The 57,671-nt window shown below is 49.3% G+C and carries 50 protein-coding genes (1 of these 50 running past the window's edge); 45 read left to right on the forward strand and 5 right to left on the reverse strand.

Annotated elements, in window-relative coordinates; translation table 11 throughout:
* Nucleotides 1-70: 70 nt before the first annotated feature.
* From V5P19_RS02065 to V5P19_RS02075, 3 genes are all read left to right on the forward strand, one after another.
* Complete coding sequence (locus V5P19_RS02065; protein ID WP_334399661.1) at nucleotides 71-802, forward strand: winged helix-turn-helix domain-containing protein; 732 nt, start codon at nucleotides 71-73, stop codon at nucleotides 800-802.
* A complete protein-coding gene (locus V5P19_RS02070; protein ID WP_334399663.1) occupies nucleotides 777-1,250 on the forward strand; it encodes a hypothetical protein in 474 nt (157 codons plus the stop codon). Before V5P19_RS02065 ends, V5P19_RS02070 begins: the two co-directional genes overlap by 26 nt.
* A 326-nt stretch (nucleotides 1,251-1,576) precedes the next feature.
* Entirely contained in the window at nucleotides 1,577-3,046 is a 1,470-nt protein-coding gene (locus V5P19_RS02075; protein ID WP_334399665.1) for an EAL domain-containing protein, read from the forward strand.
* A 41-nt stretch (nucleotides 3,047-3,087) separates the two neighbouring features.
* Here V5P19_RS02075 and yegD read toward each other — a convergent pair whose 3' ends face one another.
* Complete coding sequence (gene yegD / locus V5P19_RS02080; RefSeq protein WP_334399667.1) at nucleotides 3,088-4,440, reverse strand: molecular chaperone; 1,353 nt, start codon at nucleotides 4,438-4,440, stop codon at nucleotides 3,088-3,090.
* A gap of 130 nt (nucleotides 4,441-4,570) precedes the next feature.
* On the opposite strand from yegD, the gene alkA reads away from it, so the two are divergent.
* The gene (alkA, locus tag V5P19_RS02085; RefSeq protein ID WP_334399669.1) at nucleotides 4,571-5,443 is read left to right on the forward strand and encodes a DNA-3-methyladenine glycosylase 2; all 873 of its coding nucleotides are present in this window, start codon (nucleotides 4,571-4,573) and stop codon (nucleotides 5,441-5,443) included.
* Here the strand turns inward: alkA and V5P19_RS02090 are convergent.
* Nucleotides 5,408-8,737, reverse strand: coding sequence for a diguanylate cyclase (locus V5P19_RS02090; RefSeq protein WP_334399671.1), 3,330 nt, complete (start codon nucleotides 8,735-8,737; stop codon nucleotides 5,408-5,410). The genes alkA and V5P19_RS02090 overlap by 36 nt on opposite strands.
* Nucleotides 8,738-9,078: 341 nt before the next feature.
* Between V5P19_RS02090 and udk the strand changes: the two genes are divergently transcribed.
* The 3 genes from udk to asmA all read left to right on the forward strand — a co-directional run bounded on the left by udk (nucleotide 9,079) and on the right by asmA (nucleotide 12,265).
* The gene (udk, locus tag V5P19_RS02095; RefSeq protein ID WP_334399673.1) at nucleotides 9,079-9,720 is read left to right on the forward strand and encodes a uridine kinase; all 642 of its coding nucleotides are present in this window, start codon (nucleotides 9,079-9,081) and stop codon (nucleotides 9,718-9,720) included.
* Nucleotides 9,721-9,811: 91 nt separating this feature from the next.
* A complete protein-coding gene (dcd, locus tag V5P19_RS02100) occupies nucleotides 9,812-10,393 on the forward strand; it encodes a dCTP deaminase (RefSeq protein WP_334399675.1) in 582 nt (193 codons plus the stop codon).
* A gap of 21 nt (nucleotides 10,394-10,414) precedes the next feature.
* Complete coding sequence (gene asmA / locus V5P19_RS02105; RefSeq protein ID WP_334399678.1) at nucleotides 10,415-12,265, forward strand: outer membrane assembly protein AsmA; 1,851 nt, start codon at nucleotides 10,415-10,417, stop codon at nucleotides 12,263-12,265.
* Between the two features lie 58 nt (nucleotides 12,266-12,323).
* Here the strand turns inward: asmA and V5P19_RS02110 are convergent, their stop codons facing one another.
* Nucleotides 12,324-13,907, reverse strand: a complete 1,584-nt coding sequence (locus tag V5P19_RS02110; RefSeq protein WP_334399680.1) for a TerC family protein — start codon at nucleotides 13,905-13,907, stop codon at nucleotides 12,324-12,326.
* Between the two features lie 694 nt (nucleotides 13,908-14,601).
* Here V5P19_RS02110 and V5P19_RS02115 point away from each other — a divergent pair.
* The 35 genes from V5P19_RS02115 (at nucleotide 14,602) to V5P19_RS02285 (ending at nucleotide 52,371) form a co-directional block, all read left to right on the forward strand.
* Nucleotides 14,602-15,741, forward strand: a complete 1,140-nt coding sequence (locus V5P19_RS02115; protein WP_334399682.1) for a polysaccharide export protein — start codon at nucleotides 14,602-14,604, stop codon at nucleotides 15,739-15,741.
* A gap of 6 nt (nucleotides 15,742-15,747) precedes the next feature.
* Nucleotides 15,748-16,191 carry a low molecular weight protein-tyrosine-phosphatase Wzb gene (wzb, locus tag V5P19_RS02120; RefSeq protein ID WP_334399684.1) on the forward strand — a complete coding sequence of 148 codons (444 nt, stop codon included), beginning with the start codon at nucleotides 15,748-15,750 and terminating at the stop codon, nucleotides 16,189-16,191.
* A gap of 2 nt (nucleotides 16,192-16,193) precedes the next feature.
* A complete protein-coding gene (gene wzc / locus V5P19_RS02125) occupies nucleotides 16,194-18,356 on the forward strand; it encodes a tyrosine-protein kinase Wzc (protein ID WP_334399686.1) in 2,163 nt (720 codons plus the stop codon).
* 86 nt (nucleotides 18,357-18,442) lie between these two features.
* Nucleotides 18,443-19,285 (forward strand): colanic acid biosynthesis glycosyltransferase WcaA, encoded by an 843-nt coding sequence (gene wcaA / locus V5P19_RS02130; RefSeq protein ID WP_334399688.1) that lies wholly within the window; start codon nucleotides 18,443-18,445, stop codon nucleotides 19,283-19,285.
* Nucleotides 19,285-19,776 (forward strand): colanic acid biosynthesis acetyltransferase WcaB, encoded by a 492-nt coding sequence (gene wcaB, locus V5P19_RS02135; protein WP_334399690.1) that lies wholly within the window; start codon nucleotides 19,285-19,287, stop codon nucleotides 19,774-19,776. The genes wcaA and wcaB overlap by 1 nt, the downstream gene beginning before the upstream one ends.
* On the forward strand, nucleotides 19,773-20,990 hold the full coding sequence (gene wcaC / locus V5P19_RS02140; RefSeq protein WP_334399692.1) for a colanic acid biosynthesis glycosyltransferase WcaC: 1,218 nt from the start codon (nucleotides 19,773-19,775) through the stop codon (nucleotides 20,988-20,990). Before wcaB ends, wcaC begins: the two co-directional genes overlap by 4 nt.
* Complete coding sequence (gene wcaD, locus V5P19_RS02145) at nucleotides 20,965-22,185, forward strand: colanic acid polymerase WcaD (RefSeq protein WP_334399695.1); 1,221 nt, start codon at nucleotides 20,965-20,967, stop codon at nucleotides 22,183-22,185. Before wcaC ends, wcaD begins: the two co-directional genes overlap by 26 nt.
* A gap of 16 nt (nucleotides 22,186-22,201) precedes the next feature.
* The gene (wcaE, locus tag V5P19_RS02150; RefSeq protein WP_334399697.1) at nucleotides 22,202-22,948 is read left to right on the forward strand and encodes a colanic acid biosynthesis glycosyltransferase WcaE; all 747 of its coding nucleotides are present in this window, start codon (nucleotides 22,202-22,204) and stop codon (nucleotides 22,946-22,948) included.
* A gap of 16 nt (nucleotides 22,949-22,964) precedes the next feature.
* Complete coding sequence (gene wcaF / locus V5P19_RS02155) at nucleotides 22,965-23,519, forward strand: colanic acid biosynthesis acetyltransferase WcaF (protein ID WP_334399698.1); 555 nt, start codon at nucleotides 22,965-22,967, stop codon at nucleotides 23,517-23,519.
* A 21-nt stretch (nucleotides 23,520-23,540) separates the two neighbouring features.
* Nucleotides 23,541-24,662: a GDP-mannose 4,6-dehydratase gene (gene gmd, locus V5P19_RS02160; RefSeq protein WP_010431938.1), complete on the forward strand. Its 1,122-nt coding sequence runs from the start codon at nucleotides 23,541-23,543 to the stop codon at nucleotides 24,660-24,662.
* 2 nt (nucleotides 24,663-24,664) lie between these two features.
* The gene (locus V5P19_RS02165) at nucleotides 24,665-25,630 is read left to right on the forward strand and encodes a GDP-L-fucose synthase (RefSeq protein ID WP_134347921.1); all 966 of its coding nucleotides are present in this window, start codon (nucleotides 24,665-24,667) and stop codon (nucleotides 25,628-25,630) included.
* Between the two features lie 2 nt (nucleotides 25,631-25,632).
* Nucleotides 25,633-26,112: a GDP-mannose mannosyl hydrolase gene (locus tag V5P19_RS02170; protein ID WP_334401105.1), complete on the forward strand. Its 480-nt coding sequence runs from the start codon at nucleotides 25,633-25,635 to the stop codon at nucleotides 26,110-26,112.
* Nucleotides 26,109-27,332, forward strand: a complete 1,224-nt coding sequence (gene wcaI, locus V5P19_RS02175; RefSeq protein WP_334399701.1) for a colanic acid biosynthesis fucosyltransferase WcaI — start codon at nucleotides 26,109-26,111, stop codon at nucleotides 27,330-27,332. Before V5P19_RS02170 ends, wcaI begins: the two co-directional genes overlap by 4 nt.
* A 3-nt stretch (nucleotides 27,333-27,335) precedes the next feature.
* On the forward strand, nucleotides 27,336-28,772 hold the full coding sequence (cpsB, locus tag V5P19_RS02180) for a mannose-1-phosphate guanyltransferase (RefSeq protein ID WP_334399703.1): 1,437 nt from the start codon (nucleotides 27,336-27,338) through the stop codon (nucleotides 28,770-28,772).
* A 110-nt stretch (nucleotides 28,773-28,882) separates the two neighbouring features.
* A complete protein-coding gene (cpsG, locus tag V5P19_RS02185; RefSeq protein WP_334399705.1) occupies nucleotides 28,883-30,253 on the forward strand; it encodes a colanic acid biosynthesis phosphomannomutase CpsG in 1,371 nt (456 codons plus the stop codon).
* Nucleotides 30,254-30,299: 46 nt separating this feature from the next.
* Entirely contained in the window at nucleotides 30,300-31,694 is a 1,395-nt protein-coding gene (gene wcaJ, locus V5P19_RS02190; RefSeq protein ID WP_334399707.1) for an undecaprenyl-phosphate glucose phosphotransferase, read from the forward strand.
* Nucleotide 31,695: 1 nt separating this feature from the next.
* Nucleotides 31,696-33,174, forward strand: a complete 1,479-nt coding sequence (wzxC, locus tag V5P19_RS02195) for a colanic acid undecaprenyl disphosphate flippase WzxC (RefSeq protein ID WP_334399709.1) — start codon at nucleotides 31,696-31,698, stop codon at nucleotides 33,172-33,174.
* A gap of 17 nt (nucleotides 33,175-33,191) precedes the next feature.
* A complete protein-coding gene (gene wcaK / locus V5P19_RS02200; RefSeq protein ID WP_334399711.1) occupies nucleotides 33,192-34,472 on the forward strand; it encodes a colanic acid biosynthesis pyruvyl transferase WcaK in 1,281 nt (426 codons plus the stop codon).
* Complete coding sequence (gene wcaL, locus V5P19_RS02205) at nucleotides 34,469-35,689, forward strand: colanic acid biosynthesis glycosyltransferase WcaL (RefSeq protein WP_334399713.1); 1,221 nt, start codon at nucleotides 34,469-34,471, stop codon at nucleotides 35,687-35,689. Before wcaK ends, wcaL begins: the two co-directional genes overlap by 4 nt.
* A 12-nt stretch (nucleotides 35,690-35,701) precedes the next feature.
* The gene (wcaM, locus tag V5P19_RS02210) at nucleotides 35,702-37,093 is read left to right on the forward strand and encodes a colanic acid biosynthesis protein WcaM (protein WP_334399715.1); all 1,392 of its coding nucleotides are present in this window, start codon (nucleotides 35,702-35,704) and stop codon (nucleotides 37,091-37,093) included.
* A gap of 176 nt (nucleotides 37,094-37,269) precedes the next feature.
* The gene (gene galF / locus V5P19_RS02215; protein ID WP_334399717.1) at nucleotides 37,270-38,166 is read left to right on the forward strand and encodes a UTP--glucose-1-phosphate uridylyltransferase GalF; all 897 of its coding nucleotides are present in this window, start codon (nucleotides 37,270-37,272) and stop codon (nucleotides 38,164-38,166) included.
* A gap of 350 nt (nucleotides 38,167-38,516) precedes the next feature.
* Entirely contained in the window at nucleotides 38,517-39,602 is a 1,086-nt protein-coding gene (rfbB, locus tag V5P19_RS02220; protein WP_334399719.1) for a dTDP-glucose 4,6-dehydratase, read from the forward strand.
* Nucleotides 39,602-40,501, forward strand: a complete 900-nt coding sequence (gene rfbD, locus V5P19_RS02225) for a dTDP-4-dehydrorhamnose reductase (protein WP_334399721.1) — start codon at nucleotides 39,602-39,604, stop codon at nucleotides 40,499-40,501. Before rfbB ends, rfbD begins: the two co-directional genes overlap by 1 nt.
* A 52-nt stretch (nucleotides 40,502-40,553) precedes the next feature.
* Nucleotides 40,554-41,432: a glucose-1-phosphate thymidylyltransferase RfbA gene (gene rfbA / locus V5P19_RS02230; protein WP_334399723.1), complete on the forward strand. Its 879-nt coding sequence runs from the start codon at nucleotides 40,554-40,556 to the stop codon at nucleotides 41,430-41,432.
* Nucleotides 41,433-41,435: 3 nt separating this feature from the next.
* Entirely contained in the window at nucleotides 41,436-41,981 is a 546-nt protein-coding gene (rfbC, locus tag V5P19_RS02235) for a dTDP-4-dehydrorhamnose 3,5-epimerase (RefSeq protein ID WP_334399724.1), read from the forward strand.
* A 3-nt stretch (nucleotides 41,982-41,984) separates the two neighbouring features.
* Complete coding sequence (locus tag V5P19_RS02240) at nucleotides 41,985-43,175, forward strand: UDP-N-acetylglucosamine 4,6-dehydratase (protein ID WP_334399726.1); 1,191 nt, start codon at nucleotides 41,985-41,987, stop codon at nucleotides 43,173-43,175.
* A gap of 10 nt (nucleotides 43,176-43,185) precedes the next feature.
* Nucleotides 43,186-44,334: a LegC family aminotransferase gene (locus V5P19_RS02245; RefSeq protein ID WP_334399728.1), complete on the forward strand. Its 1,149-nt coding sequence runs from the start codon at nucleotides 43,186-43,188 to the stop codon at nucleotides 44,332-44,334.
* An 11-nt stretch (nucleotides 44,335-44,345) separates the two neighbouring features.
* On the forward strand, nucleotides 44,346-45,500 hold the full coding sequence (neuC, locus tag V5P19_RS02250; protein WP_334399730.1) for a UDP-N-acetylglucosamine 2-epimerase: 1,155 nt from the start codon (nucleotides 44,346-44,348) through the stop codon (nucleotides 45,498-45,500).
* A 4-nt stretch (nucleotides 45,501-45,504) separates the two neighbouring features.
* Nucleotides 45,505-46,581, forward strand: a complete 1,077-nt coding sequence (gene neuB, locus V5P19_RS02255) for an N-acetylneuraminate synthase (RefSeq protein WP_334399731.1) — start codon at nucleotides 45,505-45,507, stop codon at nucleotides 46,579-46,581.
* Nucleotides 46,574-47,185, forward strand: a complete 612-nt coding sequence (locus V5P19_RS02260; protein WP_334399732.1) for an acetyltransferase — start codon at nucleotides 46,574-46,576, stop codon at nucleotides 47,183-47,185. The genes neuB and V5P19_RS02260 overlap by 8 nt, the downstream gene beginning before the upstream one ends.
* 33 nt (nucleotides 47,186-47,218) lie before the next feature.
* Nucleotides 47,219-48,277, forward strand: a complete 1,059-nt coding sequence (locus tag V5P19_RS02265) for a nucleotidyltransferase family protein (protein WP_334399734.1) — start codon at nucleotides 47,219-47,221, stop codon at nucleotides 48,275-48,277.
* Nucleotides 48,277-48,966: an acylneuraminate cytidylyltransferase family protein gene (locus V5P19_RS02270; protein WP_334399736.1), complete on the forward strand. Its 690-nt coding sequence runs from the start codon at nucleotides 48,277-48,279 to the stop codon at nucleotides 48,964-48,966. The genes V5P19_RS02265 and V5P19_RS02270 overlap by 1 nt, the downstream gene beginning before the upstream one ends.
* Before the next feature lie 12 nt (nucleotides 48,967-48,978).
* Nucleotides 48,979-50,235: an oligosaccharide flippase family protein gene (locus tag V5P19_RS02275; RefSeq protein WP_334399738.1), complete on the forward strand. Its 1,257-nt coding sequence runs from the start codon at nucleotides 48,979-48,981 to the stop codon at nucleotides 50,233-50,235.
* Nucleotides 50,232-51,239, forward strand: a complete 1,008-nt coding sequence (locus V5P19_RS02280) for a glycosyltransferase family 52 (protein WP_334399740.1) — start codon at nucleotides 50,232-50,234, stop codon at nucleotides 51,237-51,239. Before V5P19_RS02275 ends, V5P19_RS02280 begins: the two co-directional genes overlap by 4 nt.
* Nucleotides 51,190-52,371: a glycosyltransferase family 4 protein gene (locus V5P19_RS02285; protein ID WP_334399743.1), complete on the forward strand. Its 1,182-nt coding sequence runs from the start codon at nucleotides 51,190-51,192 to the stop codon at nucleotides 52,369-52,371. The genes V5P19_RS02280 and V5P19_RS02285 overlap by 50 nt, the downstream gene beginning before the upstream one ends.
* A 354-nt stretch (nucleotides 52,372-52,725) precedes the next feature.
* Here V5P19_RS02285 and V5P19_RS02290 read toward each other — a convergent pair whose 3' ends face one another.
* A complete protein-coding gene (locus V5P19_RS02290) occupies nucleotides 52,726-53,310 on the reverse strand; it encodes a hypothetical protein (RefSeq protein ID WP_334399745.1) in 585 nt (194 codons plus the stop codon).
* Between the two features lie 126 nt (nucleotides 53,311-53,436).
* Here V5P19_RS02290 and V5P19_RS02295 point away from each other — a divergent pair, with 126 nt between their 5' ends.
* The 3 genes from V5P19_RS02295 to ugd all read left to right on the forward strand — a co-directional run bounded on the left by V5P19_RS02295 (nucleotide 53,437) and on the right by ugd (nucleotide 57,462).
* The gene (locus V5P19_RS02295; protein WP_334399747.1) at nucleotides 53,437-54,513 is read left to right on the forward strand and encodes a DUF1972 domain-containing protein; all 1,077 of its coding nucleotides are present in this window, start codon (nucleotides 53,437-53,439) and stop codon (nucleotides 54,511-54,513) included.
* Nucleotides 54,514-54,662: 149 nt separating this feature from the next.
* Complete coding sequence (gene gndA, locus V5P19_RS02300) at nucleotides 54,663-56,069, forward strand: NADP-dependent phosphogluconate dehydrogenase (RefSeq protein WP_334399749.1); 1,407 nt, start codon at nucleotides 54,663-54,665, stop codon at nucleotides 56,067-56,069.
* Nucleotides 56,070-56,295: 226 nt separating this feature from the next.
* Nucleotides 56,296-57,462 carry a UDP-glucose 6-dehydrogenase gene (gene ugd / locus V5P19_RS02305; RefSeq protein WP_334399751.1) on the forward strand — a complete coding sequence of 389 codons (1,167 nt, stop codon included), beginning with the start codon at nucleotides 56,296-56,298 and terminating at the stop codon, nucleotides 57,460-57,462.
* 52 nt (nucleotides 57,463-57,514) lie between these two features.
* On the opposite strand, the gene V5P19_RS02310 is transcribed toward ugd, so the two are convergent.
* A protein-coding gene (locus V5P19_RS02310; RefSeq protein ID WP_334399752.1) for an NAD-dependent epimerase crosses the window boundary here: on the reverse strand, nucleotides 57,515-57,671 show its final stretch. Its footprint extends 848 nt past the window's final position; the window shows 157 of its 1,005 coding nt (coding positions 849-1,005); its start codon lies beyond the right edge, outside the window — the gene reads right to left on this strand; it ends in the stop codon at nucleotides 57,515-57,517.

Here is a 57,671-nt window from a genome sequence, read left to right on the forward strand (position 1 = left end):
CCGGTATAAGGTAAATATACTCTGTATAAATTGCTTGCATAATGAAAGAAAAGTATAAGAGTTTGTCTGGATGAGAAAGATTATTAATGGTCGGGTTTTGTACGACGCAACGAAACGAGAATTGAGCATACAAAATCAACAGCTTGTCCTTTCCGCCTCGGTGGCAAGGTTACTGGATTTTTTTATTGTAAATAATGCCCGACAATTAAGCAGGGAACTGATCATTGAAGAAGTCTGGGCTAAGTATGGCATGAATCCATCTGGCCATAGTCTTAATAAAAGTATTAGCCTGTTGCGTAAGGCATTTTCTTCTCTGGACATTGATGACGTTATTATCACCATTCCGAGAGAAGGGTTTATTTTTCAGGCGCAGGTTAGTGATAACCGCGAAGAGGTATTGAGTTCTACTGAGAAAAACGTAGCGTCCGTTAATCCTGCAGTGACCTTTCCGTGGAATAAAACACTGTTAATCTGGTTTGTTGTTGCCCTGGTTTTATTGGGCGGTGCAGGTATTTTTCTCACCGTCATGTTTCGCAATAACGACGGCGTGGTGCATGTTTCAAATACCGGGGGCTGCGAGGTGTATACGACGAATGATAATTCTTCGGAGAAAATTTTTAAGTTTCTGCATTCGCAAAAATGGAAAGGGTTTAAGACTATTTGTAACGGTGCAAAGAAAGTCATCGTATTTTATGATGATAACAGTCTGTCTAAGAACAATAAACTGAAAGAACATTTTTTCAGTATTTGTATGATGGATGAAAAAAAGGTGGCGTATGAGTGCCAAAATTATTTTTATTAGCATCATAGCGGCACTGGTCGCTCTGTTTATCATTGTACTTGAACGCGGAGCAATCCCGGCGGCGCTGGTTTGTACCTCTAGATATCATATCGAGCTGGATACGCAAAAGGACGGGATAAAAATAAAGGGAGAGGTTCTCCAGGTATTCAGGATCTCTTCGGAAAAAGACGGAATGCTGTCGCAGGTGGGCGTACTGGACGTAAATGATAAACAGTACGCCGTGAATCGCACTACGTCGCTACGTTTTTTAGAGAAGGACAGCGACGGATATCTGCGTACGGAGCGCCTGGCAATAGTTAAGAACGATAATGACGATCTGCCCGACGCGATAACGGATCTGCTGATGTCAAAACAGAAGATGTTTTATTATAAGGTCATCCATATCGACGGCAACGTGTATGGCATCAGGGATTTGCGCCGCACGCTGATGGTCTGTCGTGCGAAGTGATTCTCTGATTGACAATGCTTTACAGTTATTTTTATCTGTAAATTGATGTGTTTTTGAAATTTTAGTTTGTCTGGTTGTGAATGTAAGAGCATTTGTTTGTACTTGCCGTAGCTAAGGAAATTCCCTGTTCTGGTGACAGGAATATTCTTATCATTTTAACTCTGATCGCAGTAGTAACCCGGGGGATATAAAAAGTTTTCCTTAGCTTTGCAATGATAATATTAATTATTTGACATGTATGTCGTTGGAAACCGAATCAATTGTGAATGTTCTCTCTATTTGAGGGAGGGGTAACCTTTGCAATTAAAAACATGATGATGATGATTATGAACACGAAAAAGGTCTTCCTGCTTAGTTATGACATTTATCTTTTCTCAGGGATTAGGTCATTTTTACCTAATCTGATACTGGTGGATACCGGAACTTATATCAACGATTCTATTATCTCCACGCCTCAGTACAAATCCTGCCTGTTAATTATTGATAGCCGAATGCCATTTGGTCTGGTTAAAAGGTGGCTGCAAAGAAACAGCAGTCAGTTTATCAATATCAACAGCATGGTTATTAAGCTGAGTGAAAATAAATGTATTAACCGAGGCTTTGAATACGCGGAGTTTATCGATGCCAATCTGGGCGCTGATGCCGTCATTGATTCGCTGAAGCAGGTTTTGATGGCGAATATTGAAAACGGTGCGCCCGCCAGAATAGGCTTTGTGGATGAATTTCGCCTGAGCAATTTTGAACAGGAGATGCTTAATGCCTCATTCACCCGTACCGGCCAGGAGGAATTTTGCCGGGCGAACTCGCTGACGGTGAAATCGCTTTATCGCTATCGGGATAAAATAACCCATCGTCTGGAATTTGATAATTTCAACGAGTCCATTATTTTTCTTTCCCGTAACGGCCTGCTGGCAGAGAGAATAAACGGAAATGAAAAGCCGCCGCGCTATGTCTGTGATAATAACGAGGCCGATCGATTGAGTCTGGCGCTGAAAAATGAGGAAATTATTCCGTATTATCAGCCTATCGTCGGCAGCAATGGAGAGCTGAGCGGGGTAGAGGTGCTAGCGCGCTGGCCGCTGGGCCATAATTACGCCATCTCCCAGCGTGAGTTTATTCCGCTGGCGGAAAATAGCGGGCTTATTAATGAGCTCACCAGCTATTTAATGAGTAAGGTAGCCAGCGATTTAAATCACAGCATTCACTGTCATGGACAGTCCTTTTTTGTCGCCTTTAACGTCAGCCCTTCAAGCCTGAGTAATCCCGTCTTTTACTGGGAGTGCCTTAATTTTTTAGAGTTAACAGAATCGTTGCCGATAAAGCTGATGATCGAAATAACCGAAAACCAGACGCTGGTGGTCACTCCGGCAATAAAAGAGCTGATCCGGTCCCTGCGCAATCGCGGGGTGCTGTTTGCGCTGGATGATTTTGGCACGGGATATGCGAACCTCTGTTATCTGAACGAGCTTGAACTCGATGTGATTAAAATAGACAAGACCTTTATCAACGGCATCCACGCGCATGAGCAGCCGCTGCCGATGCTGGAGTCGATAATAAACCTGGCCGCCATTCTGGGGCTGCAGACCGTGGCTGAGGGGGTGGAATATGACTACCAGCGCGACTGGCTTGTGGATAACCAGGTCGACTACCAGCAGGGGTATTTTTTTATGCCCCCGGTGGCGGTGGCGGAGTTCAAAGGCTTCATGAAGCGGTGTGAAAATATCGAGAGGCCCGTCCAGAAAAAGAAGTCTCCAGGCCAGGAAAAGCAGGGCAATCCGCGCCTTACCGCACCCTGAATCCGCTCGCCCCGTATCATAGTACGGGGCCGAGCGTCGTTTTAACTAAACATCACCTGCGCCCAGCGCGCAAGGCCCGCCGTTACGGAACCAAAATCATCGCCCCCGGCAATCGGAATACCCGGCAGTTGTTCTGCCAGCGCTTTCTTGATCAGAGGCGAACGCGCGCTACCGCCGGTCAGGTAAATCACATCTGGCTTCTCTTTGCCGTTTTCAAGCGCTAGCTGCACCTGCTCCAGAATCCGCTGCAGCGGCTGGGCAAGCGCCGTTTCAAGCCCTGCCTGAGAAATAGCGGTCGCCAGGTCATCGCTGATAAACGGCAGTGACACGGCGTGCTCTGGTTGAGCGGAGAGGGCGATTTTGCTCTCTTCGGCGGTACGTACCACGCGGTAGCTCAGCCGTTGACGCCATACTTTGTACAGCAGGGCGACTTTGTCAGCGTCCTGCGCGTCGCGCACCAGGTCGTTCAGGAAGCGGCCATTAGCGGTGCTGTAAAAATCACTCTGCGCGGGGACGTCGTTGATAGCGATGGCGTTCCACCACGGCAGGATCGGGAGGGCAATGCCTTTTTCTGTCTGCCCACCCATACCGAGCAGCGGCATCAGGCTCTTGAACGCCAGGGCGATATCGAGGTCGTTACCGCCCACGCGGCAGCCGCTGTGTCCCAGCAGGCTGTTTTCTCGGTCACGGCGCGAATGCCATTGTGGCCCCATCAGCAGCAGCGAGCAGTCGGTCGTGCCGCCGCCGATATCCACCACCAGCACGCGCTTTTCTTCCGTCAGCGTGGCTTCAAAATCCAGCCCCGCGGCAACCGGCTCATACTGGAATACCACGTCGCGGAAACCCGCACGGTGCGCCGCACGCTCAAGAATGCCCTGGGCCTGCTGGTTAGCGTCATCCCCGCCCAGCCCCTGGAAGTTGATTGGGCGACCAATAACCGCCTGGGTAATCGCATCGGAAACCTGCGTTTGTGCCTGATTACGGATGTGCAGCATCATCGCGCAGACCAGATCTTCAAACATCGCAACCTGCTGCGGCTTCAGTCCGCTGGCGCCGAGGAAGGATTTCGGTGATTTAACGAAGTAAACTTCTTCCGGGTCTTCAATGTAGTGCCCGAGTGAAGAGAGGCCGAACTGCACGCTGGACGGCGTGACGTCGATATCTTCCTCGCGGTTAAAACTGACCGCACGGCGCAGCAGAGCCTGTGATTCTGCCGCCGTAGCGGGCACCTGATGATGGCGAAACAGCCACTCGCTCACCGCTTCACGCGTTGGCGCGCAGAGCATGGATGGCAGCAGCGTGCTCTCTTTTTCCATTTTGAGAAGCCGTGGTTGCCCGTCTTGCATTATCGCAACCGAGCAGTTTGCCGTACCGTAGTCAAATCCAATAAACACGCAGGAATCCCCATGCCGATGAGAAGGGGCGAGACTTTAGCGAAATGTCTGCTGCGCGACAACATTAATATGAAAGCAAGGCGCAACATGGCCTTTGCGTTTATGCTGAGGGCAACACAAAGGAGCATAAATGTATACCCTGACCTGGCAACCCCCCTATGACTGGCAATGGATGTTTGGCTTTTTTGGCGCACGTGCGGTAACGGGGATTGAGACCGTCACCCCTGCGTATTACGAGCGTAGTTTTGCCTGTGAGGAGCACAAGGGGATATTTCGCGTTACGCCAGATCTCGCCTCGCATACGCTCCACGTCACGCTCAGCCCGGGCTTGATTCCGGTGGCGGAATCTTGCCTTACCCGCATTGCGCGCCTGTTCGATCTTGCATGCGATCCCCAGCAGATTACGGATGCGCTGGGCGATCTGGGTGCCGCGCGCCCGGGGTTGCGCTTGCCGGGCGCAATGGATGCATACGAGCAGGGCGTGCGGGCGATTCTGGGACAGCTGGTCAGCGTGGCGATGGCGGCGAAACTGGCGTCTCGCGTGGTGGCGCTCTGTGGCGAACCGGTAAACGATGCACCGGAATATGTCTGTTTCCCCACGCCGGCGGCGCTCGCCGCAGTCGATCCGCTGGCGCTGAAGGCGCTCGGCATGCCGGTTAAGCGGGCGGAGTCCTTGATTCATCTGGCGCAGTCCGTGGTTGATGGCACCTTTCCACTGTTCCCGCCAGAGGACATAGAAGCCGGGATGAAAGCGCTACAGCAGCGGCCGGGGATCGGGCGCTGGACGGCAAATTACCTTGCCCTGCGCGGCTGGCAGGCGAAGGACGTTTTTCTGCCTGATGATTATCTGATTAAACAGCGCTTTGCCGGCATGACGCCTGCACAAATCCGGCGTTATGCTCAGCGCTGGCAGCCGTGGCGTTCCTACGCGCTGCTTCACATCTGGTATACCGACGGCTGGACGCCGTCAGTTGATGGCGAAATAGCTGGTGTTCAGCAGTAGGTCCAGCGGCTGCGGCTCGCCGATGGTGTCTCCGTATATGAAATCGATGCCAATGCCAGAGAGCGTATCCATCATGATCGGCTGATTACAGGGCCCGGCGAGGGTTTTCATGCCCAGCCTCTGCGCATGGCCCTGAACAATGGTCACCATCATTTCGTCCATCAGGTTGCCATGAACGTTGGTGACGACCTCCGCGTCCAGCATCAGATAGTCGGCCATATTTACGCTCAGGTGGTTAAAGACGTTCATGTCGCTTCCCACCTTGCTCAGCACCACCCGGCAGCCTGCGTGCCGGAGTTTTTGCAGGCCCTGCTGGACGTTTTCATCCGTGCTGTGCACAACGTCGACGGCAATGACCAGGTGCAGAAGACGGCCCGGTAACGCGCTTTTATCCAGCTGTTCGAGCAATTCAGCAATCAGCGTGACGCTGGCTAAACCGGCTTCTGAAAGCGGCAGGGCGACGCCCACGCCTTTATTGGCTACCTGTGCGGCATAGGCGCGGAAGAACTCGCTAAAAATACGGCGGTCGAGGGCGTGCAGAAGTTCGGGCTCTGCCAGCCCGGAACGGAAGGCATGTTCTTCCTGAACTTCCCCCTGGCTGGTCCACAGGCGTAGCGAAATCAGCCAGAAGTTGCAGCTTTCCGGAATACGCGGGGAGGCCACGCTGCGGGCTATCATCATCAGGTGATTGTCTTTGATCATATGCCACTGTTCGTCCAACGACATCATGCTGCGCGGGCTGTGGATCCGCTCCTGCTGCGGTTCGTAAACCGTTACCACGCCGCGACCGCTGTTTTTCGAGGCATAACAGGCGATATCTGCCTGGGACATCACTTCCGACGCCTGATGGTTATTCTCATCAATCAGGGTGATACCGGCGCTGGCGCCAATGCGGTGCAGACGTCCTTCCCAGGTAAAGTGATAATCGTTAATGGCATGGATTAAGCGGCCAGAAATATACCGCGCGCTTTCAATATTACACTCCGGCAGCAGCAGGCCAAACTCATCGCCGCCCAGTCGTGCAAGCACATCGCTGGACCGCAGCATCGTGAGCATTAATGAAGAGAGCTCGCGCAGCAGGGCGTCACCTGCCGCATGGCCTGCGCTATCATTGACGGCTTTAAAGCGGTCGAGATCGATAAAGACCAGGGCATGACGCTGGCGGGTATCCTGAACGGTCTGCAGCAGGCGTTTCAGGTGATTTTCGAAACTGACGCGGTTTGCCAGGCGGGTGAGGGCATCGTGCGACGCGCTATAGCTTAGATTACGCAGCATTTTACGCGACTCGGTGACGTCCTGAATAACCAGCACAGAGCCAATATTTTGTCCGTCCAGGGTGCTGAGCGGCGTAATGCTGTAATGAATGTCGAAGTGCCCGCCGGTGCGGCAGGTCAGCACCACATCCTGTTCAATATCGGAACGAGACATATCACCGCTGTGGATGTTCTCCATGAGCGGGCCATTTTCACCAAAGGTGATGTGCAGCACCTTCAGGAGCGGTTGTCCGATAGCGTCTGCCTGCAGCCAGCCGCTCATTTTCTCGGCGACCGGGTTCATAAAGGTGACATTCATGTCGATGTCCGTACACAGCACCGCTTCGCCGATGGAGTCGAGCGTGATGTGCAAACGCTCTTTTTCCTGGAATAGCGCTTCGTTCAGCTGTTTGACCTCCGTCATGTCCATATTGATGCCCAGCAGACGTTCGACTTCACCCTGCTTGTCGAGCACCCGGTTCGCCAGAGAGCGAATATGGCGGATGCCTTCCTTGACGCGGATACGGAATTCGAGCTTAAACGGCAGCCGGGCCATCAGTGAATCACGCAGCACCTGTTCGGCATGTTCGCGATCTTCGGGCAGCATGGCGTCATGCCAGATCTGCCACGTCGGCTTGATGTGCGGTGGGATGTCGTACAACTCGAACATCCGTTTATCCCAGCTAATGATATCCGGCTTCAGATCCCATTCCCAAATTCCGATACCACCGGCTTCGTTGGCAAGGGTGATACGTTCCATCAGGCGCTTGTTGACCCATTCGGTCTGCTTGAGGTCGTTAATGTCCTCAATTTGGGCGATAAAATAGAGCGGAGTGCCATCAGCATGGCGTACGACCGAGACCGCCAGCAGCGCCCACACCACCTCGCCATTACGGGTGTAGTAACGTTTTTCCAGGCTGTAGGTGTTGATATCGCCGTTCACCAGCTGTTCGAGCTGTTCCAGATCGGTATTCAAATCTTCCGGCCAGGTGAGCTGCTGGAACGTGAGCGACTGCAGTTCTGTCTGGCTGTAGCCCAGGAAATTGCACAGCGCTTTGTTCACCTGTAGCCACTGTCCTTCAATTCCCACCAGCGCCATGCCGATGGCGGAATACTCCATCGCATTACGAAAGCGCTCTTCGCTTTCGGTGATGTGTTTACGTTCCGCGCGGAAAGCGTACATCACCATTGTCATCACGTTGGCCGGCAAGAGCAGCATCAGGAACGGTAGCCAGGGGGCATTAAACATGACCACGGTATTTTGCGGCGTGATGGAGATGGGATCCCTTGCCATGATGAGCGATACCATCATGACGGTGGCTAAGAAGATCATGAAGGCTTCCATCCGCGGCAGACGCACCGCGCTCCACATCAGCAGTACGATGATGCAGGTAAACGGCCAGGGTAGCCATATAATCGCCGCCCAGCTCAGAACCAGCGTTACGGCCATGGTCACCAGCGTTTCCAGCAACAGTTTGGGGTCACGATGGCGTAGCAGATAGTGGGGTTTGAACAGCAGGCCGAGGGGGACTAGCGCCAGTGCGCCGATCGATTCTGATAAAACCCACACCAGGAAATTACGCAGCGGCTCGGCGGAAGGTACCAGGAAATGCACCAGGATTCCGCCCACCAGCGGGGGGACCAGCGCGCTGCCTATCGCCAGACGCGTCCAGTCGTTCAAATTTTGCAGTGGGTTATACCAGGGAAGCAGTTTGCGCAGCAGCAATGCGCCAATACAGGCCTCAATGACGTTTATTGCGGCATAGGAAAGGTTCAGCGAGGCCCAGGAAAAGAGCATCCATGACGCCAGAATATTGCCAAACGAGCAGGCCAGCGCGATGCCGGGCCACATTTTCCCGGCGTGGCGATAAAACGCCACCATCATAATGGAGGTGGGAAACCAGAGCGGGGCCAGCAGCGTGCCGAAGCGGGTAAGCTCCAGCGAGAATAAGGTAAAGATAAAGGTGACCAGGCCCAAGCAGACAAGTCGCAATAAAGGATGTGGGGTGGTAACCAAAACCCGCTGGTATTGTTTATTCATTACCGCTTTATCCAGAGACGCCATGCCGCCAGGAGGAAGGTCCGACGAGTGAAAGTAGGAATTGGGTTCATGCTAGTACAAACAATTTACAATTCATATGGCGACTGCTCATAATTTGACATCATAGACTTATTAAATAGTTACTCTGTAAAAAATTCATGTTGAACGCTGGAAAAATGTGCGCTTAAATTTCACAAAGGGCACGAAAAGCCACTTTTCAGACAGTCTCGCATATCCTTCGCTTTCGACTGGTATCACGCCCCCGAAATCCCTATAATTGCCGCGTTTGACGCTACGGCGTCGTCCTTCCTTACATCCAGGTTAATCAGGTCGCTAAATTTATGACTGATAAGTCTCATCAGTGCGTCATCATAGGCATCGCCGGCGCATCGGCTTCAGGTAAAAGTCTTATTGCCAGTACGCTTTATCGCGAACTGCGTGAACAAGTTGGTGATGAGCACATCGGCGTCATTCCCGAAGACAGCTACTACAAAGATCAATCCCATCTGTCGATGGAAGAGCGCGTTAAAACCAACTATGACCACCCAAATGCCATGGACCACAGTCTGCTGTTCCAGCATTTAGAAGCGCTTAAGAGCGGCCAGGCGATCGAATTGCCTGTTTATAGTTACGTAGAGCACACCCGCACTAAAGAAACCATTCGCATTGAGCCCAAGAAAGTCATCATCCTCGAAGGCATTCTGCTTCTGACCGACGCGCGTCTGCGTGAGTCAATGAACTTCTCGATTTTCGTTGATACGCCGCTGGATATTTGCCTGATGCGCCGCATCAAGCGTGACGTTAACGAACGTGGCCGTTCGATGGACTCCGTGATGGCGCAATACCAGAAAACCGTTCGTCCAATGTTCCTGCAATTTATTGAACCGTCCAAGCAATATGCCGATATCATCGTGCCTCGCGGGGGTAAAAACCGCATCGCTATTGATATCTTAAAAGCGAAAATCAGCCAGTTTTTTGAATAAGCCGCGCGAATTGTGTACCGTTCAGAGATAACCTGGTTTTGCCCTGAGCCTGTTTGGTCTCAGGGTACGATGCACGAAAGGAGAAAGTGCCATGCGTCTTTGTGACCGCGATATAGAAGCCTGGCTGGATGAGGGCCGTTTATCTATCACCCCGCGTCCGCCGGTCGAACGCATTAACGGTGTCACCGTCGATGTTCGTCTTGGCAATAAATTCCGCACCTTTAGCGGCCACACGGCACCGTTTATCGACCTCAGCGGGCCGAAGGATGAAGTCAGCGCGTCGCTCGATCGCGTGATGAGTGATGAAATCGTGCTCGATGAGGGCGAGGCCTTTTACCTGCATCCGGGCGAACTGGCGCTGGCCGTAACGTTTGAATCGGTAACGCTGCCCGCAGACTTAGTGGGCTGGCTGGACGGTCGTTCATCTCTTGCGCGTCTGGGGCTGATGGTTCACGTGACCGCGCACCGTATCGATCCCGGCTGGTCGGGCCGCATCGTGCTTGAGTTCTTCAATGCGGGTAAACTGCCGCTGGCGCTGCGCCCGGGTATGATGATTGGCGCGCTGAGCTTTGAACCCTTGACTGGCCCGGCAGCTCGTCCTTATAACCGCCGTCAGGACGCGAAATATCGCGACCAGCAGGGCGCGGTTGCGAGCCGTATTGATAAAGACTGAACGTAGTCCACTGAGGATGCCATGAGAAGAGTTCTGACAACGCTGATGATTCTGCTGGTGGTGCTGGTTGCTGGCCTGTCGGCGTTGGTTCTGCTGGTTAACCCGAACGATTTCCGTGCTTATATGGTGCGGCAGGTCGACGCACGCAGCGGTTACCAACTGAAGCTTGACGGGCCGCTGCGCTGGCACGTTTGGCCGCAGCTCAGCATTCTTTCTGGCCGCATGTCGTTAACCGCGCCGGGGGCTTCTCAGCCGCTGGTCTCCGCGGACAACATGCGTCTTGACGTGGCATTGATCCCGCTCTTTTCTCACCAGCTGCAGGTTGACCAGGTAATGCTTAAGGGGGCGGTTATCCAGCTTACCCCGCAAACTGAAGCCGTGCGTAACGCGGATGCACCGGTTGCGCCGCGCGAAAATACCTTACCCGATGAACCGTCTGATACCGGTTGGTCATTTGATATCGGCAAGCTAAAAGTGGCCGACAGCGTGCTGGTTTTCCAGCATGAAAGCGATGAGCAGGTGACCGTTCGCAACATCAATCTGTCGATGGAGCAGGATGCCAACCATGTCGCCACCCTGGAGTTCTCAGGACGGGTTAACCGCGACCAGCGCGATCTCAATCTGTCGATGAGTGCCAATGTGAATGCGTCAGACTATCCGCATCAGCTGACCGCAGATATCCAGCAGATGAACTGGCAGCTCACGGGAGCCGATCTGCCGACGAAAGGCATTACGGGACAAGGCACCCTGCAGGCCGTGTGGCGTGAAGAGACTAAGCAGCTGGCGCTGAACAATCTCAATGTGCAGGCCAATGACAGCACCCTGAAAGGGCAGGCGAGCGTCATCCTTGCCGAAAAGCCGAAATGGGTTTTCGATCTGCAATTCGACAAGCTAAACCTCGAAAACCTGCTGCCACCACAGCCGGATAGCGCGACTAACGGCGATGCTGTGCAGACAGGACAAAGCCAGGTTGTAAAGTCACGCCCGGTCATTTCGTCAAATCTCGATCAGCCGAACTACAACGGTTTGCGTGGGTTTACCGCCGACATTCTGCTGAAAGCCAACAGTGTGCGCTGGCGCGGCATCGATTTTACAGACGTCAGCAGCCAGATGTTCAACCATAATGGCCTGCTGGTGATTTCAGAGCTCAGCGGCAAAATGGGGGAAGGGCATATGTCGCTGCCTGGCACCCTGGACGTGCGTAACGACACGGCCAGCGCTGAGTTCCAGCCCCGTCTCGACAAGGTTGAGATTGGCACCATCCTGAAAGCCTTCAATTACCCGATTGCCCTCACGGGGCAGTTGACGATGGCGGGAGATTTCTCCGGCACGAAGATTGATGCGGATGCCTTCCGCCGTGAATGGCAGGGTCAGGCGCACGTCGAGTTGAAAGACTCGCGTATGGAAGGTCTGAACTTCCAGCAGCTGGTGCAGCAGGCGGTTGAGCGCAGCAGCAACGTGAAGGCCAATGAGAACTACGACAGCGCAACGCGTCTCGACAGCTTTACCAGCGACCTGACGCTGAACAACGGCAAGCTCTCCCTTGATGCGATGCAGGGAACGTCATCCCTGCTGTCGTTGACCGGTGCCGGAACGCTTGATTTAGTCAAAGAGACGGCAGATACCCGCTTTAATGTTCGCGTGCTGTCCGGCTGGGAAGGTGAAAGCGAGCTTATCGACTTCCTGAAAGAGACGCCGATTCCGTTGAACGTTTACGGTAAATGGCAGGCGCTGAACTACAGCCTGCAGGTGGATCAGATCTTGCGTAAGCATCTGCAGGACGAAGCTAAACGTCGTCTGAACAGCTGGGCGGAGCGAAACAAAGATTCGCAGACCGGAAAGGACGTGAAGAAGCTGTTAGATAAGCTTTGAGCCCTGTGGAAAAGAGATAAAACGCTCAAAACGGCAACCCTGTTGCCGTTTTTTTTGCCTAAACCTCGTAGTCCAGATCGTCCTCACCACGCAGCGGGATCAGCTGCACCTTCTGCACGCGGTGGCTTTCAACCTGTAGCGTTTTAACCAGGTAATCCCCCACCTGGACTTCTTCGCCCGGCTGCGGGATCCGCTGCAGATACTCCATCAGCAAACCGGCAATGGTGTGGTATTCCCGCTTTTCATCCAGCGGCAGCGGAACGTACTGGACAAGATCTTCCAGCGGCATATGGCCATTGGCGGTCCATGTACCGTCGGCATTTTTTTGGATGTCATGGCGCGCATCAATCTCATCCACCTCGTTTGGCAGATTGCCGGCAATAGTTTCCATGACGTCGCTGAGCGTCACCAGCCCCTCAACGGAACCGAACTCGTCCACCACAAAAGCGAAGTGCGTGCGCGCGTTGCGGAACTGCTCCAGCGCGGAAAGTAACGGCAGCGTTTCCGGGAATACCAGCGGCTGGCGCACCAGCGCACGCAGATTCAGCGCTTCACCATGAAGCTGCTGTTGCAGCAGGTCGATGACATGCACCACGCCCAGCAGCTCCTCATCGTCTTCTCCGCCCGTTACCACCACGCGGGTGTGCTGGTTTTTATCCAGCAATGCGCGGATTTGCTCTTCCGGAGCCGTCAGGTCGATGTGCTCAATGTCGTGCCGCGACGTCATAATGCTGCTCACCGAGCGCTGATTTAGATTCAGCACCCGCTCAATCATGCGCCGCTCCTGCGGATTAAAAATCTGCCCGTCACTGTGGTCGGCCAACATGGCAGAAGCATCGGCGTCCAGCTCCGCGTCCTCTTTTTGGCCGCTGAGCAGGCGCATCACCGTGTCAGCGGTCCGCTGGCGCAGGGTCTGGTTCGCGGAGAGGAAGCGCCGACGGTTGAAAATGGCCAGCTGGTTAAGCGACTCGATGATCACCGAGAAGCCAATGGCGGCGTACAGATAGCCTTTAGGAATCGTAAAGCCAAACCCGTCGGCGACCAGGCTAAAGCCAATCATCAGCAGGAAGCTCAGGCAGAGGATGACGATAGTCGGGTGGCTGTTCACAAAACGCGTCAACGCCTTACTTGCCATCACCATCAGGGTGATGGCGATGATGACCGCAGCCATCATCACGGCCAGATGGTCCACCATCCCGACGGCGGTGATGACCGAATCCAGAGAGAAAACCGCATCCAGCACTACAATTTGCGCCACGACGGGCCAGAACCTGGCGCCCCGGCGTTGGGTGGGATTTTCGTTGTCCTTACCTTCCAGCCTTTCGTTAAGCTCGACCGTCGCTTTGAACAGCAGGAACAGACCACCGAAAAGCATGATCAGATCCCGGGCGCTGAAGCTCAGGCCGTGAACGGTAAACAGCGGCGTGGTCAGGGTGACCAGCCAGGAAATTGAGGCCAGCAGCAAAAGCCGCATCACCATCGCCAGCAGCAGGCCCGTTACGCGCGCGCGATCGCGCTGGGAAGGGGGCAACTTTTCGGCGAGGATGGCGATAAACACCAGATTATCAATCCCGAGCACTAATTCGATAACGACCAGCGTCACCAGCCCGGCCCAGATTGAGGGATCGGCAATCCATTCCATAGTAATAGCAATACCTTCTGTTATATGACCAATGTCACACTTCGATCATGGATAAAGCTGAAGGAAAATGCAATGCCGGGCTGAGATTTCTCTTAATAGACAGCAGAAAAAAGCGTGCCAATAAATTCGCCTGTAAATAAGGTAATTGCGTAGATTTAATTACAAAGAGCGCTATTTAGGATATATCGCACTCAATGGTTTTATGGGGTTTATTGTCAATATAAAGAAAATCCTAAAAAGTCAAAAATTTGCTCTTAATATTAATCTTAAAAACCGATATTAGGACGGTTGTCTCCTTGCCTGCTATTAGGTTAACTGCAACAATTCCCTCAGCATCAAATGTTAAATTTCATTGTTGCTATTTTCGATTCGGCTTTATTGGGTGGTAATTCATTATCATTCGGTCACGCTAAGTGGCTGTTTAATACTCAATAAGACCTTGTTCAAGAGGGTGTCTATCCATAACACATTGTTTAGTCAGTGGATTGGTAACTGAAAGCCAAGGGCGGTAGCGTGCCTGAAAGCGTGTGAATCAGCCTCGATTATTCTGTCAATAGCCAATGGATGAATAAGCTTTTTTTAGGACTGATGCCAGTTATATTTCTATTTGCTTAACTGCATGCTAAAAGCCAAAACACCCCGGGCTTATTTAAATTGCACAGGATAATTACTCTGCCAAAGTGATAAATAATCAATGATGAAATCCAAAATGAAATTGATGCCATTATTGGTGTCTGTGACCTTGATGAGTGGTTGTACGGTCTTTCCCGGCAGCAATATGTCTACATCGGGCAAGGATGTGATCAAACAACAGGATGCTGATTTTGATCTCGATAAAATGGTGAATGTTTATCCCCTGACGCCACGTCTGGTTGAACAATTACGCCCACGTCCCAATGTTGCCCAGCCGAATATGTCGCTGGACCAGGAAATTGCGGCATACCAGTACCGCGTAGGGCCGGGTGACGTCATTAATGTCACCGTGTGGGATCACCCTGAACTGACCACCCCGGCAGGCCAATACCGCAGCTCAAGCGACACCGGTAACTGGGTACAGTCTGACGGCACCATGTTCTATCCGTATATCGGCAAAGTGCATGTGGTCGGCAAAACGCTTGCCGAGATCCGTAGTGATATTACCGGCCGCTTAGCGCAGTACATCGCTGACCCGCAGGTAGACGTTAATATCGCCGCGTTCCGCTCGCAAAAAGCCTATATCTCGGGCCAGGTTAACAAGTCTGGTCAGCAGGCCATCACCAACGTGCCGTTGACCGTGCTGGATGCCATCAACGCCGCGGGCGGCTTAACCGACGGTGCCGACTGGCGCAACGTGGTACTGACCCATGAAGGTAAAGAGCAGCGCATTTCGCTGCAGGCGCTGATGCAAAACGGCGACCTGACCCAAAACCGTCTGCTCTATCCGGGCGACATTCTCTACGTACCGCGCAATGACGATCTGAAAGTCTTCGTGATGGGTGAAGTGAAGAAACAGAGCACCCTCAAAATGGACTTCAGCGGCATGACCCTGACCGAAGCGTTGGGCAATGCGGAAGGTATCGATCTGACCTCGTCTAACGCCAGCGGTATCTTCGTGATCCGTCCGCTGAAAGGTGAAGGCAGCGCGAAAGGCAAGATTGCCAACATCTACCAGCTGGATATGTCCGATGCGACCTCTCTGGTGATGGCAACGGAGTTCCGCCTCCAGCCATACGATGTGGTGTATGTCACCACCGCGCCGGTTGCCCGTTGGAACCGTCTGATCAACCAGTTGCTGCCAACCATCAGTGGCGTTCGCTACATGACGGATACGGCGCGCGACATTCATACCTGGTAATCCGCGATGTTTAACAAAATTCTGGTGGTATGCGTGGGGAACATCTGCCGTTCCCCAACGGCTGAGCGGCTGTTGAAACAGTATCAGCCCGACCTCACCGTTGATTCCGCAGGGCTGGGCGCGCTGGTCGGTAAAGGTGCCGATGAGCGCGCAACGAACGTTGCCATGGACCATAACCTTTCCCTCGACGGGCACGTTGCCCGTCAGGTTTCCGGCCGCATGTGCCGCGAGTATGACCTGATCCTGACGATGGAAAAACGTCACATCCACGCGCTGTGCGAGATAGCACCCGAGATGCGCGGCAAGGTGATGCTGTTTGGTCACTGGGACAATGAACGTGAAATTCCCGATCCGTATCGTAAAAGCCGCGAGGCTTTTGAAGCGGTATACACCTTACTCGATCAGTCTGCCCGTCAGTGGGCGCAGGCACTGAAAGCTCAGCAGGGATAACAATGACAGAAAAAACAAAACCTTCTGCCGCCCCGATTTCGGGCAGCGATGAAATCGATATTGGTCGCCTGGTTGGGACCGTCATCGAGGCAAAGTGGTGGGTGCTTGGGATCACCGCCGTCTTTGCCGCTGCGGCTGTCGTCTATACGCTGTTCGCGACGCCAATTTACAGCGCCGATGCGCTGGTGCAGATTGAGCAAAATACCGGAAATTCACTTGTGCAGGACATCGGTTCTGCGCTGGCGAACAAACCACCGGCCTCCGATGCGGAAATACAGCTGATCCAGTCGCGTCTGGTGCTGGGGAAAACGGTTCATGACCTCGGGCTTGATATCTCCGTGACCAAAAATACTTTCCCGGTATTTGGGGCGGGCTGGGATCGCCTGATGGGCCGCAGCAACGACACGGTTAAGGTAACGGACTTTGTGCTGCCAAAAGGCAGCGCGGATCAAACGTTCACCCTGACCGTGCTTGGCCCTAAACAGTATCAGCTGACCAGCGATGCGGGCTTTAGCGCGCGCGGCGAAGTTGGGCAGATGCTGTCGAAAAACGGCGTCAGCATGATGGTGAGCGAGATTCATGCCCAGGAAGGCGGTGAGTTTACGGTCACCAAATTCTCTACGCTGGGGATGATCAACAATCTGCAAAATAACCTGACCGTTACCGAAAATGGCAAGGACACCGGTGTCCTGAGCATGACCTTCACCGGTGAAGATAAAGACCAAATCCGTGACATTCTCAACAGCATCACCCGCAACTACCTTGAGCAGAACGTCGAGCGTAAGTCAGCAGAAGCGGCGAAGAGCCTGGCCTTCCTGGCCAAACAGCTGCCTGAAGTTCGCGCTCGTCTGGATGAGGCAGAGAACAAGCTGAATGCCTATCGCCAGGACAAAGACTCTGTCGACCTGCCGCTGGAAGCGAAGTCAGTTCTGGATTCGATGGTCAATATTGATGCGCAGCTCAACGAACTGACCTTCAAAGAAGCGGAAATTTCTAAGCTTTACACTAAACGACACCCGGCTTACCGCACGCTGCTGGAAAAACGCCAGACGCTGGAAGAAGAGAAAGCGAAGCTCAATAACCGCGTCACGGCGATGCCGAAGACGCAGCAGGAAATTGTGCGTCTGACCCGCGACGTGGAGTCCGGCCAGCAGGTGTATATGCAGCTGCTGAATAAACAGCAGGAGCTGAAAATCACCGAAGCCAGTACCGTTGGCGATGTGCGCATCGTTGACCCGGCCATTACGCAGCCGGGCGTGCTGAAGCCGAAGAAGGCGCTGATTGTCTTCGGCAGCATTATCCTCGGCCTGATGCTCTCTATCGTTGGCGTGCTGCTGCGCTCCCTGTTCAACCGCGGTATCGAAAGCCCGCAGGTGCTGGAAGAAAATGGCATTAGCGTGTACGCAAGCATTCCGTTGTCCGAATGGCAGAAATCGCGTGACAGCGTCAAAACCGTTAAGGGCGTTAAGCGCTACAAACAGAGCCAGCTTCTGGCGGTGGGTAACCCAACTGACCTGGCGATTGAAGCGGTGCGTAGCCTGCGTACTAGCCTGCACTTCGCCATGATGCAGGCCAAAAATAACGTTCTGATGATGACCGGCGTCAGCCCGTCAATCGGTAAGACATTTGTCTGCGCCAACCTGGCGGCAGTGGTAAGCCAAACCAACAAACGCGTGCTGCTGATCGACTGCGATATGCGTAAGGGCTATACCCACGAGCTGCTAGGCACCAACAACGTCAACGGTCTCTCTGAAATCCTGCTAGGCAAAGGGGAAATCAGCGAGAGCGCGAAGCCGACCTCCATCCCGAAATTTGATCTCATCCCACGTGGTCAGGTGCCGCCTAACCCTTCTGAACTGCTGATGAGTGAACGCTTTGGCGAGCTGGTGGAGTGGGCGAGCAAACACTATGACCTGGTGCTGATCGATACCCCGCCGATTCTGGCCGTGACCGATGCCGCCGTGGTGGGTCGCCTCGCGGGTACCACGCTGATGGTAGCGCGCTACGCGGTGAATACCCTTAAGGAAGTGGAGACCAGCCTGAACCGCTTCGAGCAGAACGGTATTGAGGTGAAAGGGGTGATTCTGAACTCCATCTTCCGCCGCGCGACCGGGTATCAGGATTACGGCTACTACGAATACGAATATAAATCTGACAGTAAATAACAGCCAAAACAGTCCCCCACCCCTTACCCTAACCTTCTCTTCTTTGCGGAGAGGGGCGGGGTGAGGGGTGGGGGGAGGGGAAGACTATGACCACACAACGCCCTTTAGTTTCTATCTATATGCCGACATGGAATCGTCAGCAACTGGCGATCCGTGCAATCAAATCGGTGCTGCGACAGGATTACGATAACTGGGAGCTGATCATCGTTGATGACTGCTCATCCTCGTATGAACAGCTGCAAAAATTTGTGAACGATCTCAATGACCCGCGCGTGGTTTATACCCATAACGAGATTAACTCCGGGGCATGCGCGGTGCGTAATCAGGCGATTATGCAGGCGAAAGGGCAGTATCTGACCGGGATTGATGACGATGACGAATGGACGCCAAATCGTCTGTCCATCTTCCTGTCGCACAAGCATCAGCTGGTGACCCACGCGTTTTTGTACGCTAACGACTATGTGTGTCAGGGCGAAGTTTATTCACAGCCTGCCAGCCTGCCGCTGTACCCGAAATCACCGTATTCCCGTCGCCTGTTTTACAAGCGCAATATCATCGGTAACCAGGTCTTTACCTGGGCGTGGCGCTTTAAAGAGTGCCTGTTTGATACTGAACTCAAGGCCGCGCAGGATTACGACATCTTCCTGCGGATGGTGGTGGAGTACGGCGAGCCGTGGAAGGTGGAAGAGGCTACGCAGATCCTGCACATCAATCACGGGGAGATGCAAATCACCTCGTCGCCGAAGAAATTTTCGGGCTACTTCCACTTTTACCGCAAGCACAAAGATAAATTCGACCGTGCGAGCCGGAAGTATCAGCTCTTCACCCTCTATCAGATCCGCAATAAGCGCATGAACTGGCGCACGCTGTTTACGCTTTTCTCCGTGCGTAACGGCAAGCGTCTGGCTGACGGGCTTCGGGGGAAATAATGTTTCTGGAAGATTGCCGCGCAAACAGCTGGAGCCTGCGCCCGTGCTGCATGGTTCTGGCGTACCGCATCGCGCATTTTTGCTCGGTTTGGCGCAAAAAAAATGTCATCAACAATATCTGGGCGGCACCGGTACTGGTGCTGTACCGCATCATCACCGAATGTTTTTTTGGCTATGAAATTCAGGCTGCCGCAACGATTGGCCGCCGCTTCACGATTCATCACGGCTACGCGGTGGTCATCAATAAGTTTGTCGTTGCCGGAGATGATTTCACCATTCGCCACGCGGTCACGATCGGCAACCGCGGGCCGGACAGCCTGGCCTGCCCGGTGATCGGCAATAACGTTGAGCTGGGCGCGAACGTGGTCATCATCGGTGATATCACCGTGGGTAACAACGTAACGATCGGCGCAGGCAGCGTGGTGTTGGACAGTATTCCGGATAACGCGCTGGTGGTGGGAGAAAAAGCCCGCGTGAAGGTGATTAAATGAACATTCTGCAATTTAACGTACGCCTCGCAGAAGGCGGAGCAGCGGGTGTGGCGCTGGACTTGCATCAGCGCGCGCTGCAAAAAGGCTTACAGTCTCGTTTTGTGTACGGCTATGGTAAAGGCGGCAAGAAAAGCGTCAGCCACGATAACTACCCGCAGGTACTGAAACAAACGCCGCGTCTGACGTCTATCGCCAATATTGCCCTGTTCCGTCTGTTTAACCGCGATCTGTTCGGCAATCTGAATAGCCTTTATCGCACGGTGACGCGAACCACCGGTCCGGTGGTACTGCATTTTCACGTTCTGCACAGCTACTGGCTGAATCTGGAAGAGGTCGTGGCCTTTTGTGAAAACGTGCAGGCGCACAAGCCGGACACCCGCTTTGTCTGGACGTTGCACGATCACTGGAGCGTGACCGGACGCTGCGCGTTTACCGACGGCTGCGAAGGCTGGAAAACCAACTGCCAGAAATGCCCGACGTTGAGCAACTATCCGCCAGTGAAAATTGACCGCGCCCATCAGCTGGTGGCCGGGAAGCGCCAGCTGTTCCGCGACATGCTTTCGCTGGGCTGCACGTTTATCTCGCCAAGCCAGCACGTAGCCGATGCCTTCAACAGCCTGTATGGGGCAGGGCGCTGCAAGATCATCAACAACGGGATCGACGTGGCGACAGAAGACATTCTAGCCGAACTCACCCCGGTGGCGGAAACTGCTGGCCAGCCGAAAATTGCCGTTGTGGCACACGATCTGCGCTACGACGGAAAAACCAACCAGCAGCTGGTGCGCGACATGATGGCGCTGGGAGACAAAATTGAATTGCACACCTTCGGCAAATTTTCCCCGTTTGAAGGGCCGAACGTGATCAATCACGGTTTTGAAACCGACAAACGCAAGCTGATGAGCGCCCTGAACGGCATGGATGCGCTGGTGTTTAGTTCGCGCGTGGATAACTACCCGCTGATCCTGTGCGAAGCGCTCTCCATTGGCGTGCCGGTGATTGCTACCCACAGCGACGCGGCGCGTGAAGTGCTGGAAAAGTCAGGCGGAAAAACCTTCGCTGAACATGAGGTGCTGCCGCTGGTGCAGTTACCGAAGGCGAAGATTGCCGAGGCCGTTTTTGGCACTGACCTGGAATCGTTCCGCAACCGAAGCCGCAAGGCTTACAGTGGACAACAGATGCTGGAGGAATATGTCTCGTTCTATCAGAATCTGTAGTTATCTGCTGCTGCCGCTGATCTACCTGCTGGTCAACGTCAAAATTGCCCAGCTTGGCGAAAGCTTCCCGATAACTATCGTCACCTTCTTGCCCGTTTTGCTCCTGCTGTATGTCGACAAAATCAACCTCAAGAAGCTGATGATTGCGCTGGGCCTGGGCTTTGGTCTGACGGCATTTAACTACATCTTTGGTCAGTCGCTGGATGCCAGCAAATACGTGACCTCCACCATGCTGTTTGTTTATATCGTTATCATTATTGGCATGGTGTGGAGTATTCGCTTTAAAATTATTTCTCCGCACAATTATCGGAAAATCCTTAGGTTCTTTTATATTGCCGTTACGTTAATTGTTATGCTCGCTGCACTGGAAATGGCGCAAATTATTTTGACCGGTGGCAGTAGCCTGATGGAGATAATTTCGAAATATCTCATTTACAGTAACAGCTATGTACTGAACTTCATTAAGTTTGGTGGGAAACGTACTACGGCGCTCTATTTTGAACCGGCGTTTTTTGCTCTGGCATTAATCTCAATTTGGCTCAGCATCAAACAGTTTGGTATCAAAACCCCTAAGACCGATGCTATGATTCTTGCAGGAATCGTTCTGTCTGGGTCGTTTTCCGGGGTGATGACGTTTATTCTTTTTTATCTGTTGGAGTGGGCGTTCCAGTACCTGAACAAAGATGCGATTAAGAAAAAACTGCCGCTGGCGATTATCTCCCTGACGGTATTCCTGGTTGGCGTGATATTTGCGTTCCCCTACATCTCAGAACGTCTTGGGGATTTAGGAACAGAAGGATCTTCATCCTATTATCGCATCATTGGACCTCTGGTCATGGTGGGTTATTCGTTAACCCATATTGATGGTGTAGTAAGATTCGGCTCACTTTATGAATATGTTGCATCATTCGGAATCTTTAACGGTGCGGATGTCGGTAAAACCATAGACAATGGTCTGTATCTGTTAATTATTTATTTTTCGTGGTTCGCCGTACTGTTGACGCTGTGGTATCTGTTTAAAGTTTTCAAAATGATGATTAACGCGTTTGGTGATAACCAAAACTTTCGCGTTCAGCTTTATCTTTTTACACCAGTGTCGTTGTTCTTTACGGGGTCAATATTTAGCCCGGAATATGCTTTCTTGATTGTCTGTCCGTTTATTTTGCGCAAGGCGCTCAATATTACGCGCGTATGACGAAATGAGGTGATTTATGTTTCTGAGTGTCATTACTGTCGCTTTTCGTAATTACGAAGGGGTGGTAAAAACCTGGCGCTCGCTGCGCAACCTGGCACGCGATCCAAGCCTCACCTTTGAGTGGATTGTGGTCGACGGCGGTTCGGACGATGGCACGGCGGAGTTTCTGGAAAAACTCAACGGTGAGTTCAACTTACGCTACATCAGCGAGAAAGATAAAGGCATCTACGACGCCATGAACAAAGGCATCGCCATGGCGCAAGGGCGGTATGCCATCTTCCTGAACTCCGGTGATGTATTCCATGACGACGTGGCGCTGTTTGCCCGCCAGCTGGCGCGACAAAAAGAAGCCGCTATGTACATTGGCGATGCGCTGCTCGATTTCGGCGACGGCAACAAAGTGTGCCGTAGCGCCAAGCCAGGCTGGTATATCTACCACAGCTTACCGGCCAGCCATCAGGCGATTTTCTTCCCAGTTCAGGGCTTGAAAAAACAGCCTTACGATTTGCAGTATAAAGTGTCTTCAGATTATGCGCTGGCCGCCAGCCTGTATAAATCAGGTTATCCATTCCGTCGAATTAAAGGACTGGTCTCTGAATTTTCAATGGGCGGCGTGTCAACCTCGAATAATCTGGAATTGTGCCAGGATGCCAAAAACGTGCAGCGCAAAATATTACGCGTGCCGGGCTTCTGGGCAGAATTATCTTATTTTCTGCGGCTGAAAACGACGGGTAAAACGAAAGCCTTATATAACAAAGCCTGAAATATAAGGAAGCGCAATGCAGGATCTTAAAGGATTTACCGTGCCGAAAGGCTTTCGCGGTGCGGGTGGTATTAAAGTGCAATTGTGGTGGGCTGTCCAGACCACCTTATTTGCTTGGTCACCGCAAATACTGTACCGCTGGCGCGCATTTTTGCTGCGATTATTTGGCGCAAAAATAGGAAAAAACGTAGTCATTCGCCCGTCAGTCAAAATTACCTATCCCTGGAAATTAACGCTGGGGGATTACGCCTGGGTAGGGGATGACGCGGTGCTGTATACCCTGGGTGATATTACGATTGGCGCAAATTCGGTGGTCTCACAGAAGTGTTATTTGTGCACCGGCAGTCACGATTTTATGAGTCAGCATTTTGATATTACCGCCACGCCTATTGTGATTGGTGAGAAATGCTGGTTAGCAACAGATGTTTTTGTTGCACCGGGTGTCTCTGTTGGCAATGGCACGGTTATTGGTGCCCGCAGCAGTGTATTTAAATCGCTACCGGCAAATACGATTTGCCGTGGCAACCCCGCAGTGGTGATACGCGAACGCGTTGAAACTGAAAAACTTTGATAAGTACAGAGGAATATAAACATGTCTAAAGTCGCTCTCATCACCGGCGTTACCGGACAGGATGGTTCTTACCTGGCAGAATTGCTGCTGGAAAAAGGGTATGAAGTTCACGGTATCAAACGTCGTGCCTCTTCATTCAACACCGAACGCGTGGATCATATTTATCAGGATCCTCACTCCGCGAACCCGAAATTCCACCTGCATTACGGCGATCTGACCGATTCCTCCAACCTGACCCGCATTCTGCAGGAAGTGCAGCCGGATGAAGTGTACAACCTGGGGGCAATGAGCCATGTTGCGGTCTCTTTCGAATCTCCGGAGTACACCGCCGACGTTGACGCCATGGGCACCCTGCGTCTGCTGGAAGCGATTCGCTTCCTCGGACTTGAGAAGAAAACCCGTTTCTACCAGGCGTCCACCTCCGAGCTGTACGGCCTGGTGCAGGAAATTCCACAGAAAGAGACCACGCCGTTCTACCCGCGCTCTCCGTATGCGGTAGCAAAACTGTACGCGTACTGGATCACCGTGAACTACCGCGAATCCTATGGCATGTATGCCTGTAACGGTATTCTGTTCAACCACGAATCGCCACGTCGCGGTGAAACCTTCGTAACCCGTAAAATCACCCGCGCGATCGCCAACATTGCACAGGGTCTGGAATCGTGCCTGCACCTCGGCAACATGGACTCCCTGCGTGACTGGGGCCATGCCAAAGACTACGTGAAAATGCAGTGGATGATGCTGCAGCAGGACAAACCGGAAGACTTCGTGATCGCAACCGGCGTGCAGTATTCCGTGCGTCAGTTCGTTGAAATGGCCGCAGCACAGCTGGGTATCAAACTGCGCTTTGAAGGTACCGGCGTAGAAGAGAAAGGGATTGTTGTTTCCGTGACCGGCCATGACGCACCGGGCGTGAAGCCGGGCGACGTGATCGTTCAGGTTGACCCGCGTTACTTCCGTCCTGCTGAAGTAGAAACCCTGCTCGGCGACCCAACCAAAGCGCACGAAACCCTGGGCTGGAAACCAGAAACGACGCTGCAGGAGATGGTTTCTGAGATGGTGGCCAAAGATCTTGAAGCAGCGAAAAAACACTCCCTGCTCAAGTCTCATGGCTACGAGGTTGCCATCGCGCTGGAGTCCTGAGAATGACAAAACAACGTATTTTTGTCGCCGGTCATCGCGGAATGGTGGGTTCCGCGATTGTTCGCCAGCTTGAACAGCGCGGCGACGTCGACGTGATTGTCCGCACGCGTGACGAGCTGAACCTGCTCGACAGCAGCGCGGTGCAGGACTTCTTTGCCAATGAACGTATTGACCAGGTGTATCTAGCGGCGGCGAAAGTGGGCGGCATTGTCGCTAACAACACCTACCCGGCGGATTTCATCTACGAAAACATGATGATTGAGAGCAACATCATTCACGCCGCGCATCTGCACAACGTGAACAAGCTGTTGTTCCTCGGCTCATCCTGTATTTACCCGAAAATGGCGAAGCAGCCGATCGCCGAAAGCGAGCTGCTGCAGGGGACGCTGGAAGCCACCAACGAACCCTACGCCATTGCCAAAATTGCCGGGATCAAGCTGTGCGAATCCTACAACCGTCAGTACAACCGCGACTATCGCTCGGTGATGCCGACCAACCTGTACGGGCCGCACGATAACTTCCACCCGAGTAATTCGCACGTCATCCCGGCGCTCCTGCGTCGCTTCCATGAGGCGACCGCCGAGAACGCACCGGACGTGGTGGTGTGGGGCAGCGGTACGCCAATGCGTGAGTTCCTGCACGTCGATGATATGGCAGCGGCCAGCATTCACGTGATGGAGCTGGATCGCGAGGTGTGGCAGGAGAACACCGAACCGATGCTGTCGCACATTAACGTCGGTACCGGCGTGGACTGCACCATCCGCGAGCTGGCGCAGACCATCGCGCAGGTCGTGGGCTACAAAGGCCGCGTGGTCTTTGATGCCACCAAGCCGGACGGTACGCCGCGCAAGCTGCTGGATGTGACGCGTTTGCATCAGCTCGGCTGGTATCACGAGGTGTCACTGGAGCAGGGGCTGGCCAGCACCTACCAGTGGTTCCTGGAAAACCAGCACCGCTTCCGGGGGTAATGATGTTTTTAAGTCAGGAAGATTTTGCCACGGTAGTGCGTTCCACTCCGCTCATTTCAATCGATTTGATTGTGGAGAACGAGCGCGGCGAGTTCTTGCTGGGGAAACGAACCAACCGTCCTGCACAGGGCTACTGGTTCGTGCCCGGCGGGCGCGTGCAGAAGGATGAGACGCTTACCGATGCCTTTGAGCGTCTCACTCTGGCGGAACTGGGCCTGCAAATGCCGATGGCGGCAGGCCAGTTTTACGGGGTCTGGCAGCACTTCTATGACGATAACTTTTCGGGCTCCGGTTTCACCACGCACTACGTGGTGCTCGGATTCCGCCTGAAGGTGAGTGAGGCAGACCTGCGTCTGCCTGATTCTCAGCATGATGACTACCGCTGGTTGACGCCAGAAGCGTTGTTGGCAAGCGACAACGTTCACGACAACAGTCGGGCGTACTTCCTTGCGGAGCGTCAGGCCGAGGTGCCGGGCATATGAAGATCCTCGTATACGGAATTAACTATTCGCCGGAGCTAACCGGTATCGGGAAATACACCGGCGAAATGGTCGAGTGGATGGCGAGCCAGGGTCATGACGTGCGGGTCATCACCGCGCCGCCATACTACCCGGAATGGAAGGTGGGCGAGCGTTATTCCAGCTGGCGCTATCGCCGCGAAGAGGGGGCCGCGACCGTCTGGCGCTGCCCGCTGTACGTGCCGAAGCAGCCTTCAACGCTGAAACGTTTACTTCATCTGGGCAGCTTTGCCCTGAGCAGTTTCTTCCCGCTGATGGCGCAGCGTCGCTGGAAGCCGGATCGCATTATCGGCGTGGTGCCGACGCTGTTCTGCACGCCGGGCATGCGTCTGCTGGGCAAACTTTCCGGCGCGCGCACGCTGCTGCACATACAGGATTATGAAGTGGACGCCATGCTGGGCCTGGGAATGGCGGGAAAAGGGAAAGGCGGCAAGGTCGCGAAACTCGCCAGCGCCTTTGAGCGCAGCGGGTTGCATAACGTCGATTACGTTTCGACCATCTCGCGCTCGATGATGAACAAAGCCCAGGAAAAGGGCGTCGCCGCGGGAAAAGTGATCTTTTTCCCGAACTGGTCCGAAGTGGCGCGTTTTCGTGACGTAACCGAACGTGACGCTCAGGCGCTGCGCGTCCAGCTGGGTTTGCCTGACGACCAAAAAATTATTCTTTATTCCGGCAACATCGGCGAAAAGCAGGGGCTGGAAACCGTGATTGAGGCGGCACAACAGCTTAGCCAGCATTCATGGACGTTTGTGATTGTCGGGCAGGGCGGTGGGAAAGCGCGGCTGGAGAAGATGGCTAGCGATCGCGGCCTGACCAACGTGAAATTCTTCCCGCTGCAGTCCTATGAGGCACTGCCTGCGCTGCTGAAAATGGGCGACTGCCATCTGGTCGTGCAAAAGCGCGGCGCGGCGGATGCGGTGCTGCCGTCCAAGCTGACCAACATTCTGGCAGTGGGCGGGAACGCGGTGATTACGGCAGAAGCCGAAACAGAATTAGGCCAGCTGTGTCACAGCTATCCGGGGATTGCCGTGTGCGTGGAGCCAGAATCGGTCTCTGCCCTGGCGGCCGGAATTGAACAGGCGCTCGCCATGCCAAAAGAGAACACGGTGGCACGTGAATATGCCGAACGCACGCTTGAGAAAGAGAACGTGCTAAGCCAATTTATTGCAGATATACGGGGATAAATCATGAGTCAAACCACTTTGTATCCGGTCGTGATGGCGGGTGGCTCTGGTAGCCGGTTGTGGCCGCTGTCCCGCGTGCTCTATCCAAAGCAGTTCCTCTGCCTGAAAGGGGAACTCACCATGCTGCAAACGACGGTCAACCGTCTGCACGGCGTGGAGTGTGAAAGTCCGGTGGTTATTTGTAACGAACAACACCGCTTTATCGTTGCCGAGCAGCTGCGCCAGCTGAACAAACTCACAGAAAACATCATTCTGGAGCCTGCCGGACGCAACACCGCCCCCGCTATCGCCCTAGCGGCGCTGGCGGCAAAACGCAGCAGCCCGGACTGTGACCCGCTGATGCTGGTGCTGGCGGCAGATCATGTTATTCAGCAGGAAGACGCTTTCCGCGATGCGGTCCGTGCGGCCATTCCTTACGCCGAGAGCGGCAAGCTGGTGACCTTCGGCATCGTGCCGGATCTGCCGGAAACGGGCTATGGCTACATTCGTCGCGGTAACGTCACGTCGGGTGATGGCGACAGCGTGGCCTTTGACGTGGCGCAGTTCGTCGAAAAACCGAATCTCGAAACCGCGCAGGCCTATGTGGGCAGCGGTGAATATTACTGGAACAGCGGTATGTTCCTGTTCCGCGCCGGCCGCTATCTGGAAGAGCTGGAAAAATATCGCCCGGATATTCTGAACGCCTGCGAGAAAGCGATGGCCGTGGTTGACCCGGATCTTGATTTTATCCGCGTTGATGAAAAAGCCTTCCTCGCCTGCCCGGAAGAGTCTATTGACTACGCGGTAATGGAGCGCACGGCGGATGCCGTTGTTGTGCCTATGGACGCGGGCTGGAGCGACGTCGGCTCCTGGTCATCCCTGTGGGAGATCAGCGCCCATACCCCGGAGGGTAACGTCCATCACGGCGATGTGATCAGCCATAAAACCGAAAACAGCTACGTTTACGCCGAATCCGGTCTGGTGACCACGGTGGGCGTGAAGGATCTGGTGGTCGTGCAGACCAAAGATGCGGTGCTGATTGCCGACCGTAACGCCGTGCAGGACGTGAAAAAAGTCGTTGAGCAGATCAAAGCAGACGGTCGACATGAACACCATATTCACCGCGAAGTGTACCGCCCGTGGGGGAAATATGACTCGATCGATTCCGGCGACCGCTATCAGGTAAAACGCATTACCGTGAAGCCGGGTGAAGGGCTGTCCGTACAGATGCACCACCATCGCGCCGAACACTGGGTTGTGGTAGCCGGTACCGCTAAGGTCACCATTGACGGTGAAATCAAACTGCTGGGTGAGAACGAGTCAATTTATATTCCGCTGGGGGCCACGCACTGCCTGGAAAACCCGGGGAAAATTCCTCTCGATTTAATTGAAGTGCGCTCTGGCTCATACCTTGAAGAGGACGACATTGTCCGCTTCCAGGACCGTTACGGGCGAGTGTAGCACCTTCGCATCATGCCCGGTGGCGCTGCGCTTGCCGGGCCTACGAATGACAAAAATGAATTTGGCCATTTAGTGGTCAGGGCCGACTGTTGCCTGAAAAAGGGGTCATCATGGAAAAATTAACCTGTTTTAAAGCCTACGATATTCGCGGCAAGCTGGGCGAAGAGCTGAATGAAGACATCGCGTGGCGCATCGGCCGCGCGTATGGCGAATATTTAAAACCGCAGACCATCGTGCTGGGCGGCGACGTGCGCCTCACCAGTGAATCCCTGAAGCTGGCCCTGGCGAAAGGGCTGCAGGACGCGGGCGTGAACGTGCTGGATATTGGCCTTTCCGGTACTGAAGAGATCTATTTTGCCACCTTCCACCTGGGCGTGGACGGGGGTATTGAAGTGACCGCCAGCCACAACCCGATGGACTACAACGGCATGAAGCTGGTGCGCAAGGGCGCGCGTCCGATCAGCGGCGATACCGGCCTGCGCGACGTGCAGCGCCTGGCGGAGGCAAATGACTTCCCGCCGGTGAACGAGGCGATGCGCGGCAGCTATAAGCAGATTAACCTGCAGAAAGAGTACATCGACCACCTGCTGGGTTACATCAACGTGGCGAACCTCAAGCCGCTGAAGCTGGTGATCAACGCCGGCAACGGCGCGGCAGGTCCGGTGGTGGATGCGCTGGAAGCCCGCTTTAAGGCGCTGAACGTGCCGGTCTCCTTCATCAAGGTGCATAACACCCCGGACGGCAACTTCCCGAACGGTATCCCGAATCCACTGCTGCCCGAGTGCCGCGACGACACCCGCAACGCGGTGATTGAGCACGGTGCCGATATGGGCATCGCCTTTGACGGCGACTTTGACCGCTGCTTCCTGTTCGATGAAAACGGCCAGTTTATTGAAGGCTACTACATCGTCGGCCTGCTGGCGGAAGCCTTCCTCGAGAAAAACCCGGGGGCGAAAATCATCCACGATCCGCGCCTTTCCTGGAACACCGTTGACGTGGTGAGCGCCGCGGGCGGGCAGCCGGTGATGTCTAAAACCGGTCACGCCTTTATCAAAGAGCGTATGCGCGAAGAAGACGCCATTTACGGCGGCGAGATGAGCGCCCACCACTACTTCCGTGATTTTGCCTACTGTGACAGCGGGATGATCCCGTGGCTGCTGGTGACCGAGCTGCTGTGCCTGAAAGGGCAGACCCTGGGCGAGCTGGTGCGCGATCGCATGGCTGCCTTCCCGGCGAGCGGGGAGATTAACAGCAAGCTGGCGCAGCCTGCCGAAGCCATTGCCCGCGTAGAACACCACTTTGCCCTGCACGCGCTGGAAATTGACCGTACCGACGGTATCAGCATGTCGTTCCCACAGTGGCGCTTCAACTTGCGCTCTTCTAACACCGAGCCGGTGGTGCGCCTGAACGTGGAATCCCGTGCGGATACCGCGCTGATGGAAGCGCGAACGAAGGACATTCTGGCGCTGTTGAATCAGTAATATTTGCCCCTCCCGCTGGGAGGGGAAACCGAATACAGGAACAACGATGACGAATCTAAAAAAGCGCGAACGAGCGAGAACGAATGCATCGTTAATCTCTATGGTGCAGCGTTTTTCTGATATCACCATCATGGTCGGCGGACTGTGGGCCGTGTGTTGGGTTAGCGGGCAATCGTTCTTCTACATGCATTTGCTCATGGCATTGATCGCGCTGGTGGTGTTTCAGATGATCGGCGGGATGACCGATTTTTACCGCTCGTGGCGCGGCGTAAAAATCACCACCGAGCTGATGCTGTTGCTGCAAAACTGGACCTTGAGCCTGATTTTCAGCGCCGGGCTGGTGGCCTTTAGCCATGATTTTGATAACCGCCTCGTCACCTATCTGTGCTGGTATCTGTTAACCAGCGTAGGCATGGTGGTGTGCCGTTCCCTGATCCGCTTTGGCGCGGGCTGGCTGCGTAACCGCGGCTATAACCGACGCTATGTTGCCGTCGCCGGTGATTTACCGGTAGGGCAGGTGTTGCTCGACTCTTTCCGTAAAGAGCCGTGGTTAGGTTTTGAGGTGGTGGGGATTTACCACGACGCAAAACCGGGCGGCGTTCCGTCAGAGTGGGCGGGCAACTACGAGCAGTTAATTGAAGATGCGAAAGCCGGCAAAATTCACAACGTCTATATCGCGATGCAGATGAAGGATGAATCCCGCATTAAGAAACTGATGCGCGAGCTCGCCGATACCACCTGCTCGGTGATCCTGATCCCGGACGTTTTCACCTTCAACATTCTCCACTCTCGCATTGAAGAAGTGAACGGCGTGCCGGTGGTTCCGCTGTATGACACGCCGCTTTCCGGCATCAATCGCGTGCTGAAACGCGTGGAAGACATTGTTCTTTCCTCACTGATTTTATTGCTGATTTCCCCGGTACTGTGCTGCATTGCGCTGGCGGTGAAAATCAGCTCGCCTGGTCCGGTGATCTTCCGCCAGACCCGTTACGGCATGGACGGCAAGCCAATCATGGTGTGGAAATTCCGCTCCATGAAGGTGATGGAAAACGACAAGGTGGTGACGCAGGCGACGCAGAACGATCCGCGCGTGACCCGCGTGGGCAATTTCCTGCGCCGTACCTCGCTGGATGAGCTGCCGCAGTTTATCAACGTGTTCACCGGCGGGATGTCAATTGTAGGCCCGCGCCCGCACGCCGTCGCGCACAACGAACAGTACCGTTCGCTGATTGAGGGCTACATGCTGCGCCATAAAGTGAAGCCAGGCATCACCGGCTGGGCGCAGATTAACGGCTGGCGCGGTGAGACCGACACGCTGGAAAAAATGGAGAAACGCATCGAGTTCGACCTGGAGTACATCCGTGAATGGAGCCTCTGGTTCGATATCAAGATCGTGTTTCTGACCATCTTCAAAGGTTTTGTGAACAAAGCGGCGTACTAAGATGAGCTTACGTGAAAAAACCATCAGCGGCGCCAAATGGTCAGCCATGGCGACCATCGTCATCATTGGCCTTGGGCTGGTGCAGATGACCGTGCTGGCGCGCATTATCGATAATCATCAGTTCGGCCTGCTGACCGTGTCGCTGGTGATTATCGCGTTGGCCGATACGCTGTCTGACTTTGGTATTGCCAACTCGATTATCCAGCGCAAAGAGATCAGCCATCTGGAGCTGACCACGCTCTACTGGCTGAACGTGGGGCTTGGGATCGTCGTGTTTGTGCTGGTGTTCCTGTTGAGCGATGCCATCGCCAGCGTGCTGCACAACCCGGATCTGGCGCCGCTGATGCGCACGCTCTCGTTTGCCTTTGTGGTGATCCCGCACGGGCAACAGTTCCGCGCGCTGATGCAGAAAGAGCTGGAATTCAACAAGATTGGCATGATCGAAACCAGCGCCGTGTTGGCAGGCTTTACTTTTACCGTGGTGAGTGCCCATTTCTGGCCGCTGGCGTTGACCGCTATCCTCGGCTATCTGGTGAATTCCGCCTTGCGGACGCTGCTGTTCGGCTACTTTGGCCGTAAGATTTACCGTCCGGGTCTGCATTTTTCGCTGGCATCCGTGTCGTCCAACCTGCGCTTTGGGGCGTGGCTGACCGCCGACAGCATCATTAACTACGTCAATACCAACCTCTCAACGCTGGTGCTGGCGCGCATTCTGGGGGCAAGCGTGGCGGGGGGCTACAATCTGGCCTACAACGTCGCGGTTGTGCCGCCGATGAAGCTGAATCCGATAATCACCCGCGTGCTGTTCCCGGCCTTTGCCAAAATTCAGGACGATACCGAGAAGCTGCGCGTCAATTTCTACAAGCTGCTTTCCGTGGTCGGCATTATCAACTTCCCGGTTCTGCTGGGGCTGATGGTGGTGTCCAGCCATTTCGTGCCGCTGGTGTTTGGCGAGAAGTGGGTCAGCATCGTGCCTATTCTGCAGCTGCTCTGCGTGGTGGGGTTGCTGCGATCCGTGGGTAACCCTATCGGGTCACTGCTGATGGCAAAAGCACGGGTGGATATCAGCTTTAAATTCAACGTATTCAAAACCTTCCTGTTTATTCCGGCGATTATCGTGGGCGGCCACATGGCTGGCGCAATTGGCGTCACGCTGGGGTTCCTGTTGGTGCAAATCATCAACACCGTGTTGAGCTACTTCGTGATGATCAAGCCGATACTGGGTTCCAGCTATCGTCAGTACATTCTCAGCCTGTGGCTGCCGTTTTATCTCTCATTACCAACGCTTGCCGTGAGCTACGGTCTGGGCGTGGTGCTCAACGGCCATCTGCCGCTGGGGGCGCTGTTGGCGGTGCAGGTTGCCGCTGGCGCGCTGGCGTTCGGCGTGATGATTGTGCTGTCACGCAACGCGCTGGTGGTTGAGATGAAGCGCCAGTTTTGCCGTAACGAAAAAATGAAAACGCTGCTTCGCGCAGGCTAATTCTTTAAGAGGCCATTATGAAATTACTTATCCTTGGCAACCATACCTGTGGCAACCGTGGCGACAGCGCCATTCTGCGCGGTTTATTGGATGCAATTAACACTCTTGAGCCTGAGACAGAAGTGGACGTGATGAGCCGTTACCCGGTCAGCTCATCCTGGTTACTGAACCGCCCGGTGATGGGCGATCCGCTCTACAGCCAGATGAAACAGCATAACAGCGCCGCGGGCGTGATGGGGCGCGTGAAGAAGGTGCTGCGTCGTCGCTACCAGCACCAGGTACTGCTGTCCCGCGTGACCGATACCGGCAAGCTGCGCAACATCGCCATTGCCCAGGGCTTTACCGATTTTGTACGTCTGCTGTCGGGCTATGACGCCATTATCCAGGTGGGCGGATCGTTCTTTGTCGATCTGTACGGCGTACCGCAGTTTGAGCACGCGCTGTGCACCTTTATGGCGAAAAAGCCGCTGTTTATGATTGGTCACAGCGTGGGGCCTTTCCAGGATCCGCAGTTTAACCAGCTGGCAAACTACGTGTTTGGCCACTGCGATGCGCTGATCCTGCGCGAATCCGTAAGCCTTGACCTGATGAAGCGCAGCGACATTGATACCTCTAAGGTCGAGCACGGCGTGGACACCGCCTGGCTGGTGGATCACCAGGAAGAGAGCTTCCAGGCAAGCTACGCGGTACAGCACTGGCTCGACGTGGCGGCGAAACAGAAAACCGTAGCCATCACCCTGCGCGAGCTGGCGCCTTTCGATAAACGTTTAGGCACGACCCAGGCCGCGTATGAAAAGGCCTTTGCAGACGTGGTGAACCGCGTGCTGGACAGCGGCTACCAGGTGCTGGCGCTCTCCACCTGTACCGGTATCGACAGCTACAACAAGGATGACCGCATGGTGGCGCTGAACCTGAGCCATCTGGTGAACGACCCGTCGCGTTACCACGTGGTGATGGACGAATTAAACGACCTCGAAATGGGCAAGCTGCTTTCTGCCTGCGATCTGACCGTCGGCACCCGCCTGCATTCGGCGATCATTTCCATGAACTTCGGCACGCCTGCGATCGCCATCAACTACGAACACAAGTCAGCCGGCATTATGCAGCAGCTCGGCATGCCGGAAATGGCCGTCGATATTCGTCATCTGCTGGATGGTTCACTCGGTTCCATGGTGGGCGACACGCTTGGACAACTGCCTGCCATTAATGAGCGCCTGGCCATTGCGGTGAAAGCTGAACGTGAAAAAGGGATTGGGATGGTGAAATCCGTTCTCGACCGCGTCGGGGAGGGGAAATGAAGGTTGGTTTCTTCTTGCTGAAATTTCCGCTGTCGTCAGAGACCTTTGTGCTGAACCAAATTACCGCGTTTATCGATATGGGATATGACGTGGAGATTATCGCCCTGCAGAAGGGCGATACGCAAAACACCCATGCGGCGTATACCGAGTATGGGCTGGAGGCGAAAACCCGCTGGCTGCAGGATGAACCAAACGGGCGGATGAACAAGCTTCGCTACCGCGCCAGCCAGACGCTGCGCGGCATCCACCGTGCGTCGACGTGGCGTGCGCTCAACGTTTCGCGCTACGGCGCGGAATCCCGCAACCTGATCCTTTCGGCCATCTGCGGGCAAACGGCGCAACCGTATCGCGCCGATGTCTTTATCGCCCACTTTGGCCCTGCGGGCGTCACCGCCGCCAAACTGCGCGAGCTGGGCGTGATTGACGGCAAGATTGCCACTATTTTCCACGGGATTGATATCTCCAGCCGGGAAGTGTTGAACCACTACACGCCGGAGTATCAGCAGCTTTTCCGTCGGGGCGACATGATGCTGCCAATCAGCGACCTGTGGGCTGGCCGTTTGAAAACGATGGGCTGCCCCGGGGAGAAAATTACCGTTTCGCGTATGGGTGTCGATCTCGCGCGCTTTACCCAGCGCCCGGTGAAGGTGCCGGGTACACCGCTGCAGATCATCTCCGTGGCACGCCTGACCGAGAAGAAAGGCCTGCATGTGGCGATTGAAGCCTGCCGTCAGCTAAAGGCGCGCGGGGTTGATTTCCACTATCGCATTCTGGGCATCGGGCCATGGGAACGCCGCCTGCGCACCCTGATCGAGCAGTATCAGCTGGAAGGCTACGTTGAAATGCCGGGCTTCAAGCCGAGCCATGAGGTGAAGGCGATGCTCGACGAGGCCGACGTGTTCCTGCTGCCTTCCGTGACGGGGGCCGACGGCGACATGGAAGGCATTCCCGTCGCGCTGATGGAGGCGATGGCCGTCGGGATCCCGGTGGTATCTACCCTACACAGCGGGATCCCGGAGCTGATCGAATCTGATTATTCCGGCTGGCTGGTGCCTGAAAACAATGCGCTCGCGCTTGCGGATCGTTTAGCCGCGTTTAGCGATATCGACCAGCAGGCGCTGGTGCCCGTTCTGCACAATGCCCGACAAAAAGTCGAAACAGAATTTAACCAGCAGGTGATCAATCGCCAGTTAGCGAGCCTGCTGCAAACGTTGTAACGCCGAGGTTGTATGCTGAAAAAGATTACCCGACGCCGCTTTGTCTCTTCCCTATCTGTGATGGCCGCTATGCCGCTGCTGTCGTCCCGCGCCGCGCGAGCGGCAGGCGGGAAGACGGTTTCCATTAATCAGTACAATAACAACGACTGGATCGCCGCCTTTAAGCAGGCCTTTAACGAGGCCGACACCGTCGTTGTGCCTGCCGGTCTCGTGTGTGAAAACATCAATACGGGCATCTTTATTCCCGACGGTAAAACGCTGCTGATCCGCGGCGGATTAAAAGGCAACGGGCGCGGGCGCTTTGTGCTGCAGGAAGGCAGCAAAGCGATCGGCGAGGGGGAAGGGCGCATGCACAACATCACGCTCGACGTTCGTGGTTCCGACTGCGTAATCAAAGGGCTGGCGATGAGCGGCTTCGGCCCCGTCACGCAGATCTATATCGGCGGGAAAAAGCCCAGAGTCATGCGCAACCTGCTGATTGATAACATCACTGTGACGCAGGCGAACTATGCCATTCTGCGACAGGGCTTCCACAATCAGGTCGACGGCGCGCGGATCACCAACAGTAAATTTAGCCACCTGCAGGGCGATGCGATTGAGTGGAACGTCGCCATCAACGACCGCAACATCCTGATTTCTGACCACGTCATCGATAACATCAACTGCACCAACGGCAAAATCAACTGGGGTATCGGTATTGGTCTGGCGGGCAGCACCTACGACAATGACTACCCTGAAAAGCAAACCGTGAAGAACTTCGTGGTGGCGAATATCACCGGCAGCAACTGTCGGCAGCTGGTCCATGTCGAAAACGGCAAACACTTTATTATTCGTAATATTAAAGCCAAAAATATTACCCCTGACTTCAGCAAGAAGGCCGGAATAGACAACGCCACGGTAGCAATTTATGGATGTGATAATTTCATTATTGATAATGTCGATATGGTCAATAGTGCCGGGATGCTCATCGGCTACGGCGTAATTAAGGGCGACTACCTGTCGATTCCGCAGAACTTTAAGCTCAACGACATTCGCCTGGATAATCGCCAGCTTGCCTACACGCTACGCGGAATACAGATCTCATCCGGCAACGCGACCTCGTTTGTTGCCATCACCAATGTCGACATGCAGCGTGCCACGCTTGAGCTGCACAACAAGCCGCAGCACCTCTTCTTGCGTAATATCAGCGTGATGCAGGAGGCCGCAACGGGCCCGGCGCTGAAGATGAACTTTGATTTGCGCAAAGACGTTCGCGGCAAGTTTATGGCGAAGGACGAAACGCTGCTGTCGCTGGCTAACATTAAGGCTGTTAACGAGAAGGGCCAGAGTTCGGTGGATATTGACCGGGTAGACCAGCAGGTGGTGAATACGGAACGGCTGAATTTTGCGCTGCCGCACAGATAATCGACAATTGATTGTTTTGTGACAATTCACGAGATCTCACAACTCATTTTTCGGATTACAACTACTGTAATTTGTGATGCTGAGGGCTAAGATCTTAGGATTATTACGGGAAATCGTACTGGCGAAAACGGCTTTTATAGCTATAATTCGTCAACCATTTTAAGGTGGAAGATATAATGATTAATTTGAAAGCAGTCATTCCGGTAGCGGGTCTGGGCATGCATATGCTGCCAGCCACAAAAGCCATTCCAAAAGAGATGCTGCCGATTGTTGACAAGCCGATGATTCAATACATCGTCGACGAGATTGTTGCTGCAGGGATCAAAGAAATCGTCCTGGTTACCCACTCTTCCAAGAATGCGGTTGAAAACCACTTCGACACCTCTTACGAATTAGAAGCGCTGCTCGAGCTGCGCGTAAAACGTCAGCTGCTGGCTGAAGTTCAGTCCATCTGTCCGCCTGGCGTGACCATCATGAACGTGCGTCAGGCACAGCCGCTGGGCCTGGGCCACTCTATTCTGTGCGCTCGCCCTGTCGTGGGCGACAACCCGTTCATCGTTGTTCTGCCGGATATCATTATTGATACCGCTTCCGCCGATCCGCTGCGCTATAACCTGGCGGCAATGGTGGCGCGTTTCAACGAAACGGGCCGTAGCCAGGTACTGGCGAAACGCATGGACGGCGATCTCTCTGAGTACTCAGTTATCCAGACGAAAGAAGCGCTGGAAACGGAAGGGCAGGTGAGCCGTATCGTTGAGTTCATCGAGAAGCCGGATCAGCCGCAGACGCTGGACTCTGATCTAATGGCGGTAGGTCGCTATGTTCTGAACGCAGATATCTGGGCCGAGCTGGAAAAAACCGAACCAGGCGCCTGGGACCGTATCCAGTTGACCGATGCGATTGCTGAACTGGCGAAGAAACAGTCTGTTGATGCCATGCTGATGACCGGTGACAGCTATGACTGCGGTAAGAAGCTGGGATATATGCAGGCGTTTGTGAACTACGGTCTGCGTAACCTGAAGGAAGGGGCGAAGTTCAGAAGCCGTATTGAGAAGCTGCTGGCTAACGACTAATCTCACTTCCCCGTTTTGAATAAGCGGCAGTGAGCGTTTGGGTATGTTGAAACATAACCAAAACGCTCACTGCCGTTTTTTGTTATTAATTCTTGTGATAACAGAGAGTTATCTGATTTAAATCCAGGTTGATTTGTAACGATTTGTGCTTGTTTCTGATGCCATTTAGGACGACAATTAACGCCAGTTTTTGTCTGTAACCAGACCAGAAAATCATCACTTCATACATCGCTCAGTACACTGGTAGCTGTTAAGCCAGGGGCGGTAGCGTGCAAAATTTCTGAAACCATTATTAGTAATCGGGTTCAGATCATCAATATTTTGATATACCCATAGATGGAATAGTTAACGTGAAAATCCTTGTTACGGGCGGTGCCGGATTTATTGGCTCAGCGGTTGTGCGACATATTATTAAAAATACCCAGGATGCAGTTGTCAATGTGGATAAGCTGACGTATGCCGGTAACCTGGAGTCACTGACCGACGTTAATGATAGCGATCGTTATGTCTTTGAACATGCGGATATTTGCGATAAAGCGGCAATGGATCGCATTTTCGCCGAGCACAAACCAGATGCGGTAATGCACCTTGCGGCAGAAAGTCACGTTGACCGTTCTATTACCGGCCCCGCTGCATTTATTGAGACCAATATTGTCGGGACCTATGTGCTTCTGGAAGCAGCACGGGCTTACTGGTCGACGCTGGATGACGCGGCAAAAGCGGCGTTTCGCTTCCACCACATCTCCACTGACGAAGTGTACGGTGATTTGCCTCACCCTGATGAACATCCTGCGTCTGCTGAGCTTCCGCTGTTTACCGAAACCACAGCCTATGCGCCAAGCAGCCCGTATTCCGCCTCTAAAGCGTCCAGCGATCATCTCGTACGCGCGTGGCTGCGTACCTACGGTTTCCCGACGATCGTGACCAACTGCTCCAATAACTATGGCCCGTATCACTTCCCTGAGAAGCTGATCCCGCTGGTGATTTTGAATGCCCTGGACGGTAAAACGCTGCCAATTTACGGCAAAGGCGACCAGATCCGCGACTGGCTGTACGTTGAAGACCATGCGCGTGCGCTGTACACCGTCGTAACCCAAGGTAAACCGGGTGAGACATACAACATCGGCGGGCATAACGAAAAGCAAAATCTGGACGTGGTGCACACCATTTGCGATCTGCTGGATGAAATCGTGCCGAAAGAAGGCTCCTATCGCAATCAGATCACCTACGTCGCTGACCGCCCTGGGCATGACCGCCGCTACGCGATTGATGCGCATAAAATTGGCGTTGAGCTCGGATGGAAGCCTGAAGAGACCTTCGAAAGCGGTATCCGTAAGACCGTTGAATGGTATCTGAGCAACCAGGACTGGGTTAACAACGTTAAAAGCGGTGCCTATAAGAGCTGGATCGAACAGAATTACGGAGAACGTCAATAATGAACATTCTTCTGTTCGGCAAGACAGGGCAGGTGGGTTGGGAACTCCAGCGCGCACTCGCGCCGTTAGGGAACGTGATTTCACTTGATGTGCATTCCAAAGAATACTGTGGAGATTTCAGCAATCCAGAAGGCATCGCTGAAACCGTCCGCATTATTAGACCTGACGTCATCGTCAACGCAGCGGCGCATACGGCAGTGGATAAAGCTGAATCAGAGCAGGAATTCGCGCAGCTGCTTAACGCAACCAGTGTCGAGGCAATCGCAAAGGAAGCGGCGAAAATTGGTGCCTGGGTGGTTCACTATTCTACTGACTACGTTTTTCCAGGCGATGGCGAAACGCCATGGCGTGAAACCGATGCGACCGCACCGCTCAATGTGTATGGTCAGACCAAGCTCGACGGCGAAAAAGCGCTCCAGGCACATTGCGCTAAGCACCTGATTTTTCGTACAAGTTGGGTTTACGCCGGCAAGGGCAATAACTTTGCAAAAACGATGCTTCGCCTGGCGAAAACGCGTAAAGAACTTTCCGTGATCAACGATCAGGTTGGTGCGCCAACAGGCGCTGAGTTACTGGCTGACTGTACCGCCCATGCAATCCGTGTGGCGATGGTTAAACCGGAAGTGGCTGGCCTTTATCATCTGGTAGCATCGGACACGACCACCTGGTATGACTATGCCGCGTTAGTATTTGATGAAGCTAGAAAGGCGGGTATTGAACTGGAAATTGAAAAACTCAATGCCGTTCCAACCACCGCGTATCCTACGCCTGCGCGTCGTCCGCAGAATTCGCGTTTAAATACAGAGAAATTCCAGCATAACTTTGGCCTGGTATTACCGGCATGGGATGTGGGCGTTAAACGAATGCTCGCCGAGCTTTTTTCAGCTGAATCAATCTAATCATTAAATAATTGCCCGGATTCGGGCAATTTGCATTTATAGAGAAATTACAATGGCTACGCGTAAAGGCATTATTCTTGCTGGTGGATCCGGCACTCGTCTCTATCCGGTTACTATGGCTGTGAGTAAGCAACTGCTGCCAATTTATGACAAACCGATGATTTACTATCCGCTGTCAACGCTGATGTTGGCGGGGATTAAAGACATCCTCATCATCAGTACCCCGCAGGACACGCCACGTTTTGAACAACTGCTCGGTGACGGCGGCCAGTGGGGGTTAAACCTTCAATATAAAGTGCAGCCAAGCCCGGACGGACTGGCGCAGGCCTTTATTATTGGCGAAGAGTTCATTGGTGACGATAGCTGCGCGCTGGTGCTGGGCGATAATATTTTCTATGGTCATGACCTGCCAAAACAGCTTGAAGCTGCGTTGAATAAAGATGATGGTGCAACGGTATTTGCCTATCACGTTAACGACCCTGAACGCTATGGCGTTGTGGAGTTTGATGAAAACGGTACGGCCATCAGCCTGGAAGAAAAGCCGTTGGAGCCTAAGAGCAACTATGCCGTTACGGGTCTCTATTTCTATGATAATGATGTTGTAGAAATGGCTAAAAACCTGAAACCTTCTGCGCGCGGTGAGCTGGAAATTACGGATATCAACCGTATTTACCTGGAGCAGGGACGTCTGTCAGTTGCCATGATGGGACGCGGTTATGCCTGGCTGGATACCGGTACACACCAGAGCCTGATCGAGGCGAGTAACTTTATTGCGACAATTGAAGAGCGTCAGGGGCTAAAAGTTTCCTGTCCGGAAGAGATTGCTTTTCGAAAAGGTTTCATCGGTGCGGAGCAAGTCAAGATACTGGCAGAACCCCTGAAAAAGAACGCTTACGGTCAATATCTGCTCAAAATGATAAAAGGTTACTAATCGATGAAAGTTGTAAAAACTGATATTCCAGATGTACTCATTTTTGAGCCGAAAGTACTTGGTGACGAACGCGGATTTTTCTTTGAAAGCTTTAGCCAGAAAGTTTTTGAAGAAGCAGTTGGGCGAAAAATTGAATTTGTACAAGATAACCATTCGAAATCGTGTAAAGGCGTTTTACGTGGACTGCACTATCAGTTAGAACCCTACGCGCAGGGTAAATTAGTACGCTGCGTTGCTGGCGAAGTATTTGATGTCGCAGTGGATATTCGCAAATCTTCTCCAACTTTTGGTAAATGGGTTGGTGTAAATCTTTCTGCCGAAAATAAAAAACAATTGTGGATCCCTGAAGGATTTGCGCATGGATTTTTAGTATTAAGTGAATCTGCTGAGTTTGTTTATAAAACTACAAATTATTATGCACCCCAGCATGAGGCTGGAATAATTTGGAATGATGAAACCATAAATATTGAATGGCCTTCAATTGAAGTGGTTTTATCAGAAAAAGATAAACAAAATCCCCAATTCTATAAATCTGTTGGAGTAAGATAAAAAATGATTGATATTTTAAGGTTAATCGGAAGAAACAAAGCGTTGTTCGACTCGGATATTATCCACCATGAGAATGAACTTAAAGAGATTATTTCAGATTCGAAATTTCTAGTTCTTGGTGGTGCTGGTTCAATAGGTCAGGCGGTAACTAAAGAAATATTTAAAAGAAATCCTAAAAAGTTACATGTGGTTGATATCAGTGAAAACAATTTAGTTGAGCTCGTCCGTGATATCCGAAGTTCTTACGGTTATATTAATGGAGATTTTAAAACTTTCGCTTTAGATATAGGCTCCATTGAATATGATGCATTCATAAAAGCTGATGGCGAATATGATTATGTATTAAATTTATCTGCTCTAAAGCACGTTCGTAGTGAAAAAGACCCTTACACATTAATGCGTATGATAGATGTTAATGTGTTTAATACTGAAAAAACAATTATTCAATCTCATTTACACGGTGCAAAAAAATATTTTTGTGTGTCAACGGATAAGGCCGCCAACCCCGTTAATATGATGGGTGGCTCTAAACGTATCATGGAAATGTTTTTAATGGAACAAAGCGAGAACATAAATATCTCAACAGCAAGATTTGCAAACGTTGCTTTCTCTGATGGTTCTTTATTACATGGTTTTAACCAGAGAATACAGAAAAGACAACCGATTGTTGCTCCTAATGATATCAAACGCTATTTTGTTACTCCACAAGAGTCCGGTGAGTTATGCTTGATGTCATGTATCTTCGGAGAACGCGGTGATATATTCTTCCCAAAACTAAGCGAAGAGTTAGATTTAATAACATTTTCAGAAATAGCTGTGCTGTATTTACAACAGTTAGGACTGAAACCATACTTATGTAATTCAGAAGAAGAAGCGCGAGAATTTGCCAAAAATAATCTAAACAAGGATTTATGGCCTTGTTTGTTTACACCGAGTGATACTACAGGTGAAAAGGACTTCGAAGAGTTTTTCATGGCAAATGAAATTGTTGATATGTATAAATACAATAACATTGGAATAGTTAAAAATACATCTTCGCCTGATTCTGAAAAAATACAGAATTTCCGTGATAAAATTCAGAGTATGAAGAAAGATTTATCATGGAACAAAGATGAAATCGTTTCTTTATTTCACGAAACTATTGGTGGTTTCGGACATCAAGAAAAAGGCAAATATTTAGATAGCAAAATGTAAAGGTTGAAACATGAACGCTGATATCTTGGTAGATTTTATTAGAGACCTGTATAAAACGGATGATTTCATTCCTCTCCATGTGCCAACATTCATTGGAAATGAAAAGGCATATGTAGCAGATACAATTGAATCAAGTTTTGTTTCTAGCGTTGGGAAGTATGTGGATGAATTCGAGAAGAAAATCGAATCTTATACAAAAAGCCCAAGGGCAGTGGCGACAGTGAATGGTACCGCTGCGCTGCACGCAGCACTCTATCTTTCTGGAGTGCAACGAGGTGACTTGGTCATTACACAAGCATTAACTTTTGTCGCAACATGCAATGCCATATATCATTTAGGTGCAGAGCCTGTCTTCATCGATATATCACCTATTAGCATGGGCCTATGTCCAGTAGCGATGAGTAATTGGCTTGATGAAAATGCTGAGATCACTGAATCAGGTGCAATTCATCGGAAAACGGGTAAAAATATTCGAGCGGCAGTTCCGATGCATACTTTTGGTCATCCAGTTGAGTTAGATGAATTACTTAAAGTATGTCTTAAGTGGGGCATCACTTTAGTAGAAGATGCTGCAGAGAGCTTGGGTTCTTATTATAAAGATAGACATACTGGCACAATCGGAAAATATGGGTGTTTGAGTTTTAATGGTAACAAAATAATCACCACTGGCGGCGGTGGAATGATTTTATGTCATTCAGAAGAGGAGGGTAAAAGAACTAAGCATGTAACCACGACGGCGAAAATCCCTCATCCTTACGAGTTTAATCATGATGAACCAGGATTTAATTATCGGATGCCAAATATTAATGCCGCTCTTGGTTGTGCACAAATAGAAAATATTGATCTGTTCCTCTCTCAAAAAAGAGAACTTGCTAAAAAATATCAAGAATTTTTTGCTAAAAGCGAACTGAAATTTGTATCTGAGCCTGAATATGCACGTTCTAATTACTGGTTAAATGCGGTTATATGTGACACGAAAGAAACCAGAGAAAGGTTACTTAACGATATGAATCAGAAGGGGATAATGACCAGGCCTGTCTGGAAATTAATGCATCGTTTACCAATGTACAGCGAATGCATTCGTGATGAATTGACACAATCGGAAATTATCGAAGCGAGATTAATAAATCTTCCAAGTACCCCTATCAATACTTTGTAGGAAAATTTGGTATGCCAAAAAAAATTGCTGTCTTTACTGGTACAAGAGCTGAATATGGTCTGCTATATTGGTTAATGCAGGACATCAAAAATGATCCTACTCTTGAACTCCAGGTTTTGGTTAGCGGGATGCATTTGTCCCCTGAATTTGGCCTGACATGGCAGCAGATAGAAGAAGATGGTTTTAAAATTGATGAAAAAGTAGAAATCCTACTCTCTTCGGACAGTGCTGTTGGAGTGGTGAAGAGTATAGGGCTTGGTTTAATTGGATTTGCCGATGCACTAACCAGAATGAAACCTGATCTGATTATCATTCTGGGGGATCGATATGAAGCTTTTGCGGCAGCCCAGGCAGCAATGTTCTTAAGAATACCTATCTTTCATTTACATGGCGGTGAAATTACTGAAGGTGCATACGACGATGCGATTCGTCATGCCATAACTAAGCTTAGTTATCTGCATGGAGTTTCAACAGAAGAATATCGTACCCGAGTCATTCAATTAGGTGAGGAACCTAATAGAGTTTACAATGTCGGTGCGTTAGGCCTCGAACACCTTCATCGTACTAATCTACAAGGGTTAGCTGAATTAAGTAAATCATTAAATTTTGCGTTAGATTGTCCTTATTTTCTAGTTACATATCATCCTGTAACTCTTGCAGACGAATCACCAAAGTACTCTTTTGAGGCATTATTGGATGCACTTGATGAATTTAAAGAATACAAAATCATTATAACTTATCCAAATTCAGACGATGGTGGGCGGCAAATAATTCCAATCCTGGAGCAATATGCGAAGAACCAGGCGGGTAGAGTTTTTGCTATACCCTCCTTAGGGCAACTTCGCTACCTTTCTGCATTGAAGCATAGCACTATGGTAATTGGGAACTCTTCAAGTGGAATCATTGAAGCACCATCATTTGGTGTCCCAACTATAAATATTGGCTCTCGTCAAAATGGTAGATTGGCTGCTGACTCTGTCTTTAACTGCCTCCCAAATAAGAATGCTATTGTTGAGGCTATAAGAGCAGCCTGCCAGATGAAAGTTAAACTTAATTCTGTAAAAATTGATAATCCTTATGGGGAAGGTGATTCGAGCAAAAAAATTATTAATGCAATTAAAGCACTCGATTTTAATCCCATGAAAAAGTTTCACGATTTAGGATAACATTATGACCCTTATCATTGCAGAGGCCGGTGTAAATCACAATGGCCAGCGTGACCTTGCTTTTCGTTTGGTCGATGCGGCGCACGACGCCGGTGCCGATATAGTAAAGTTTCAAACCTTCAAATCGCAAAATCTCGTTACATCTAGTGCAGTTCAGGCTGAATATCAAGTGGCTAATACTAATAAAACTGAATCGCAGCTAGCCATGTTAAGTCGGTTAGAGTTATCTTATGAAGTTCATAAGGAACTAATTGACTATTGCAACCAGTTAGGCATTGAGTTTTTATCTACTGCATTTGATGAAGAAAGCTTAAACTTTTTGGTGAATGACTTAAACTTGAAGACGTTGAAAATACCTTCAGGAGAGATCACGAACGCTCCATTCGTATTATCGCATGCATTGACAGGCTGCAATATTATGTTGTCAACAGGAATGGCTACATTATCCGAAATTGAAGATGCTCTGGGTGTGCTTGCATTTGGATTTACTTCTGATGGTGATGTGGAACCGTCACGCTCAGAATTTCAGAAAGCATATTCATCGAATGCTGGGCAGCGTGCACTGAAAGAAAAGGTACGTATATTACATTGCACTACTGAATATCCTGCACCAATGAATGAAATAAATCTGAGGGCGATGGATTCTATGGCTTTAGCCTTTGGCTTACCGACAGGATATTCAGATCACAGTCAAGGTATTACTATTCCAGTTGCGGCTGTTGCAAGAGGGGCCGTTATAATAGAAAAGCATTTCACTCTCGATAAAAATATGGAAGGGCCTGATCATAAAGCGTCTCTTGAGCCAAACGAGCTTGCAGAAATGGTTAAAGCAATTAGAAACGTTGAATTAGCTTTAGGTGATGGAGTTAAAAGACCTACGGCTTCAGAGCAAAAGAATAAATCGATAGCGCGTCGAAGCATTGTTGCTACAAAAGATATCAGTTCGGGTTCTAATTTTAGTAGCGATAATATTGCTATCAAACGTCCCGGTGATGGTATTTCACCGTATGAATATTGGAATATGCAAGGGAAAACAGCAAAAAAAGATTATCGTGAAGGTGATAGAATCAGCAATGACTAAAACGATTGCTTTATTAGGTGGTGGGGGCCATGCCTCTGTTATTTCTGATATGTTACTCAAGCTTGGGTATAAAATAGAAGTTATAGTTGATAAACAGTTATCTCTAAATCGTGAAGTATTTAATGGTATACCCGTTATTTCTGATGATGTTTTTATTAGTAAATACTCACCCGAGGCAATAAAGGTAGTAAATGGTTTAGGCTTTGTGCCTGGGTCTCATATCAGAAAAGCGATATTTGAGAAATTAAAAACTATTGGGTTTGTATTTGAAACAGTTGTATCTAAAGACGCTATAGTTTCTTCGTACTCAGTATTAGGCGAAGGTGTACAGGTTTTACCTGGTGCAATAATTCAACCTGGCGTAAGACTTGGTGAAAATACCATTATCAATACAGGCGTTATCATTGAGCATGACTCAATTGTTGGTAATAACTGCCATATTTCACCTGGTGGGGTGCTGTGCGGTGGTGTTACTTGTGGCGATAATGTTTTTGTAGGCGCGAATGCGACTGTTATTCAAAACATCACTATCGGAGATGAAAGCATTATCGGTTCTGCAGTACTTGTCCGGAAAAACATTCTACCGAACTCTACCTTTTACTAAATATAATGATTGCTCGCTAGTCAGGGGGATACGATGAAAAAAAAATGGCAAAAAGTTCTTATATCACCAAATGAAAGTATTCGTAGTGCACTCAAAATAATCAATGACGAAGCCTTACGTATAGCCCTTGTTATCGATGCTGAAGGCCGGTTGCTTGGAGTACTAACCGATGGTGATATACGTCGTGGTATAATAAATAATATTGATCTAGACGAAAATGTCAGCTGCGTGATGAATAAATCACCCATTACAGCCACTGTAGAAACATCAAAATCTCAGTTAGTCCAATTAATGTCAAATCGATCTATACTAGCAATACCAATTATTGATTCTCTTACTAGGAAAGTAGTTGGTTTGGAAACTTATGAAACAAGTATTGAGAAGCCTAGCTACCAAAATCCTATTTTTATAATGGCGGGCGGGTTTGGGACTAGGCTAAAACCCTTAACTGATAATTGCCCAAAACCAATGCTTAAGGTTGGTGATAAACCAATTTTGGAAACACTTTTAACTCAGTTTATTTCCTCTGGGTTTGAGAATATATATATTTCAACGCATTATATGCCAGATTATATTTCAGACTATTTTGGCGACGGTTCTAAATGGGGTGTTAATATAACCTATATTTATGAGGCTGAGCCTTTAGGGACTGGCGGTGCCCTCGGGCTTTTACCTAAAAATATTGGCAATTTACCATTGATCATGATTAATGGTGACGTACTTACTACGCTTAATGTTGAGAAGCTTTTGCAATTTCATATTGAATCAAAATCAATTGCGACTATGTGTGTGCGGGAATATGAGTATCAAATCCCTTATGGGGTTGTTCGTGGCAAAGGGAATGTGATTACGGACATGGTCGAAAAGCCAATTCAGAAATTTTTTGTGAATGCAGGCATTTACGTTGTTAATCCAGAAATATATAAAAATGTTGGAGTAAATACTAAAATTGACATGCCAACATTATTAGAGCAACAAATAAAAAAGGATAAACAAGTAACAATGTTCCCAATCCATGAATACTGGTTGGATATTGGTCGCATGGATGATTTTAATAAAGCTCAACAAGATATCCAAGGGTTATACTTATAATGAAGAAAATAGCGATAATTCCTGCCAGAGGCGGTAGTAAAAGACTTCCAGGAAAGAATATTAAAAATCTTTGTGGGCGACCTCTGATTGAATGGACGATAGAAGCAGCCTTAAAATCTAAGCTATTCGATAGGATAATAGTTAGCACGGATTCTGATGAGATCCGTGAAATTTCTATACGAGCCGGAGCAGAGGTTCCTTACCTTCGTTCGCCTGAACTCGCATCTGATACGGCAACTACCAATGATGTTGTTACAGATATAGTAAAATGGCTAGAGGAAACTGGTGTCGTAGTTTCTACTATTATGATATTACAACCAACTTCACCTTTGCGAACCGAGACTGACATCGTTAATGCATTTGACTTGATGGTAGAAAAAAAAGCAAAGGCGATAGTCTCAGTATGCGAGGTCGAGCATCCTATTGAATATTGTAACGTTTTGGAAGATGATTTATCGATGGATAATTTTATTCCAGCAGCCAGTATCAAACGGACACAAGATCTTCCTACATATTATAGATTAAATGGCTCAATTTATTTATTTAATAGGGATTATGTCTCAAACATAAATACTATTTATAGTAAAGGGACCTTTGCTTATATAATGAACAGGTTTAATTCTATTGATATTGATGAGAAAATAGATTTTGAATTGGCTGAAATACTACTGTCTAAAAGAATTAATTAAAACAGGTATCCTATGTCTTTTCTAAAGAAATCATCAGCTTATTTGATTTCAAACATATTAAATGCATCTATACCATTTGTTCTTTTACCAATATTAACTCGATATCTTACGACATCTGAGTATGGAAAAATCGCTATTTTCCAAACAATTATTACAGGATTAGTGTCAGTTATTGCATTTAACACTCTAGGGGCTACCGCGCGGGTTTTTTTCGATAAAAAAGATAAAGATTATTTAAGGAATTACAACGGTGCTTGTTTTTATCTTTTGATTTTAAGTCTGGCAATCATTATTCCTTTAACTTTAATGTTTTCATCAGACCTGGAATATTTTACCGGGATAAATAAAAACTGGATTCTCGCTGCTATATTAATAAGTGGCATAAATTTCATTGTCCAATTTCGGCTTAACCAATGGCAAATTACTGAAAAAGCGATTTCATTTGGAATGTTGCAAATCGGACAAAGCCTTCTTTTTTTTATTTTTACATTGGCTTTCGTTGTGGTTCTTGGACGTCATGCAGAGGGACGAATTGAAGCTCAAATATATTCCATGATTATTATTTTAGTCATTGTTATTTTTCTCATCCAAAAAGATAAGTTATTAAGCTTTAAGAAAATACATAGAGGTATGTTCCTGGATGCGTTAAGTTTTAGTGTTCCTCTAATACCTCATGTTTTTGGCATGTATCTTATTAGTTCAGTCGACCGTTTTTTTATAAATGCTAAAATGGGTTCTGATCAGGCTGGTATATACATGGTTGCAATGCAATTAAGTATGGGAATGGTGATCGTTTTCGATGCAGTCAATAAAGCATTTATGCCCTGGCTTTTTAAGGAATTGAGCAATAGTGCATTTATTGAAAGGAAGCATATTGTTAGTAAAACGTATTATTATTTTATTTTATTAGTTTGTATAGGTGTTTTATCTTTCTTCATTTCACCTTATGTTTTAACCGTGGTTGCAGGCGAGAAATATAAAACAGGTCAATCAGTTATAGGCTGGTTATGCATAGGTCAGGTTTGTCTTGGCATGTATTTAATGGTAACTAATTATTTGTTTTACGCCAAAAAAACAGGACAGTTATCAGTTTTAACAATAGCCTGTGGAATATTTAATGTCATTCTTCTTATGTTATTAATTACTCCATTTGGTATAAAAGGCGTCGCGATTTCATTTGCTATCTCGATGTTTCTACGTTTTATAGGTACCTGGTTTCTTGCTTACAAAACAAAACTTGTACCGTGGGCTTTAGGGAATGTTAGATGATAAATAGTCGAGAATCGCAATTGCCAATAATTTGTGTTGTTAATAATATACATGGTCTTTTCATGTATTATCTTATAAAACCAGAAGATTTTAAAAAAACATCATTTATTGTTTCCGATGGCATTTCAAAAGATGTCCAGAGAAAGCTGCCTTCTTCAGTGTTATTTCCTTCATTCAATAATTATCCTAAATTTATAAGCCTATTGCTAAGGGCTGTTTATTATCATTATAAAAACTTTTGCCTTCATTTTAACATGAAAAAAAGTAAAGTGTATGGGCATGATCATCTATATTTTTCGCAGCTTTACATTAAGCGCAGCCATAGTTTCGTTTTAATTGAAGATGGATTGGCTAATTATGCATCTACAAAGCAAAATAGAAAATCTTTATTCAGGGAATATCTATTCGGTTCAAGTGGTCCTTTCTTTGGATGGAGCGATGATATAGATGAGGTTATTCTCTCTGGTATTGTTAATATACCAGAAGAAATCAGCAGCAAAGTAATGCAGATCGATATTACTAAAACTTGGAATAACCTATCATCTGTTCAGAAAAACTATTTCCTAGATCTCTTTTCTAATGAGACTTATATTCCACTTTCAAAAGTTGTTATTTTTACCCAACCATTTTCAGAAGATGGGATGATGTCCGAGATAGAAAAAATCGCGATTTATAAAATTCTTTATGAACATTATTGCAGCATCTATGATAAAAATGAAATTTGCATAAAATCCCACCCGCGAGAAAATACGGATTATTCTCGATATTTTGACTGTACTTTTATTAAATCAAAAATCCCTGGTCAGATCATGATTTTAATGGATCAGCCTGAGGTATTAGCAACAATTTATTCGAGCGTGGGTTTTGTAAAAGGTAATGCTCAGACACATGTATGGGGAACCTCTTTTAACGAATCTCTTTTGAAGAAAGCTGGTTACTTTGAAGGAAACTATAATGGATTTGAAAGAAATGAGAAAGATTGTTGTAATTCATCCTTTAGATGACAGTTATGGCGCAACGAAGATTTTATCTTATGTAATATCTATTTTATCAAATTCTTTTTTGATTGAAGTCTGGTTTAAAAAAGATAAAAAGTGTCTTGAAGAATTTCTGTCAAAACAATCAAGCAAAATTGAGAATATAAAATATCATAAAGTCGAAACTATTCCTGTTGTACATAGTAAAATTTTTACTGCAAAAGGTATATCTTCTCTTGTTAAGGATTTCATAAAATTTAGTTTTTATTTGCTCAAAAATAAAAATAATTATGATTTTTTTTACATTAACACCTATGCTGCAGGTATGGTTTCTTTTAGCTGTAAATTATCTCTTGTTAAAAATATAGTACATTGCCATGAAAATCAGAAACAAAAATTCTCAGGCAGAGCATTGGCTTTTCTAATAAAGAAGAGTGCGAATCAAATTTTTTGCGTATCCAATGTAGTTAAAGATTATGTAACTAATGGTGACGAGAATATATGTGCTACTGTAATAAAAAATGGTGTTCCAGATATTTTTGATGCTTCCATAGCCCAAAAGAAAATCAATCTAACCAACCCGAAATTCCTTATAGTAGGTAGAATAATGCCTGAAAAAGGATATTGGTTTTTAGCTGATGCTGTAAAGAAACTCACAAATAATGAAAACCAAAGTATATTAATTGATGCATACGGAGATGCACCACCTAATCGACCTTCATTACTCGACGATTTTCGACATTATCTTAAAGAAAATAATATAGAGAATAATATTAGATTACTTGGTTTCAGTGACTGTGCTGATCGTCAAATGTTCAACTATGACGTAGTTCTGGTTCCATCTGTTATGAGTGATCCTTTTCCAACTACAGTGTTGGAGGCAATGCGAGCAAAATGTGTAATAATTACTACTTCACATGGCGGAGCTGCAGAGATAGTTAGCAATAATTATAATGGGATACTCATTAATAAAGATGATAGTGACGCTTTCGCCGAAGTGTTAAAAAATATCTGCCAACAAAAAGTTGATACTGAACTTTTAGCTTCCCGAGCTAGAGAGTTTTATGCTACCAACCTAACTAAAGATATTTTCGAAAAGAATATTCTTAGTCATATTCACACTTTTATAAAAGATCATATCGATGAAAAGCATATTTAAAGCAGTGTTCTTATTATTGACTGCAATTTATCTCTTTTCAATGACATTCGATGGTGTGCTAATTCGACAAATGGTAACAGTCCTTTTTTTAGCATCTTCTCTAATGTTATTCATCTTTAACAGGACTTATTTCTCCCAAAACGTCATTTTTGGGCTCGCCATTATTTTGATTATATTTTCTGTTTCAGCTTTATTATCACCAAACGATGACTGGAAACTGAAGATCTACTTTATATTCTCTGGGATGGCATTTTTAGCCTTTTCATATGCATTGTATATTTTGGATTATAAGCGTTATTTTTTTCACTTTCTTCTCTTAGCGTGTGCGTTGATTATAATACGCCTTTTAATTGTTCATGATGAAAATCTAATTTTCTTTGAGGCTAGCAGAAATATTGTAGCCACCTTTGTAATTTTTCCCGTTGCTTGTAGTTTTTTGTTTACGTTACGAAATAGAAGTTTACTCCCCGTCGCAATTGTTACATTATTAATGTGCTTTTTATTGAAGGGAAGAACAGCTTTATTAATTTCCGCAGTGATATTGTGTGTTGCTCTATATAAGACCTTTGGCTTGAAAGGAATGCTGATTGTAGTTTTGATTTGCTCACCTTTTATAATGTATGTCGATTTCAGTTCTCTGAATGAAAGAATTGCTGATAATACAAATTTTTCCGAAGGATTAAAAACAACTAGAAGTGTTATATATGATGAGTATTTTTCTAATTTCGGTCTGACTGATCTTGTCCTGGGTCGATCATTCAATGGAATGGAGATAATTAATATATTAAATAACAACCCACATAACTCTTTTGTCTTAATACACTCATTATTTGGGTTGCTACCAGTATTAATGCTTTTAATTCTATTTATAGTCGTGACGTTTAAAACATTTTTACGATATGGCTTTATATGCTCTTTATTGTTCGCAATAATACCCATTAAAGCAATGACGGATAGTGTTTTATTTTTTAATTTGTTAGATGTTTTTTATATGTTCCCTATTATGCTGTTAATGAATGGAAAGCGATCAATTAATTCAATTGATTCGAAGAATGAAGGTTATAAATGAAAAAAATATCTATAATTGGTATTGTTGGTATTCCTGCCTCCTATGGTGGATTTGAGTCGCTTGTTGAAAACCTTACAAGGTTTTCTAGTGAAGATATTAACTACGAAGTCTTTTGTTCATCAAAACAACTTACGACACGTTTAGAACACCACAATGGCGCTAAATTAAAATATATTCCACTAAAAGCCAATGGAATTCAAAGTATTGCATATGATATGGTTTCAATAATGCAAACCCTGAAAGCCAAACCAGATGTGATACTTGTTCTCGGTGTTTCCGGTGCTGTTATTTTCCCTTTTTTCAAACTTTTTAGCCGAAGTAAAATTATTACAAATATTGATGGGTTGGAGTGGAGGAGAGAAAAGTGGGGGCGGTTCGCACGTTTATTTTTGAAATTTTCTGAATACATAGCCATTAAATTTTCTGATATAATTATTACCGATAATCAAGCTTTGTCGGATTATGTTTATAGTAAATATAAGCTGCAAAGTGAAGTTATTGCATATGGCGGTGATCACGCAGTAAATGTTGGTGAAATTTCAACCTCCACTGGGGTTGATAAATTACTCATTGGCGATGAAGATTTTTTTCTCAGCATCTGTCGGATAGAACCTGAGAATAATATACACCTCATTCTTGATTCCTTTACGAAAATTCAAAAGAAGATTAAATTCATTGGCAATTGGAATTCGAGCGAATATGGACGTGAGCTCGTTAAGAAATATAGCCACTTTTCAAATATCGAGCTAATCAATCCAATTTATGATATAAATCTTCTCTATCAAATTAGAATGTCTTGTGCTGGCTATCTTCATGGACATTCTGCTGGAGGTACTAATCCTTCCCTAGTTGAAGCAATGCACTTTGGCAAACCTATATATGCATATGATTGCAGCTTCAACCGTTTCACAACTGAAGGACAAGCTTTCTACTTTACTGATAGCGATAACCTTGTACAACTTTTGAATGATCAAAAGCTTAAAATTTCTGATAATGCAGCTGCAATGCAAGAAATTGCAGAACGCAGATATACTTGGCAGATTATCTCCAAGCAGTATGAAAGCTTGTATTAAGATGTTCAGTGTTTCATAAAGCATTGATAAAAATTAAAATAATTTAAAGAGCATCTTCCACTACCTTTCACCTCATATCCTGAGTTAACATCATAGATACATTCAAGCCACGTATTTTTCGTGGTGACCACACCTGACAGGAGTATGTAATGTCCAAGCAACAGATCGGCGTTGTCGGTATGGCAGTGATGGGGCGCAACCTGGCGCTCAACATCGAAAGCCGTGGTTATACCGTCTCCGTTTTCAACCGCTCTCGTGAAAAAACCGAAGAAGTGATTGCCGAAAACCCTGGCAAGAAACTGGTTCCTTTCTATACGGTTAAAGAGTTCGTTGAGTCCCTGGAAACGCCTCGTCGTATCCTGTTAATGGTGAAAGCGGGCGCGGGTACCGATGCTGCTATCGATTCCCTAAAACCTTATCTTGATAAAGGCGACATCATCATTGATGGTGGTAATACCTTCTATCACGACACCATCCGTCGTAACCGTGAACTGTCTGCTGAAGGCTTCAACTTCATCGGTACCGGTGTGTCCGGTGGTGAAGAGGGTGCCCTGAAAGGTCCATCGATCATGCCTGGCGGCCAGAAAGAAGCGTATGAGCTGGTCGCACCTATCCTGACCAAAATTGCTGCCGTTGCTGAAGACGGCGAGCCGTGCGTAACCTATATTGGTGCTGACGGTGCGGGTCACTACGTGAAGATGGTTCACAACGGTATCGAGTACGGCGACATGCAGCTGATTGCGGAAGCCTACTCCCTGCTGAAAGGTGGCCTGAATCTCTCCAATGAAGAACTTGCTGAAACCTTTACTGAGTGGAACAAAGGCGAGCTGAACAGCTATCTGATCGACATCACCAAGGATATCTTCACTAAGAAAGATGAAGAGGGTAAATATCTGGTCGATGTGATTCTGGATGAGGCTGCCAACAAAGGTACCGGTAAATGGACCAGCCAAAGCTCGCTGGACCTCGGTGAGCCGCTGTCTCTGATCACCGAATCCGTATTTGCACGCTATATCTCTTCTCTGAAAGAGCAGCGTGTTGCCGCCTCTAAAGTGCTTTCTGGCCCACAGGCTAAACCAGCTGGTGAAAAAGCGGAGTTCGTTGAGAAAGTTCGTCGGGCGTTATACTTGGGTAAAATCGTATCTTATGCGCAAGGTTTCTCTCAGCTGCGTGCGGCTTCAGACGAGAATAACTGGGATCTGAACTACGGCGAAATCGCGAAGATCTTCCGTGCGGGCTGCATCATTCGCGCTCAGTTCCTGCAGAAAATTACCGATGCCTACGCTGAAAATGCAGGCATTGCAAACCTGCTGCTGGCACCGTACTTCAAGAAAATTGCGGATGAATACCAGCAGGCGCTCCGTGACGTGGTTGCCTACGCTGTACAGAACGGTATCCCGGTTCCAACCTTCTCTGCAGCAGTTGCGTACTACGACAGCTACCGTGCTGCCGTTCTGCCTGCAAATTTGATTCAGGCTCAGCGCGACTACTTTGGTGCACATACTTATAAACGTACTGACAAAGAAGGTGTGTTCCACACCGAATGGCTGGACTGATTAGTCTGCGCCAATTTATTTAAACCCGGAGTACTTCTCCGGGTTTTTTTTGTCCAAAAAATGATGAATGTTATTCGAAGTAGTCTGAATGTTTCCGCAATCGCTAGGGTTTTACCCGCTTCGCCTTGACAGTTCTGTTGGCAAGGGGGTACAAAGCCCAACAGTTATGTTTATCGCGATGGTCAGGCGGCCATCTGTCCAGTTAACTCACAGAAGTCATTAGCGAATGAAAATAACAATCTCCGGAACAGGCTATGTTGGTCTATCAAACGGCATTCTGATCGCACAACACCATGAAGTGGTCGCGCTGGATATCATTCAGGCCAAAGTCGATATGCTTAATCAGAAGAAGTCCCCGATTGTTGACACAGAGATCCAGGACTATCTGTCAAACAAACCGCTGAACTTCCGTGCTACCACGGACAAAGAAGATGCGTACCGCAATGCGGATTATGTCATCATTGCCACACCAACCGATTACGACCCGAAAACTAACTACTTCAATACCTCTACGGTTGAAGCCGTTATTAAAGACGTGGTAGCGATTAACCCTAACGCAGTGATGATCATCAAATCGACCATTCCTGTGGGCTTTACGCAATCGATCAAAGAAGAGTTGGGTATTGATAATGTCTTCTTCTCGCCAGAGTTTCTGCGCGAGGGCAGGGCGTTATACGATAACCTGCATCCTTCACGTATTGTCATCGGCGAGCGCTCTGAGCGTGCAGAACGTTTTGCTGCGCTGTTGCAGGAAGGCGCAATCAAGAAAGAAATCCCGGTACTGTTCACTGATTCTACTGAAGCTGAGGCGATTAAGCTTTTCGCAAACACCTACCTGGCAATGCGCGTTGCTTACTTTAACGAGCTGGACAGCTACGCAGAAAGTCTGGGCCTGAATACCCGCCAAATTATTGAAGGTGTTTGTTTAGACCCCCGTATCGGTAACCACTACAACAACCCATCCTTTGGTTACGGCGGTTACTGCCTGCCAAAAGATACCAAGCAGCTGCTGGCAAACTATCAGGCGGTGCCAAACAACCTGATCTCTGCAATCGTTGATGCTAACCGCACGCGCAAAGACTTTATCTCTGATTCCATCCTGGCGCGCCAGCCGAAGGTGGTGGGTGTGTATCGCCTCATCATGAAGAGCGGCTCTGATAACTTCCGTGCCTCCTCCATTCAGGGGATCATGAAGCGTATTAAGGCGAAAGGCGTGCAGGTCATTATCTATGAACCCGCGATGCAGGAAGACGAGTTCTTCCATTCTCGCGTCGTTCGCGATCTGGATGCCTTCAAGAAAGAGGCGGATGTGATCATTTCGAATCGCATGGCCGAAGAGCTGGCGGATGTACAGGCTAAAGTCTACACCCGCGATCTGTTTGGTAGTGACTGATCATCAGCCTCTGTCTATTAAAAAACCCGGCGAATTCGCCGGGTTTTTAGTTTTAAACCTTGTAGAAATTCCGGTACCAGTCGACGAAGTTTTTTACCCCATCCTTCACCGTGGTCTGCGGCTTAAAGCCGATTACCTCATACAGTGCTTTGGTATTCGCGCTGGTCTCCAGCACGTCACCCGGTTGGATAGGCATCATATTTTTCTCT

It is taken from the genome of Enterobacter sp. UNJFSC 003 (genome assembly GCF_036903355.1).
Taxonomy (GTDB): Bacteria; Pseudomonadota; Gammaproteobacteria; order Enterobacterales; family Enterobacteriaceae; genus Enterobacter.

Excerpts from the sequence above, each read along its gene's own strand:
- cpsG (WP_334399705.1), top strand. The coding sequence starts at position 28,883 with ATGGAAAAATTAACCTGTTTTAAAGCCTACGATATTCGCGGCAAGCTG.
- neuC (WP_334399730.1), top strand. The coding sequence starts at position 44,346 with ATGCCAAAAAAAATTGCTGTCTTTACTGGTACAAGAGCTGAATATGGT.
- V5P19_RS02265 (WP_334399734.1), top strand. The coding sequence starts at position 47,219 with ATGAAAAAAAAATGGCAAAAAGTTCTTATATCACCAAATGAAAGTATT.
- wcaD (WP_334399695.1), top strand. The coding sequence starts at position 20,965 with ATGTCTCGTTCTATCAGAATCTGTAGTTATCTGCTGCTGCCGCTGATC.
- rfbD (WP_334399721.1), top strand. The coding sequence starts at position 39,602 with ATGAACATTCTTCTGTTCGGCAAGACAGGGCAGGTGGGTTGGGAACTC.
- rfbA (WP_334399723.1), top strand. The coding sequence starts at position 40,554 with ATGGCTACGCGTAAAGGCATTATTCTTGCTGGTGGATCCGGCACTCGT.
- V5P19_RS02295 (WP_334399747.1), top strand. The coding sequence starts at position 53,437 with ATGAAAAAAATATCTATAATTGGTATTGTTGGTATTCCTGCCTCCTAT.
- V5P19_RS02290 (WP_334399745.1), bottom strand. The coding sequence starts at position 53,310 with ATGGGTATTATTGCGAACAATAAAGAGCATATAAAGCCATATCGTAAA.
- wzb (WP_334399684.1), top strand. The coding sequence starts at position 15,748 with ATGTTTAACAAAATTCTGGTGGTATGCGTGGGGAACATCTGCCGTTCC.
- V5P19_RS02270 (WP_334399736.1), top strand. The coding sequence starts at position 48,277 with ATGAAGAAAATAGCGATAATTCCTGCCAGAGGCGGTAGTAAAAGACTT.
- alkA (WP_334399669.1), top strand. The coding sequence starts at position 4,571 with ATGTATACCCTGACCTGGCAACCCCCCTATGACTGGCAATGGATGTTT.
- asmA (WP_334399678.1), top strand. The coding sequence starts at position 10,415 with ATGAGAAGAGTTCTGACAACGCTGATGATTCTGCTGGTGGTGCTGGTT.
- V5P19_RS02260 (WP_334399732.1), top strand. The coding sequence starts at position 46,574 with ATGACTAAAACGATTGCTTTATTAGGTGGTGGGGGCCATGCCTCTGTT.
- wcaI (WP_334399701.1), top strand. The coding sequence starts at position 26,109 with ATGAAGATCCTCGTATACGGAATTAACTATTCGCCGGAGCTAACCGGT.
- dcd (WP_334399675.1), top strand. The coding sequence starts at position 9,812 with ATGCGTCTTTGTGACCGCGATATAGAAGCCTGGCTGGATGAGGGCCGT.
- neuB (WP_334399731.1), top strand. The coding sequence starts at position 45,505 with ATGACCCTTATCATTGCAGAGGCCGGTGTAAATCACAATGGCCAGCGT.
- wcaA (WP_334399688.1), top strand. The coding sequence starts at position 18,443 with ATGACCACACAACGCCCTTTAGTTTCTATCTATATGCCGACATGGAAT.
- V5P19_RS02240 (WP_334399726.1), top strand. The coding sequence starts at position 41,985 with ATGATTGATATTTTAAGGTTAATCGGAAGAAACAAAGCGTTGTTCGAC.
- V5P19_RS02075 (WP_334399665.1), top strand. The coding sequence starts at position 1,577 with ATGAACACGAAAAAGGTCTTCCTGCTTAGTTATGACATTTATCTTTTC.
- V5P19_RS02280 (WP_334399740.1), top strand. The coding sequence starts at position 50,232 with ATGATAAATAGTCGAGAATCGCAATTGCCAATAATTTGTGTTGTTAAT.
- V5P19_RS02065 (WP_334399661.1), top strand. The coding sequence starts at position 71 with ATGAGAAAGATTATTAATGGTCGGGTTTTGTACGACGCAACGAAACGA.
- V5P19_RS02090 (WP_334399671.1), bottom strand. The coding sequence starts at position 8,737 with ATGAATAAACAATACCAGCGGGTTTTGGTTACCACCCCACATCCTTTA.
- wcaJ (WP_334399707.1), top strand. The coding sequence starts at position 30,300 with ATGACGAATCTAAAAAAGCGCGAACGAGCGAGAACGAATGCATCGTTA.
- gndA (WP_334399749.1), top strand. The coding sequence starts at position 54,663 with ATGTCCAAGCAACAGATCGGCGTTGTCGGTATGGCAGTGATGGGGCGC.
- V5P19_RS02275 (WP_334399738.1), top strand. The coding sequence starts at position 48,979 with ATGTCTTTTCTAAAGAAATCATCAGCTTATTTGATTTCAAACATATTA.
- wcaE (WP_334399697.1), top strand. The coding sequence starts at position 22,202 with ATGTTTCTGAGTGTCATTACTGTCGCTTTTCGTAATTACGAAGGGGTG.
- rfbC (WP_334399724.1), top strand. The coding sequence starts at position 41,436 with ATGAAAGTTGTAAAAACTGATATTCCAGATGTACTCATTTTTGAGCCG.
- gmd (WP_010431938.1), top strand. The coding sequence starts at position 23,541 with ATGTCTAAAGTCGCTCTCATCACCGGCGTTACCGGACAGGATGGTTCT.
- wcaM (WP_334399715.1), top strand. The coding sequence starts at position 35,702 with ATGCTGAAAAAGATTACCCGACGCCGCTTTGTCTCTTCCCTATCTGTG.
- V5P19_RS02115 (WP_334399682.1), top strand. The coding sequence starts at position 14,602 with ATGATGAAATCCAAAATGAAATTGATGCCATTATTGGTGTCTGTGACC.
- V5P19_RS02170 (WP_334401105.1), top strand. The coding sequence starts at position 25,633 with ATGTTTTTAAGTCAGGAAGATTTTGCCACGGTAGTGCGTTCCACTCCG.
- ugd (WP_334399751.1), top strand. The coding sequence starts at position 56,296 with ATGAAAATAACAATCTCCGGAACAGGCTATGTTGGTCTATCAAACGGC.
- wcaL (WP_334399713.1), top strand. The coding sequence starts at position 34,469 with ATGAAGGTTGGTTTCTTCTTGCTGAAATTTCCGCTGTCGTCAGAGACC.
- V5P19_RS02245 (WP_334399728.1), top strand. The coding sequence starts at position 43,186 with ATGAACGCTGATATCTTGGTAGATTTTATTAGAGACCTGTATAAAACG.
- wcaF (WP_334399698.1), top strand. The coding sequence starts at position 22,965 with ATGCAGGATCTTAAAGGATTTACCGTGCCGAAAGGCTTTCGCGGTGCG.
- cpsB (WP_334399703.1), top strand. The coding sequence starts at position 27,336 with ATGAGTCAAACCACTTTGTATCCGGTCGTGATGGCGGGTGGCTCTGGT.
- V5P19_RS02165 (WP_134347921.1), top strand. The coding sequence starts at position 24,665 with ATGACAAAACAACGTATTTTTGTCGCCGGTCATCGCGGAATGGTGGGT.
- udk (WP_334399673.1), top strand. The coding sequence starts at position 9,079 with ATGACTGATAAGTCTCATCAGTGCGTCATCATAGGCATCGCCGGCGCA.
- wcaC (WP_334399692.1), top strand. The coding sequence starts at position 19,773 with ATGAACATTCTGCAATTTAACGTACGCCTCGCAGAAGGCGGAGCAGCG.
- wcaB (WP_334399690.1), top strand. The coding sequence starts at position 19,285 with ATGTTTCTGGAAGATTGCCGCGCAAACAGCTGGAGCCTGCGCCCGTGC.
- V5P19_RS02070 (WP_334399663.1), top strand. The coding sequence starts at position 777 with ATGAGTGCCAAAATTATTTTTATTAGCATCATAGCGGCACTGGTCGCT.
- wcaK (WP_334399711.1), top strand. The coding sequence starts at position 33,192 with ATGAAATTACTTATCCTTGGCAACCATACCTGTGGCAACCGTGGCGAC.
- wzc (WP_334399686.1), top strand. The coding sequence starts at position 16,194 with ATGACAGAAAAAACAAAACCTTCTGCCGCCCCGATTTCGGGCAGCGAT.
- wzxC (WP_334399709.1), top strand. The coding sequence starts at position 31,696 with ATGAGCTTACGTGAAAAAACCATCAGCGGCGCCAAATGGTCAGCCATG.
- V5P19_RS02110 (WP_334399680.1), bottom strand. The coding sequence starts at position 13,907 with ATGGAATGGATTGCCGATCCCTCAATCTGGGCCGGGCTGGTGACGCTG.
- galF (WP_334399717.1), top strand. The coding sequence starts at position 37,270 with ATGATTAATTTGAAAGCAGTCATTCCGGTAGCGGGTCTGGGCATGCAT.
- V5P19_RS02285 (WP_334399743.1), top strand. The coding sequence starts at position 51,190 with ATGGATTTGAAAGAAATGAGAAAGATTGTTGTAATTCATCCTTTAGAT.